Raw genomic sequence first — 55,937 nt, 5'->3', positions numbered from 1 at the left:
ACCCTGAGTGACATAAACTTGTCCGTTTTTGTCATTTTTTGCCGCACGCAATCCCTGCTCGATATCCGTTTTTCCCGTCATCCGCAGCAAACCCGGTTCGGAGAAGGCGGCATGGTCGGCCAAAGCAACCAGCGGGCGGATATCCTGCGGTGTGACATCGGCGTCCAACAGAGTAGTGACACCCGCGCGCCGGGCCAAGGTGAAGGCGGTCAATGCCCCTTGATGCCAACGCACGTCCGCCAACACCACGTCGTACTGGCTAAAGTCGATGTCATGCAGCCATTCGGCATCCTCGGGTAAATCTGGGCTGGGATGGTTGATGATCATGCGCTCACCCTGGGCGTCCACCAGCACAGCCGATTGCGATGAGCGCGCCTGTGGGCAACGGCGCGCATGTCTGACATTCACGCCATAGCTGCCCAGCTCGGCCAACAGCGTTTGCCCAGTAGCATCGTCGCCGACCCGGCCAATGAAATCCACTTCTGCACCTAGCCTGGCTGCGGCCACCGCAGCCGTTGCCGCCGGGCCTCCGCCAATTTCGCGGTAGTCGGTGGCAACATATTTCCCCCCGCCCTCAGGCAGTTTCTCTACGTAATACAGACGGTCTTGCACTGCAATGCCTACGCATGCGATTCGAGTCATGGTCTGGATCCCTGGATGTTGATCTGTGGTAAGCGAACGGTTTTCAGCAAAAAGTGGCTGCCGATCACGCTGCCACCATTTTAATTCACTCAAATGTTAAAAGAGTGACGGCTGTCAATTTTTTGACCATAAATTACAAATACGATCAAAAACAGACAAAAACGCTCTGATTTGTGGTCGGTGAAATGACACAGAGATGACAAGGGTAACCAACAGGAGAGAACCATGGCACAGATCGCATTTATCGGGTTAGGGCAAATGGGCGCGCCGATGGCCAGCAACCTGATCAAGCAGGGGCATCGGCTGAACGTTTTTGATATCAGCCCGGTGGCGGTCAGCGCCTTGGTCGCTCAGGGGGCCAAGGCGGCAGCCAACCCGGCGCAGGCGGCACTGGACGCGGAGTTCGTCATCACCATGTTGCCTAACGGCGAACTGGTGCATGAGGTGTTATTTGGTGCCGAGGGGGTGTGCTGCACCTTATCGCCTGCGGCATTGGTGATGGATATGTCCACCATCCACCCGCTGCAAACGGACCGGCTGATTGCCCAAATGCAGGCACGGGGCTTTAGCCTGATGGATGCCCCGGTCGGGCGGACTTCAGACCATGCTCAGGCTGGTACGTTGTTGATCTTGGCGGGTGGTACTGCCGAGCAGGTGGAGCGTGCGACGCCCGTGCTGATGGCGATGGGCTCGGAGCTGATCAACGCCGGTGGGCCAGGCATGGGGATCCGCGTGAAGCTGATCAACAACTACATGAGCATCGCGCTCAACGCGCTGTCTGCCGAGGCTGCGGTGCTGTGCGAGGCGCTAGGGCTGTCGTTTGATGTCGCGCTGCAAGTCATGAGCGGTACGCCGGCAGGAAAGGGGCATTTCACCACCACCTGGCCAAACAAGGTGCTGAAGGGCGATCTCAGCCCGGCGTTCATGATCGATCTGGCGCACAAGGATCTGGGCATAGCGCTGGATGTGGCCAATCAGTTACACGTCGCCATGCCGATGGGGGCAGCCTCACGCGAGGTTTACAGCCAGGCGCGGGCCAGCGGGCGCGGGCGTCAGGATTGGAGTGCCATTTTGGAACAGGTTCGGGCTGCTTCGGGCAGAGCGAATCACGCGTAACACTTAACGTAATTGCGGTTGCTATTCAGCGCGCAGAGGGGAGAAGAAATGCCTTATTTATCTGGTAACACCATGATCCAACATGCATGGGAAAACGGCTATGCCATCGGCGCGTTCAGCGCACACAACGCCGAAACCATTCGCGCCATTTTGCTGGCAGCCGAACAGGAGCAGGCCCCGATCATGATCCAGGTGGGGCAGAAAGTGATTAGCGTGATGGGTCTGGAGCCCATGAAGGCGATGATCGATGCGTTTATGCACGATATCACGGTGCCGGTGTGCATCCACCTGGATCACAGCCGCAGCTTCGGTCAGACCATGCAGGCGGTGCAGGCCGGGTTCCAGTCGGTGATGTTTGACGGCTCTCACCTGTCATTTGACGAAAACGTGCGGATCACCCGTGCCGTGGCGGACGTTGCCCACGTGCTGAACATTGGGGTCGAAGGTGAGATCGGCAAGATCGGCGGCACCGAAGATGATATTTCGGTCGACGAAAAAGACGCCCTGATCACCAGCAGTGACGAAGCGCTGCAGTTTGCTCAATCGACCACGGTGGATTATCTGGCGGTGTCCATCGGCACCGCTCATGGCCTCTACAAGCAGGAGCCCAAGCTGGCGTTCGAGCGCCTGCAAGAGATCCGCGAGATCGTCAAAAAGCCGATTGTGCTGCACGGCGGTTCCGGCGTACCGGACGATCAGATCCGCAAGGCGGTCTCACTGGGGGTCGCCAAGGTGAATGTGGACACCGAACTGCGGCAGGCCTTCACTCAGGGGATGGCTGAAGTGCTCGACAAAGATCCGCACGAGTTTGTCTTGGCGGTGTCCCTCGGGCATGGCCGTGATGTGATGCAGGCCAAGGTCGCCGAAAAAATCAGGCTGTTTGGCAGCCAGGGTAAAGCCGCTCAGTTTTAAGCAACCGTTGCGCGGCAAGCTGCCGCGCTAACCATAGGGCATCGATTATGACAACCATTCAACGCCAGCATTTTGGCGAACATCAAGGGCAGGCCGTTTCCCTTTTCACGCTGACCAATGCCAACGGAATGCGGCTGTGCGTGACCGATTACGGTTGCATTATTACCGAGCTTTGGGTGCCGGATCGCCATGGGCAAGCGGAAGATGTCGTGATGGGGTTCGACAATTTGGCGGCTTATCAGGCCGGGCATCCGTTCTTCGGCGCGATAGCCGGGCGCTGCGCCAACCGTATTGCCGGTGGTCGTTTCAGCATCGACGGTCAGGAATATATTCTGGCCACCAATGAACTCCCTACCGGACAACACCTGCACGGCGGACGTCGGGGTTTTGACAAGTATGTCTGGCAGGCACAGGAAGACGGCGACGGCATTATTTTCAGCCGTACCTCTATCGATGGTGAGGAAGGTTATCCGGGCAATCTGCAGGTTAGCCACCGCATCGGCCTGACGGAAGATAACGTGATGACGCTGAGCTTTGAGGCGCAGACGGACAAGCCGACGCTGGTCAATCTGGTCAATCACAGCCATTACAACCTGCGCGGGCATCAGCACCTGATCCACGATCAGCAGCTCAAGATCGATGCCGACTTCATCACCCCGGTGGATGAAACCACCATGCTACCCACCGGAGAAATCCGCCGCGTTGCCGGGACGGCATTTGATTTCCGCAACGCCCGTCGTCTTGGGGACGCCATGCTGCACCGCCCGGCACAGGATTTTGATATGAACTATGTGCTTAAGCCTGGCGACGGTGTTTTGCATCCCGCAGCGAGCTTGATCTGCCCACAGACCGGGCGAGTGATGGAAGTACACACCTCGCTGCCGGGCGTGCAGTTTTATAACGCCTTTAAGCTTTCCAACAAGATCTGGAATGGCAAGGCTGGCCATCGCTATCAGGCGTTTTCCGGCATCTGCCTTGAAACCCAGGCGTTCCCAGACAGCATTCACCACGCCCATTTTGGCAACGTAGTGCTGCGCCCAGGGGAAAACTATTACAGCCAGACTGAACACCGCTTCAGCACCGTGGCATAGATTTATTCGATTACTGGAAGCAATGTTATGAAAAATAAAGCAAAAGTAGGCGTATTGGCGCTTGGCCGCGCGACCTTCGACGTGCCCTACGCGCAAGAGATGCTGGCGCAGGCCTGGCAGACGCTGAGCGGGATGGATATCGAGCTGGTGGGGGAACCGGTATTGCAGTTTGATGCCGAATCGGCTCTGCAAATACTGCCTGCACTCAAACAGGCCAATCTCGATCTGCTGCTGATCCTGCAAGTGACCTTTACCGATGCCTCCCTCACCACCGAAGTGGTGCGTGATTTCCCGGTGCCCACGGCGATGTGGTCATTCCCGGAGGCCCGTACCGGTGGCCGTTTGCGCCTGAACTCTTTCTGCGGGGTGAATCTGGCTTGCCATGCCCTGAGCCGTGAAGCCATCAACGTGCAAACGCTGCACGGCCTGCCGGACGACAGTCGAGTGATTAACGAATTACAGCAGCTGGCGCAGGCCGCAGCGATTGTTAAACGCTTCAAACAGGCCAAAGTGATGGTGATTGGCGAGCACCCGCTGGGTTTTGACGCCTGCAACTACAACCAGCAGCAGCTGACGCAGCACTTTGGCGTTGAGGTGACTCGCCAGCCGGTGCTGGAGTTTATTGAAGAGGTGAAGGCGTTGCCGGACAGCGTGGCTGATGCGCCTTATGCTCGCCGTGCCAAGGATTTCCCTAACCTGGCGGAGATGGATCAAACGGCCACCCGCAAAACGCTCAAGGTTTATTCTGCCCTGCGTGAAAAGGCGCAGCGTGAAGGTTACACCGGCATTGCCGTGCGCTGCTGGCCGGATTTCTTTACCGACTACGGATGCGCTGCGTGTGGGGCGTTGGCATTGATGAACGAAGATAAAGTGCCCTGTGGCTGCGAAGCCGACATGTTTGGCGTGCTCTCTTCGCTGATGGCGCAGTGGGCCTCTGGCAATGCGGCCTTCAATACCGACCTGGTAGATATCGATCCGCAGGATAACAGCGTGGTGTTCTGGCATTGCGGACAGGCACCGATCGAAATGGCCGATCGTGATGGCCCGGTGCAGGCCACCATCCACTCCAACCGCAAGCTTCCTTTGCTGTCTGAATTTGCTCTCAAACCGGGGCGCATCACGCTATGCCGCATTACTCAGGGCGAGGGCAAGCTGCGCCTGATGCTGGCCGGTGGCGAAATGATCAAGGCTCCGCTGGCGTTTTCCGGCACAGCCGGGACCGCGCGCCTGGATGTAGATGCAGACACTTATCGCCAGCGTCTTATTGCGGCAGGTATGGAGCACCACACCTCGCTGGTTTACGGCGAGCACCGTCCGCTGCTGCGCAAAGTGGCCGGTCTGCTTGGTTTGGACGTGATTGAACTGACCTGAGCGGGCGACCAACGCTTGGAAAAATACGGCATTTAACCTTTTGGAGAATGGATCATGGCTTCTCAGCAAGGCTTGGAACTCACGCAACACGCAGGTGGATTTACGTTGACCTTTCAGCAGCGAGTGCTGCTACAACACACGGCTGCGGCTCCGTGCCTGTGGATTGGGCGCGGCAAGGCGGATATCGAGATGTTCCGCGGCAACTTCAGCATCAAAGACCAGCTCAGTGAAAAACTGGCGCTGACCGAAACCCAGATCGTCCCGCAGGACAAAGGCTGGCTGATCCGCTTTAGCCGGGGCGATGTGGCCCAGTGCACGCTGGCAATCACTACCGATGCACAAGGGCGGTTGGAAATGCAGCTGCGCAACAGCGACGAGCAGAACAACCGCATGTGGCTGCGCCTGGCCGCCCAGCAGGAAGATCACGTTTATGGCTGCGGCGAACAGTTTTCCTATTTCGACCTGCGCGGCAAACCTTTCCCGTTATGGACCAGTGAGCAGGGGGTTGGCCGTAACAAGCAGACCTACGTTACCTGGCAGGCAGACTGCCAGGAGAACGCCGGTGGTGATTACTACTGGACCTTCTTCCCGCAGCCGACGTTTGTCAGCAGCCAGAAATATTACTGCCACGTAGAAAACAGCTGCTACATGAACTTTGATTTTTCTGCACCAGAGTTCCATGAGCTGGCGATCTGGCAGGATCAGGCGGTGTTGCGCTTTGACTGCGCCGACAGCTATATCAGCCTGTTGGAAAAGCTGACCGCATTACTTGGCCGCCAGCCGGAACTGCCGGACTGGGTGTATGACGGGGTGATCCTGGGCATTCAGGGCGGCACCGAAGTCTGCCAACAGAAGCTGGACATAATGCGCGAGCACGGTGTCAAGGTTAGCGGGATCTGGGCGCAGGACTGGGAAGGACGGCGGATCACCTCTTTTGGCAAACGCCTGATGTGGAACTGGCGCTGGGACAGCGAGCTGTACCCGGAGCTGGATAAACGCATCCCGCAGTGGAAAAAAGAGGGGGTACATTTTCTGGGGTACATCAACCCTTACGTAGCCATAGAGAAAGAGCTGTATGCCGAGGCGGCGGAGAAAGGCTATCTGACCAAGGATTACGACGGCAAAGACTACCAGGTCGAATTTGGGGAGTTCTATGCTGGCGTAGTCGATCTCACCAAGCCTGAAGCTTATGACTGGTACAAGAACGTCATCAAAAAGAATCTGATCGAATTTGGTCTCGACGGCTGGATGGCAGACTTTGGCGAATATCTGCCGACCGATACCGTTTTGCATAACGGCATCGATGCGGAAATCATGCATAACGCCTGGCCAGCACTATGGGCCAAGTGCAACTACGACGCGCTGGAAGAATGCGGCAAGCTGGGCGAGATCCTGTTCTTTATGCGCGCGGGTTACACCGGCAGCCAGAAGTATTCGGTAATGATGTGGGCGGGCGATCAGAACGTGGATTGGAGCCTGGACGACGGCCTGGCTTCGGTGATCCCGGCGGCGCTGTCGTTGGCGATGACCGGCCACGGTCTGCACCACAGTGATATTGGCGGTTACACCACGCTGTTTGAGATGAAACGCAGCAAAGAACTGCTGATGCGCTGGTGCGAGTTCTGCGCTTTCACGCCGATGATGCGTACCCATGAAGGCAACCGTCCGGATGATAACTGGCAGTTCGATCATGACGTGGAAACCATCCGTCAGTTTGCCCGCATGAGCCAGGTATTCAGCTCCCTCAAGCCGTACATCAAGCAGGCGGTGGCGCTCAATGCGCAGTCCGGCTTACCGGTGATGCGCCCGCTGTTCCTGCATTATGAAGACGATGCCCACACCTACAGCCTGAAATACCAATACCTGTTTGGCCGCGATCTACTGGTGGCTCCGGTGCATGAAGAAGGGCGCACCGACTGGACGCTTTACCTGCCGCAGGATAGCTGGATCAACCTGTGGACCGGTGAGCGGCATAGCGGAGGGGCCGAGGTGACAATAGCAGCCCCAATGGGCCAGCCGCCGGTGTTCTATCGGGCGGATAGCGAGTGGGCGGAGTTGTTCGCCTCGCTACGCACGCTGTAATCACCAACTGTCAGCCGTCCGTTGCCAAACCGGCAAGGGCGGCTATCTCTGGGAATAGGTGTTTTCCAAGGAGAATCACCATGAGTGAAGCTAACCAGGATCCGGTGAAGCTGATATTGCCCCTGCGCGAGAAATTCGCCTATGGCATGGGCGATGTCGGTTCCAACCTGTTGTTGTGTGTCGGCACGCTGTATCTGCTGAAATTCTATACCGACGTGTTGGGGATCCCCGCCGCGTGGGGCGGGCTGATCTTTCTCATCTCGCGTTTCTTTACCGCCTTTACCGACATGGGCACCGGGCTGATGCTCGATTCCCGGCGCAATATTGGCCCCAAAGGCAAGTTCCGGCCATTTATCTTTTATGCCTCAATGCCGGTGGCGTTGCTGGTGGTAGCCAACTTTATCGGCGTGGGGGCCTCGTTTGACGTCACCGTTAAAACGGTGATCGCCACGCTGATCTTTATGGCGTTCGGGCTGTTCTTCAGCATGATGAACTGCTCCTACGGCGCGATGGTGCCCGCGATGACCAAAAACCCGCAGGAGCGTGCGCAACTGGCTGCCTGGCGGCAGGGCGGGGCGACGGTGGGTCTGTTGCTGTGTACCGTGGCGTTTGTACCGATCCTGTCGCTATTTGATGGGCGTCCACAAGTGGGTTATCTGGTGGCGGCGGCGATCTTCGCCTTCGTCGGCATGTTGTGCATGTGGTGGTGCTATTCCGGCGTTAAAGAGCGTTATGTCGAGATCCCGAAACCGGGCGCACCCAAACCGGGTTTGTTGCAGTCCTTCAAGGCCATCGCCGGTAACAAACCGCTGTTTGTGCTGTGCGTGGCCAACCTGTGCACGCTGGCAGGGTTCAACATCAAGCTGGCGATCCAGATCTACTACACCCAATACGTCCTCAACGATATCACCCTGCTGTCCTATATGGGTTTCTTCAGTATGGGCTGCATCCTGCTCGGGGTGCTGCTGGTCCCGACGGTGGTGAAACGCTTTGGCAAGAAAAACGTCTATCTGGGCGGCCTGTCGCTGTGGATCCTGGGCGATGCCATGAACTATATGTGGGGTAATACCTCCACGCTGTTTGTGTTGTTCTCTTGCCTGGCGTTCTTCGGCACGGCCTTCGTCAACAGCCTCAACTGGGCGCTGGTGTCGGACACCGTGGAATATGGAGAGTGGAAAACTGGCGTGCGCTCGGAAGGCACGGTTTATACCGGCTTTACCTTCTTTCGCAAGGTTTCCCAAGGGCTGGCGGGCTTCTTCCCTGGCGTGATGCTGGCCTATATCGGCTATGTTCCCAACGTGGCGCAGGGGCCTGGTACGCTGGAAGGCTTGCGGCAGTTAATCTTCCTCTATCCGTGTGGCCTGGCCGTGTTGACCGCATTGACCATGGGGCTGTTCTATCACCTGACGGAGAAGAACTACCTCAAGATCGTCGGTGAGCTGGAAGAGCGCAAGCGGGTGGTAAGCCCGGCGTTATAAGCAGCCAGGTGTTAATCGGGGCGAATTTATTCGCCCCTGCAACCAGAAAGACGCAGGGTGTAAGACAATAATAAGGACCCGTCAGATGGCCAACTCTTTATCCTACCAAGATCCCGTTACGCTGCGGTTGCCGCTGCGTGAAAAGTTCGCCTACGGTATGGGGGACTTCGGTTCCAACCTGATGCTGTGTATCGGTACCCTGTATTTGCTGAAGTTCTATACCGACATTCTGGGATTACCCGCCATCTACGGCGGCGTAATCTTCTTGATCGCCAAATTCTTCACCGCCTTCACCGATATGCTGACCGGCGTGCTGCTGGATTCCCGGCGTAATATCGGTGCCAAGGGCAAGTTCAGGCCGTTTATCTTCTATGCCTCGCTGCCGGTGGCTTTACTGGCCGTGGCCAACTTTCTCAATAGCGGGTTCAGCCTGAATACCAAAACCGTACTGGCCACCGTACTGTTTATGCTGTTCGGCCTGTTTTACAGCCTGATGAACTGCTCCTATGGGGCGATGGTGCCAGCCATTACCAAAAACCCGCAGGAGCGCGCACAGCTGGCCGCTTGGCGGCAGGGAGGGGCAACGCTGGGGTTGTTGTTGTGCACCGTGGGCTTTGTCCCGATCCAGATGTTGTTCACTTCACGCCCGGAGATGGGCTATCTGGTTGCCGCGGTGGTGTTTGCGACCTGTGGCGTGTTTTGCATGTGGTGGTGCCATGGCGGGGTCAAAGAGCGCTACGTTGACGTGGTACCGGCGCATCATAAACCTGGTATCTTCAAGTCCTTCCGTGCCATATTCCAAAACCCGCCATTGCTGGTGTTGTGCATTGCCAACCTGTGTACGCTGGCGGCGTTTAATATCAAGCTGGCGATCCAGGTCTATTACACCCAATACGTGTTGCACGATATCCATTTGCTGTCCTATATGGGCTTTTTCAGCATGGGCTGCATCCTGATTGGCGTACTGATGGTGCCAGCGGCGGTGAAGCGCTTTGGCAAAAAGCGGGTCTACCTTGGTGGCCTGTTGCTTTGGTGCCTGGGCGATCTGTGTAACTACGCCTGGGGCGACAGCTCGCTCTCTTTCGTGGCGTTCTCCTGCATGGCCTTCTTTGGGACGGCCTTCGTCAACAGCCTGAACTGGGCGCTGGTGCCCGATACCGTTGATTACGGCGAATGGAAAACCGGCATCCGTGCGGAAGGCTCGGTGTATACCGGCTATACCTTTTCACGCAAGATTTCCGCCGCATTAGCCGGATTGTTACCGGGCATTATGTTGACGCAGATCGGCTATATTCCGAATATTGAGCAGTCAGCCTCGGTGCTGAAAGGCCTGCGAGAGTTAATCTTTATTTATCCCTGCGTATTGGCGATGGTAGCCGCCGTCATGATGGGGTTTTTCTATAAGTTAAATGAACAGCTATTTATGCAAATAATCACTGAAATTAACAACAAAAAAGGAAACCGCGACGAACAGGCCGAGCTTCATCCGGCAATCAATACGGCAATAATCAAAGAAGTCTAAGCCAGGGTATTACTCACAATAACGCACAGCTGTCATGCCTAACGGCATGGCGGCGGGATTTCTGCATGCTTTTATCAGGATTAATGACACAAGGAAACTCAACCATGTCTACTCTCTGGGGTTGTAGCAGCAATAAAACCAATACGATACTGCTGGTGGCGGCGTTGTTTGCCTCAGCCAGCGCTCAGGCCGGACGTGCCTATCTGGAAACTCGTGAGGCTTATAATACCGCCTCTGAATTAAACGAAATCATCCTGCGCGGCGGTTATAATTTTGATGGCGGAGCCGGTGTGATGGCCACCAATGCCTATAACATTGGCAAGTTTGATCAGCTCAAGCACAGCTATAACGAACTGGAGGGCTGGTATCCCCTGTTCCGGCCAACGGATAAATGGACGGTGTCTCCTGGTGGGCTGGTCAACTCGAGCAGTGCGGGCTCTGGCGGTGCCGTCTACCTGGACAATAACTATAAATTTCTGCCGTTTTTCAACCTGACCGTGCGTTATCGCTATAACCATAATAACTATGATTCCATCGATTTTAACGGCAACCCGGCACGTAACGATACCCATGAAATTGCCAACTACTGGAACTTTAAGCTCAGCGATGAGTTAAATTATACCTTCGAGCCACATTATTTTATCCGGGTCAACGATTTCCATAGTAAGAATGGTAAGAGTCACCATTGGGAGATCACCAATAAGTTCAGCTATAAAATTGATACCCATTGGATGCCCTATCTGGAGCTGCAATGGCTGGATCGCTGGAACGATTATAATAGGGAGCAGTATCGTATCCGCGTAGGGCTGCGGTATACCTTTTAAGCCACACGAATAAAAAACCCGGCCAAGTCTTGGCCGGGTAAAAAGAGCTGAATGTAACATTGATGCCGATATCGAAGGGGATATCTATGAGCCAGCATAGCCCTGCAATGTGACAGGCAGATGTCAGCCTAAGCCTTGCGGTATAAACGGCGCGGATGACCGATATTACCGTAGAGCATTTCGACGCGTATAAACTGGGTCGTCACGCAGTATTCCAGATAGCGGCGTGCGGTGGTTTTGCTAATGCCGGCGTGTGCCACCACGTCTTCCACCGCATGGGCTACCTCTGGCCGATCGTTGAACAACGCCTGCACCAACTCCAGGGTGATGGTTTCAATCCCTTTGGCGCTGGGCTCGTTGGAAAACTGCTTGGACTGCAGGTTATACAGCGCATCGACGCTGCTCTGGTCGATGACCTTGAAGGTACGCTGGGTCTGTACAAACTGCATAAAGCGTTCCAGCGAATTGCGCAGCCGCTTATAGGATACCGGTTTGATGATGTAGTCGAAGGCCCCGTTGCGGATCGCCTGGCTACAGGTATTCATGTCGCTGGCTGCGGTGATAAAAATCACCGAACAACCGGGCTTTTTCACCGCGGTTTCTTCCATTAGCGCAATCCCCTGGCCGTCCGGCAGAAAGTTGTCCAGCAGGATCAGCCGGGGCTGGTGAGCATTCACTTTTGCTCTGGCTTCCGCCAGGGTAGCGGCATAGGCCACCACCCGCAGGTTGAAATTTTTCTCAAGAAATTCGGCGTGCAGCGTGGCCAGTTGCGGCTCGTCTTCCACGATCAGAACGTCCAGTGTCTCAGGTTGCATAGGTCGGATCCGGGTGCTTAAGCTTTGGGGATAAACAGCGAGAAAATGGTGCCGTGCGGATCGTTGTCCGACACTTCGATGCTGCCATGGGCCTGAGCGACGTGGCTGGCCACCAGGTGCAGGCCAATACCGTGGTCGCCCTTATCTTTGGTTGTCACGCCTTGTTCAAACAGCGTATCACGAACCTGCGGTGCAATCCCGGTGCCGCGATCGGCAACTTCGATCACCAGCTCGTTGCTGCTGTCATTGATATAGAGTTCTACCGCTTCGTGCGGCGCTGCGCAATGCAGCGTAGCATCGAACGCGTTATCCAACAGGTTGCCAATAATCGACATCAGCTCGGTTTCATTCAGCGCGGCGGGGATTTGGCGCAGTTGGCAAGCGGGATCGAAACGGAGCTCGATGCCTTTTTCCCGTGCGCTGGAGTATTTGCCCAACAGCAGGCCACACAACGCGGCGGAGCTGAAGCGCTGGGAAATAAAGTCGAGGATCTCCTGTGCGCCTTCCGACTGGGCTTCCACATAGCGGATGGCCTCGTCATAACGTTGCATATGCAGCAAGCCAGCGAGCGTGGCCGTCCAGTTCAGCTGTTCGTGACGCATGATGCGCAGGTTATCGGCATAGCGTTTTACCTGGCTAAGCTGGCTGCTGAGGGTGTTGATGTCGTTCTTGCCGCGAAAGCTGATCACCCACCCCTGTAGCTCCTCTTCCTGCATGATCCGCACCCGGCTGGCAATCACTCGCACATGGTTGAAACGGCACACCTCATCATGGGTGTCGTGCCCCAGCTGCGCTGCGGCAAAGAAATCGGGCTGTGACTGGATGATCTCACCGATGTGCTGGCCCAGCAGATTATTGGCCGGTTGACGCAGATCCAGCAGCTCACGCGCGGCATGGTTAATCGTGATGATGCGCAGTTGCGGATCTATGGCGATCACCCCTTCATAGATGGCTTCCAGCAGGGCTTTTTGCTGGCGCACCAGCAGCGCGATCTCTTTTGGCTCTAATGAAAACATCTGGCGTTTCAGGTTCTTCGATAATAGCCAGGAAAAAATAAACAGCGCCATCAATAGCAAGACGATCGAGGCCACGATCTGGGTCAGCGTATGGGCATTTAAACTGTCGATATGGGATTTAAGATAACCGACGGAAACAATACCGATCACCTGGTTATTGTCATCCACAATTGGTGCCTTGCTGCGTAATGAAATACCGATCCCCCCGTTGCGGATCGAGATAATGCTTTTGCCTTCCAGCACTTCTTTATTATCGCCCCCCACCATAGGGGTTCCCAAACGGTCGGCATGTTCGGAATGGTAAAGGTGCATGGTGTGGCTATCGCCGATGACAATATAGCTGGCATCGCTGCTGGCACGGATTTTTTTCATCAGTGCGGCGATATATTGCGTGTCGTTATTTTCAACGGCGGTGATCAGGGAGGGGATCAGCGCAATCTCACGTGCCTGCACTTGGGCACGGGCACCCAGATCCCGGTGCAACTGCGCATCCAGTTTGTAGTAAGTGTAAACCCCGATCAGCGTCAGCAACACGCAGGAAAAGGCGACCAGGCACAGGAACAGCTTGATATGAAAAGAGAGTTTGATGTGCATGGTTTGCCGCGGATCCTGGTGTCTGTTTGGGTGACTACCCTATCATGAGTCGCCCTTGAAGTAATATTGCCCAAGATCAAGTTGTGAGCATCGGCACGGCGTTATTGTAGAGGAATATTACGCAGCGGCGTAGCGGACACCGAACGTGCGATAAAATCAGTAAAACTTAAAATAAGCCTATTATTAACGCCATTAACTCCACGGGCTATTTTACATAAAGGGCATTAACACCATAGAAACCATAACCCCCATTAAAAACCCTTTTTTATTTTGAACAAAATCACAGCGGTGACTCCAAGCGTTTCTCTATGATGGCCGAACAAACAATAAGAGGCCAGATTATGAGCACAACCGATGATTCCTACCTCGTTGCCAAAGATAAAACTGCCGATATTCCGCTGCGTGAAAAGTGGTGGCATATTCTGGATAATTACAAAATAGGGATTATACCGCTGCCATTCTTCGTGCTGGCCGGAGTGCTGATCCTGCTCGACTGCCTGGCAGGTAAATTACCTAGCGATATCGTGGTGATGGTGGCGACACTGGCATTCTTCGGCTTTGCCTGCGGTGAGTTTGGCAAGCGCCTGCCGTTGGTGGGGAAAATGGGGGCTGCCGCCATCTGTGCCACCTTTATTCCCTCCGCGCTGGTGCACTATGGTTTGCTGCCGGACGTGGTGGTTGAGTCCACGACCAAATTCTACAAGTCGACCAATATTCTTTATCTCTACATCTGCTGCATTATCGTCGGCAGCATTATGAGCATGAACCGCCAGGTGCTGATCCAGGGTTTCCTGCGTATCTTCGTGCCGATGTTGTGCGGTGAAGTGGCCGGCATGCTGGTCGGGATGGCGGTGGGGATGGCGTTGGGCCTCGATCCGTTCCAGATCTTCTTCTTCCTGATCCTGCCGATCATGGCCGGGGGCGTGGGGGAAGGGGCGATCCCATTATCGATGGGCTATGCCGCCATTTTGCATATGGAGCAGGGCGTGGCCTTGGGGCGTATCCTGCCGATCGTGATGTTGGGTAGCCTGACGGCGATCGTGATTGCTGGCCTGCTGAACCAATTGGGGAAACGCTATCCACACCTTACCGGCGAAGGCAGCCTGATGCCGAGCAAGCAGGGCGATAGCGAGGTCGCGGCAACGGAGAAACTGAGCGGTAACGTGGATGTCGCCACTATCGCCTGTGGCGCGCTGCTGGCCATCCTGCTGTATATGGTCGGCATGCTGTTACACCGGCTGATCGGCTTGCCGGCCCCGGTGGGAATGTTGTTTGCCGCAGTGGCGGTGAAGCTGGCACACGGCGTTTCGCCACGTATTCAGCAAGGATCGCAGGTGGTGTATAAATTCTTCCGCACCGCCGTGACCTATCCGATCCTGTTTGCCGTGGGCGTAGCGATCACGCCGTGGCAAGAGCTGGTAGATGCCTTCACCGTGCAGAACCTGATTGTGATCGTGGCGACGGTAAGCACGCTGGTGGCCACCGGTTTCCTGGTTGGCAAGAAGATCGGTATGCATCCGATCGACGTGGCCATTGTTTCCTGTTGCCAGAGCGGGCAAGGTGGAACCGGTGACGTGGCGATCCTGACGGCGGGCAACCGGATGTCGCTGATGCCCTTCGCCCAGATCGCAACGCGCATCGGCGGGGCGATTAACGTTTCGCTGGCGCTACTGGTGTTATCGCATTTCTATTGAGTAGTGTGTTGCCGATTTGCCCCGCGAGGATGCGGGGCTTTTTTTACGCTAGATGGCATCAGGCATTTAGAACGCCCAGTCCTCATCCTCGGTATTCACCGCTTTGCCCATTACGTAGGAAGAGCCGGAGCCGGAGAAGAAATCGTGGTTCTCATCGGCGTTGGGGGACAGCGCCGACAGGATCGCCGGATCCACTTGTGCCATTGCGGGTGGGAACAGCGCCTCGTAGCCCAGATTCATCAGCGCCTTGTTAGCGTTATAGTGCAGGAAGGTCTTCACCTCTTCCGTCCAGCCCACCCCGTCGTAGAGCTCTTCGGTATAACGCACCTCGTTGTCGTACAGATCCTGCAACAAATCGAAGGCAAAGTTCTTCACCTGCTGGCGGCGGGCCGGGCTGGCCTGCTCCAGGCCTTTCTGGAACTTGTAGCCGATATAGTAGCCATGCACCGCCTCGTCGCGAATGATCAGGCGGATCAGATCGGCGGTGTTGGTCAGCTTGGCCCGGCTCGACCAGTACATGGGCAGATAAAAGCCGGAATAGAACAGGAACGACTCCAGAAACACGCTGGCGACCTTTTTCAACAGCGGATCGTCGCTGCGATAGTGCGCCAGAATAATGCTGGCTTTTTTCTGTAGCGTGGCGTTTTCCTCGCTCCAGCGGTAGGCCTCGTCAACATCCCGGGTTTGGCACAGGGTGGAGAATATTGAACTGTAGGAACGGGCGTGTACCGCCTCCATAAAGCTGATGTTGGAATACACCGCCTCTTCGTGCGGGGTGATGGAATCGGCGATCAGCGCCGGAGCGCCAACGGTATTCTGGATGGTATCCAGCAGCGTCAGCCCGGTAAATACGCGGATGGTGAGCTGCTGCTCCTTGACGGTCAGCGTGGCCCAGGACGGAATATCGTTCGACAGCGGCACCTTTTCCGGCAGCCAGAAGTTGCTGGTCAGGCGGTTCCACACCTCCAGATCCTTGTCGTCATCAATCTTGTTCCAGTTGATGGCCTGCACTCGTTGCATCGTCATAATTCTCCTCACAGCGCGCAGGACACGCAGCCCTGCACCTCGGTCCCTTCCAACGCCATCTGGCGCAGGCGGATGTAATAAATGGTTTTGATGCCTTTACGCCAGGCGTAGATTTGCGCGCGGTTAATATCGCGGGTGGTGGCGGTATCGCAGAAGAACAACGTCAGCGATAGCCCCTGATCCACATGCTGCGTGGCGGCGGCGTAGGTATCGATAATCTTTTCCGGGCCAATTTCGTAGGCATCCTGGTAATACTCCAGGTTGTCGTTGGTCATGTAAGGGGCAGGGTAATAGACCCGACCAATCTTGCCCTCCTTGCGGATCTCGATGCGTGAGACGATCGGATGGATGCTGGAGGTCGAGTTATTGATGTAGGAGATGGAACCGGTAGGCGGCACCGCCTGCAGGTTCTGGTTATACAGCCCATGCATCATCACCGCAGCGCGCAATGCCAACCATTCCTCACGCCCAGGTATGGTGATAGTGGCGTTGGCAAACAGTTCGCGCACTCGCGCGGTTTTTGGCTGCCACTCCTGCTCGATGTATTTGCTGAAATACTCCCCGTTGGCGTAGGTGGAATTCTCGAAACCGGCAAAACTGCTGCCGCGCGCTATTGCCAGCCGGTTGGAGGCGAGCAGGGCGTGGTAGGTCACGGTGTAGAAGTAGATATTGGTGAAATCGATCCCCTCGTCCGAACCGTAAAAGATGCGCTCGCGCGCCAGATAGCCGTGCAGGTTCATCTGGCCGAGGCCGATGGCATGGGAGGCCTGATTCCCGGCGGCGATAGACGGCACCGAGCCGATATCGCTCATATCCGCTACCGCCGTCAGCCCGTAGATCGCGGTTTCCACCGCCTTGCCGAAATCGGGGGCATCCATGACTTTGGCAATGTTCAGCGAGCCAAGGTTGCAGGAGATATCTTTGCCGATCTCGGCATAGCTCAGATCCTGATGGTAACGGCTGGCGCTGTTGACCTGCAGGATCTCCGAGCACAGGTTGCTCATATTGATGCGCCCGGCGATCGGATTGCTGCGGTTGACCGTATCTTCAAACATCATGTACGGATAACCGGATTCGAATTGAATCTCCGCCAGCAGCTGGAAAAACTCACGGGCGTTGATGCGGGATTTGCGGATGCGCTTGTCATCCACCATCTCACGGTATTTTTCGCTGACGCTAATCTCTGACAGCGGCACTCCATACACCTGTTGCACATCGTAGGGAGAGAACAGGTACATCTCTTCGTTATTTTTTGCCAATTCGAAGGTGATATCCGGGATCACCACCCCCAGCGACAGGGTTTTGATGCGGATTTTTTCGTCGGCATTTTCCCGCTTGGTATCCAGGAAGCGCAGAATGTCTGGGTGATGGGCGTGCAGATACACCGCCCCTGCGCCTTGGCGTGCCCCCAGTTGATTGGCGTAAGAAAAGGCATCTTCCAGCATTTTCATTATCGGGATCACCCCGGAAGACTGGTTCTCAATGCGCTTGATCGGGGCGCCAACCTCGCGGATATTGCTCAGCAGAAAGGCCACACCGCCGCCGCGTTTGGAGAGTTGCAGTGCCGAATTCACCGCGCGGCCAATCGACTCCATATTGTCTTCAATACGCAGCAGGAAGCAGGAAACCAGCTCGCCGCGCTGCTGTTTGCCGCAGTTGAGGAAGGTGGGCGTCGCGGGTTGGAAGCGCCCGGAGATGATTTCCTCCACCAGATCCTGCGCCAGAGTGGTATCACCCGCCGCCAGCCGCAGCGCCACCATGCACACCCGGTCTTCATAGCGTTCCAGATAGCGCTGGCCATCGAAGGTTTTCAGCGTGTAGCTGGTGTAATACTTGAAGGCGCCGAGGAAGGTCTCGAAGCGGAATTTCCTGGCATAGGCCTGTTGGAACAGCTGCTTGATAAAGGCAAATTCATATTGCTCCAGCACCGCCGCTTCGTAATATCCCTCATCCACCAGATAGCGCAATTTCTCCGCCAGGTTGTGGAAGAACACGGTGTTTTGGTTCACGTGCTGCAAAAAGTATTGCCTGGCGGCCAGCCGATCCTTATCGAACTGGATGCGCCCTTCGGCGTCGTAAAGGTTGAGCATCGCGTTGAGCGAATGGTAATCCAGCGTGGCGCTGGCGGGCCTGGTCAGTTCTGTCGTTGCCAAAATGCGGTGACTCCCTGTTGAACGATAGCGACGTCTTGTGTGGTGCCGAGTAGCTCAAAACGATAAAGCACCGGTACCTGGCATTTTTTGGCGATGAAGTCACCGGCGATGCCATACGCGGCGCCGAAATTGGTGTTACCTGCGGCAATCACACCGCGCAGGTAAGCGCGATTCTGCGGATCATTGAGAAAACGGATCACCTGGATCGGTACGGCACCGACGCTGCTGCCGCCGCCGTAACTGGGCACAATCAGGATATAAGGGTGATCCATCAGCACTTTTTTACTGCCAGCGATCGGGATGCGTATTGCGGGCAGTGCCAGCTTCTCAACGAATCTGTGGGTGTTCTCCGAACTGCTGGAGAAGTAGACCAGCGGATCCATGGCACACCTCAGGAGGTTAGGGCGTTGGCTAACGCGCCAATCTTGTCCGGGCGGAAACCAGACCAGTGATCGTCACCGGCGATAATCACCGGCACCTGCTGATAGCCCAGTGATTTAACATGGTTCAGCGCTTGTTGATCCTGGGTCAGATCGACCACGCGATAATTGATCCCTTGTCTATCCAGGGCACGGTAGGTGGCATTGCACTGGACACAATCTGGTTTAGTGTAAATAATAATAATCATGATTCGCATTTACCTTTTATATTGAAGGAAAGGCGGATAAGTCAGAAAGTTGAGCATGATAGGGCGTTTCTGACGGCGTCACCAACCCAAGCGTTTCCCCCTGCGTTGATGAATGAATACTATATGTTGATATTTATATTATCAACATCACTATATGTGGTGTTTTTCGGTTTTTGGTGCGCAGGCCGCGCCGAGGCTGGAAAAGCGGTGGGGAAATATTTTTTGCGATAAGGATCGAGCAGGCCGGGTTGCCCCGGCCCGCAAAGTTACTGCCGCATGCTGACTGCCAGGCGGTTAAAGGCGTTCATAATGCTGATGGCAAAGGTCAGATCGCTGATTTCGGCATCGCTGAAATGGGCTTTCAGGACGTCAAAGGCGTTGTCCGGTGCGCCGGTTGCCGCAATCAGGGTCACCGCTTCGGCCCATTCCAACGCGGCACGTTCTGCCTCGCTGAATTCATGGCTGACGCGCCAGCCCGCCAGCGTATCCAGCTTGGCGTGGCTCGCTCCCCCTGCACGCAGCGCTTTGCCGTGCATATCCAGGCAGAAAGCGCAGCCGTTGATCTGCGAAACGCGCATAAACATCAGCTCAATGATCGCTTTATCCAGCGGGCCTTTCTCTAACCCCCCCAATGCGCTCACCATGGCTTTATAAGGGGCCGGTGACAGTTCGGCGTACTGCAAACGTTGCTTGATCATGTTCAAACCTCGGATTAATGACGTAACCAATGTACGGCGCTACTTTAGCCGCGATATGGTCTATGCTATAGAGCCATAAAATGATTATTTAACCAGGCCATAACACGTAGTGCTTATCAATTTAGACGGCCCATTTCCCCTCACCCCAGCCCTCTCCCAATGTACGGTTCGAGGTTCGTCACGAACACTTGTGTGGGGGAGAGGGAGCCAGTCCGGAGTCGCCGTTGGGCGCCGGTGGTCATTTGTGGCACGGTATGTCCCCTCTCCTTGTGGGAGAGGGTTCGGGTGAGGGGGATTAAGCCATGACACGTCATATTTTTGCTGCCCTACGGCTGGATCACCAGCAGGCTGAGCCCCTGTACCGGCAGATCTATCTGCGGATTAAAGACGCTATCGTGCAGGGAACCCTGGTGGCCAACAGCCGTTTACCTTCGGTGCGCGGCTTGGCTAGCGATCTGGGGGTAGCGCGTGCGACGGTTGAGAATGCTTACGCTGCGCTGGTGGCTGAAGGTTTTCTGCAAAGCCGGGGCCAGGCGGGAACCTATGTTTCCTCCCAGTTGCTGAAAATGCCTGAGCGCACCGAGCTGTCAGCGGTACCCACCTTGGCGACTCCGGCACCTTCCGCATTTCAGTCTCATCCCGCTGGGCCGACTCAACCCTTTCAGCTTGGCCTGCCCGCGCTGGATGCCTTCCCACGGGCGGTATGGCAGCGCATCGTTGCCCGGCAGCTGCGTGGCACCACTATGGCTTCATTGGCACACCCACCCCCTAATGGTCTGCCGGAACTGCGCGAGGCAATTGTCCATTACCTGCACCTTTCTCGTGGCATCGTCTGTCGGCCGGAACAGGTATTTATCTGCGCGGGTTATCAGGCTTTGATAGAGCTGGTGATCAACGCGCTGTTGAAACTGGGAGAGGCGGTCTGGCTGGAGGACCCAGGTTATCCGGTTACCCAGCCGCTGTTTAGTGCCGCCGGAATGCAAATTGTTCCAGTGCCGGTTGATGAGGAAGGGATGAATATTGACGCCGGTATTGCCACCCGGCCAGACGCCCGTATGGCGGTGCTGACGCCGACTCACCAAAGCCCGCTGGGTGTTACCCTCAGCCTGGCCAGGCGTATGGCGCTGCTGGATTGGGCAACCCGTCACTCGGCCTGGATTATCGAAGACGATTACGACAGCGAGTGTCGCTACTACGGCAAACCCTTGCCGCCGTTAAAAAGCCTCGATCGTCAGGGGCGGGTACTCTACGCCGGGACCTTCAGCAAAACCCTGTTTCCGGCGTTACGTATGGCCTATCTGGTGGTGCCGGATGAGCAGACGGCGGCTTTTGAGCGCTGTAGCCAGCTGCGAGGCTGCGGTTGCCCACCATTACTGCAAGCCGGAGTGGCCGATTTTATCAACGGCGGGCATTTTTACCGCCATCTAAAGCGCATGCGGTTGCTGTATCGCCAGCGGCGCGCATGGTTGGTGCAGGCCCTGACACAGCGGCTTGCAGCCTATTTGACGGTGGTCCCGCAGGCCGGGGGGATCCAGATGCTGGCTCATTTGCAAGCAGGGCTCAATGACAGTGAGCTGGCGAAGAGAGCTTGGCAACAGGGCTTATCGATACAGGCATTGTCGGATTGGCAGATGTCCTCGCCTGCCGATAATGGCTTATTGATGGGCTTTGGTAACTTCACCAGCTATAGCGAAGCAGAGCGCGCGGTGGAGCGGCTGGCGGCGATTATCGAGAGCGGAAAATAAAGCGGCCCACGGAAAACCGTGGGCCAGACGCACATCTGTTTTATGGTTAAAACCAGCTACATGGGTTAACGCCGAGCAAGCAAGACGCCGAGCACGATGCCAACAGCAGCACCGATGCCTACGCCCTGCCAAGGTTTGTCTCGTACATAGCTATCGGCATTGCCAACTGCGTCGCGAGCATGTTGTGTCAGGCTGCTGGAACCGCTGAAGCGTGCACGGGCATCGCGTAATATCCCTTTTGCCTTGCTGTGCAGTTCATGCAGTTCTTCTTTGGTCTTGCTGCTGGAGTCGCGTAATACTTCGTCCAGCGTATCGGCCAGCAGGTTCACGTCCTGATCGATGTCTCGTTCTACTTTATCTGTCTTGTTAAACATTCGACTCTCCGTTACGACACATGTCATTTAAGTGTAGACCATTTTGGGAAATGTGCTGGCGATCACGAAAATTAATGGCTATCCCCGCGAATAACGAGGCTTTTTTTGAGCATCACCCCAGCCTGAGGGCCGGGCTACAAGCTCTGTACATTTGGTTACTCAGCGAAACCAATCACTCACGGAAGCCTGACATTGATTCCATTATTATCTCTTCAACGGCCCAACCGGGCTTACCGATAAACACTCTCTGAGGATTTAAAGATGAAAAAAGTATTAGCGCTGATCGTTGCTGCCACCATGGGCCTGTCTTCTGTTGCTTTCGCTGCTGATACTGCGGCTGCACCGGCACCAACTGCGGCTCCTACTACTGCGGCTCCTGCGGCTGAGAAAGCTCCAGCTAAAGCGACTCACCACAAGAAAGAACACAAGAAAGCCACCAAAAAAGCACCAGAGCAGAAAGCTCAGGCCGCTAAAAAGCACAGCAAAAAAGCGCCAGTAGCTCAGAAAGCTCAGGCTGCCAAAAAGCATCACAAAGCCGCCACCAAACCAGCTCAAAAAGCTCAGGCCGCTAAAAAACACCACAAAGCTGCTGCTACCAAAGCACCAGTAGCTCAGAAAGCTCAGGCTGCTAAAAAGCACCACAAAGCCGCAGCTAAACCAGCTCAGAAAGCCCAAGCTGCTAAAAAACACCACAAATCAAGCAAGAAAGCCGCTGCTCCAGCTGCTAAATAAGTGAAGATAGCGGAGCCGTCAAAGGTTCCGCGTCCTCTGCTGAATACTCTGACACCCGGTTTTCCGGGTGTCTTCTTTTGAGGTGAGGTCATCATGATGAACCGCTACCTGTTTGAAGTGATCTTCAGTGCCGTCACGCTATGTGGTCTGGTGGTGGCCTGGGAATTGTTCCTGGCCAGCAGCTTCCTGTAATTATTGCCCGATAGGCGTTTCGTGCAGGTGCAGCCAGCGTAGCCCGTCGGCGGTCTGGGTAAAGACCACGGTAGAATAACGCAGGGTCGCAAGTTGGCCTGGCAGCGTTTGCTTCTCGCGATAGTTGACTACGGCCCCCGTTGCCCATTCTGCGACCATCTTCATGTCTTCGATCGCAATCTCCAGCCCCGGCTTTGCAGCCCGATGCGTCTGGAAAAATCCTTCCAGTTCGTTGGATCCCAGCTTGTTGCCGTTTAGGGCAATCATGGAAAAATCTGCGTGAAACCGCGCCAAGAGCGGTTGCCGTTCTCCAGCCCCTTTTCCCAGCCAGTCGGCGATAGCCACATGGGCGTCAATCACTTCGGTAAAATAACGATTCATCAGGATCCCTGTTCAGCGTTGAGATGGTGCACGATGGCGCGGTTGGTAATACGCAGGCACAGCAGCATCGGGAACAGCGTACTGGTTGCGGCGAGATAAAAACAGTAACGATAGGCCATGAGCGGTTCCATATGGCCGAGCAACAGATTGAGCAACAGGCTGAGCAGGGTAACGCCAAAGCAAAAGCTCAACTGGCGGTTGATATTCCATAGGGCGCAGGCATCGGCCAACTGGGTGTCGGCAATGGTGAGAAAGGCGCAGCTTTGTGCCGTGCTGCTACACAGGCTGCCACCCAGCCCCATCAAGGCAAACGCGAAAATTTGCCAGCTATGCTGCTCGGTATCACCAGCGTCAGACCAAGCAGGTAACCATTGCTGATCCAGGCCAATTGGCTGATGCTGGCCTGCAAAGCGTGGCCGATCGCTGGGTAGGCGACGTTGGCGATAAACATGTTGATCAGATCGACAAAGAATCCGAGCAGATAGACGATTGCCACTTTAGTGCGATAAGCCATGAAGCCTCTGGTTGAAGGCGTGCAGTGTAGCGGGCGGGAAAGGGCTGATAAATCGGCGCTGGGCGATTACACTGTCAAAAATATTTTGACAGTAGGTGGGTGAAAGATGCTCAATTTAGCCAGGTTAGCGATGTTTGCGGCGGTGGTCGATACCGGCAGTTTTACCGCTGCGGCGGAGGCGTTGGGGCAAACCAAGGCGGTGGTCAGTTTTAACATCAAACAGTTGGAAAGCGAGCTAGGCGTTTCATTGCTGGTGCGCAGTACGCGGCGGCTGTCACTCACCGGTGCTGGTGAGCGTTTTTATCCACGTTGCCAACGGCTATTACAGGATGCGGAATACCTGCTCGACGATGTACGCCGCGATCACCATGGCTTGAGTGGCATTCTGCGCATCACCAGCACGCCGGAATATGGTGCGCAAGTGGTGGTTCCTGCCTTGGCCGCCTTCGCGCAGTTGCACCCGCGCTTACGCATTCAGCACGTTTCTTCTTCTTACCATGCGGATCTGATTTCCGAGCGGTTTGATGTGGCTATCCGCCTGGGCCAACTGGCGGACTCCAATCATCATGCAGCGCTGATCGATAATTTCGCTATCTTACCGGTGGCGGCACCGGCCTATCTGGTACAGCGGCCGATCGCGTCACTGCCTCAACTGGCTCAGGCTGCCTGGCTGGCCCATAGCCGTCTCCCTTCACCGCTGAGTTGGCAAGTGCTCACCCCTGAACGTCAGGCGGTGTTGTTCAGGGTAGAAGATGACGCCAGGCTGATGGCCGATAGCGCCACTGCGTTGCTGACTTTCGCGTTACAGGGGGCGGGTGTGGCCCTGCTGCCAGAATGGTTGGTACGGCCCGTTATTGCTAACGGGCAATTGTGCCACCTGCTGCCAGATCACCAGTTCCCGGTACAGAGCATTTATGCGCTTTATCCCAACACGCGCCATGTGCCGGAGAAGGTGCGGGGGTTTATTGATTTCCTGCGGGCGAGGATAGCCACGGCTGAATAAAAGCCAGCACGGCAGTGATGGTTTGCTGGTGGGCGCGTTCACGCTCGGCGGGCGAAGAGCCACAGATAAAGGCTTCTCCTTCTTCAGCTAATATTTCCGGGGCGGCTGGAGTACAAAGCTGTAAGAAATCAAAGTGATTGCTGCCCGGTAAGACAATGGCCTTGATCGGCTGCTGCCCGCTGTTGGCAGCCAGCGACTCAGCACCCAGACTTTCCGGATCGTTGCCCGGCATAAAGTGTTGTGCGGCGATGACCAGCAGCGGCGCGCTGATTTGGCGCAGGCTGGCCGGTTGCAGATAGGGCACCAAGCCTGGGTCCAGGGCGATGGCGAAGCGGATCCGGGCATCGGTGTAATTAGCGTCAAACTGGGTGGCAGAGATACTGTTCTTGTTTACACCAGCATAAAACAGGCAGTTAGGCGAGCGTGGCTGCTGTTGGCAACCGGCAATAAAATCCTTTAGCGCGACTCGGCCACCAATCGCAGAGATGGCGCTATAGCCACCTTTGGAATGCCCCGCCACGCCAATGGCCTGTGTGTTGATCCGCGGTTGCCATGTACCATCCTTCAGCATGGCGCCGATCAGCGCCGAGATATCGCGCGTTTGTTGCCACAGTTCGAGCGATTTTGCCGGGATGGAATCACCGCTGGTACTGCCCGGATGATTGGCTGCAACCACGATCATTCCTTGTTCCACCAACGCCTTCGCCAGCCAGGCTTGGCTGCTATTATTGCCACCGCTGCCGTGGCTGATGATCATCAGTGGAAAATGCCCGGTTGCTGGCGGGGCGTCTGGCAGAGCAGGAATACCTGCAAACACTGGCCTGCCGCCGACCTGTTGTGGCTGATCTTGAACGTTTGTGGGGTAATAGATACGGGTGACCAATGGGCGATCGCCGTTATAAAACGTTTGCAAGCGGCTGCCAACCTGCCAGGGGGCGGCGGTGGCGACACAGCTAAACAGTAGGCACAAAATCCATAACTTTTTCATGATGACTCCTTCAAGGGGAAAACCGAACCATCGCATTTGCGTTTTCCTGACGCGACCTCGATCGCGATCCAGGTCGTTAAGCGATTGTTTTAGCTTATTATGCTCTCTACACTGGGGCGTTCCCGAATAACCACAGAGGTAACATGCCGCTTATCCCGCTGTCTTTTCTCTTCAGCCTGTTGTGCCTGGCGTTGATCGTGCGCCTTGGTTGGCCACGGCCACACCGTTGGTTGCTACAGCTGTTGCTGTTGATCTGCGCCTGGCAAAGCCTGCTGGTGGGGATCCGTTTTGGCTATCAGCAACCTTGGGTTGCTATTTTGCAACCGCTGGGGGCCGCCCTGATCCCGCCATTGTGTTATCTGGTACTGATGTTGCAAGCCCGTGGGCCGATGGGCTGGCGCGTCGTTGGGCATCTGACGTTCCCGCTGCTGGTGTTATTGGTACAGTGGCGAGCCTTGGCGGCGCTGGATGGGCTGATCGTTATTGGCTATTTCGGTTACGGCGCGGCTATTTTGCTGTACCTGCGGCGCGGCGAGAATGTTTTGCAGCAGGTGGCACTGGCGGACAGTTGGCTGAGCTATCGCTTATGGTGCGGATTAGGCGGCCTGCTGGTCGTCTGCGGCCTGATCGAGTTGGCGATCACCCTGGATTATTCGCTGTTAGCCGGTAGGCATGCTGGTGCACTGGCGGCCTTTGGCAATGTGATGATGGTCCTGGGGGTAGGTTTGGTGCTTGGCCGTGAGCGTCAACAGCCGGAACCCGAAGAGCAGCCCTTGCCACCAGCGAAAACCGAGGCGCTGACAGAGGATGACGAGCACTGCTTTGAGCTGATCAACCAACGGCTACGTCAGGACGATCTCTATCTGGAACCGGCGCTGAACCTGGCCCGGTTAGCGCGCAAGGTGGGCATACCGGCACGTAAGGTCTCCCAGGCGATTAACCAGCAGGCGGGAATGAATGTATCCCAATATGTGAATCAGTTACGCATTCAGCAAGCGGCCCAGTGGTTGAGTGGCAGCGATCGCCCGGTGACCGAGATTATGCTTGAGGCCGGTTTCAGCACCAAATCCAACTTTAACCGTGAGTTTCTGCGGGTTCAGGGGATGAGCCCCAGCGAATGGCGTAGGCAACAGGCGGGCGGTGTATAGCTGCAGATTATTCCTAAACCAGAATGAGTACGGATAAATTAATTGTTTCATCTCCTGATTACGGTAAGGTCGCAAAGCTACCCAGAACTGAGAGGAGAAATAGATGTATTTACGGCCGGATGAAGTGGCTAAAGTGTTAGAGAGTACCGGTTTTGAGCGTGATTATGTCACCGATCAGACCTACGGTTTTCGCAAGGGCGAGCACTACGTGTATGTGAATCGGGAAGCGCGAATGGGCAGAATGGCGTTGGTGATCCACCCGGCATTAAAAGAGAAGAGCCTCCATTTTGCCACACCCACCTCGTTGATGCGTAACAGCGAGCAGTATCTTGAGTTTCCCCTGGATTTAAGCGGTGATACGCCCAACACGCGTTACGGCATTCCTCACGGTTTCAGCTCCCGCGATGCGCTCTCGCGCTATCTCTACAGCATGTTCCTTTAAACTCTCCCCCGTAAGCGGGGGAAAGCTTCACCAGTTGCCCAGCGCTTCCCGGTTATAACGTTCGTTGTAGGCCCGGCGGAACTGCGCCAGTTCAAACGCATCCAGATCCAGTTCGGCAAAGTAAAACAGCGCCGCTTCGGTGTGCTCGGCATGCAGTTCCGGCGACAGCCCGGCGCGCAGCAGCGTTTCCCGCCACAGGCCAATCTGCTCATCGTCTGCCTGCTTGATAAACGTCAGGTAGATAAACAGCATATAGGCGGCCTGATGCATCTCTTCGGTATAGCCGTTGTTCAACATGCGGATAAAGCTTTGGCTGTGGCGGCTGCCCATCTCCTGCAGCATGGACTCCACCAGCATCGGCTTTACTTTCAGCAAATGCGCCAGTGAATCTATCGCCTTGCGGGTGTCGGAAGTCAGAACACGATAGCCAATAATGAAAACTACGATCAGGGCGGCGATGATGATCCACGTCATGTATGATTTTTACCGTCTTGGTGCGCAGCATACGCGCCCGAAATTGTCAGTGTTGCTCACCGCTGAAATTGTCTGCGGCCCGTTGTTTATTATGCACATGGCGATTAAAGGTGGCGGCATCTTGTGCCAGCGCATCCAAATGGGCACCCAGCATCTTGATCTGCTTGACCAGGGCATGCTGTTCCGGCACCGAACTGGCGGTGCTTAGTTTGTTGACCAGCTGTTCATTCTGCATGCGCAGCGCGGTTTCACGCCGTTGCGCTTCGGCCAACTGCTGTTGCAGAGCCTGGTAGCCTTGTTGCCATTCACGGTGCTGCTGTTCGAAGCTGGCTTGTAACTCATTCATTGCATTCTGAAACTGGATTTCCAGCTCGCGCATATTCATGGGTTGGATCCTTTGCGGCACTCAATAATGGCCTGCAGTATAACGAAAACCGCTCACAACCTCACCCGTTGCCGTCAATTCCTCACTTGCAACCCTGACGAGGCGTCTTACAATCAAGCCATTCCCACTAAAAGCAATAGCCCGCCGGTGGGTGAAATCTCCCGAGAGTGATGTGAAATGAGCGACGAAGAGAACGATTTTTTTGCCCAGGCGATGACCGATGTGAAGCCGTTATCCGCGGGGCAACCCACGCTGTACCTCAAGGCGCAGGATCCTGTCGATAAACGTGCGCGCCGGGAAGCTCAGGCGTTACAGTTGGAGAACTTCCTCAGCACCGGCTTTCTGGACATTATTCCCTGCGATACCCCGTTGGAATATAAGGGCGAAGGTATTCAGCAAGGGGTGCTGGATAAGCTGCGTCACGGCCACTATCCACCGCAAGTCAGCCTCAATCTGCTGCGCCAGCCTGTCGAGAGCTGCCGCCAGGCGCTGTTCCGCTTTATCATCCAGGCGGAGAAAGACAGCCTGCGTTCGTTGCTGATTGTGCATGGCCGTGGGCGGACAGATCAAAGCCATCCGAATATCATCCGCAGCTACCTGGCCAAATGGCTGGAGCAGTTTGAACAGGTGCAGGCGTTTTGCCGGGCACTGCCACGTGACGGTGGTGAGGGGGCGTGCTATGTCACCTTGCGCAAGTCTGCCGCAGCCAAGGCGGATAACTTCGAACGCCATGCCAAACATAGCCGTTAGGCCGCATCGCTGATCAAATGATTGAGGAAACGCTGCAAGACATCGGTGGGGATGTCGTTTTTGCGCCAGAACACCCCGACGCTGCCTTTCTGTTCGAGACGGGGGAGCGGCAAAATGGTGAGCAGCCCCTGCGTAGCATAGCGTTCAGCCAGCCGCCACGACAGAATGGAAATCATCTCGCTGCTTTGCGTCATCCCCAATGTCACGCTCATTGATGCCGACTCAATATGATCGCTGGGCAGCATCACGCCTTGCTCCACAAGCGCGTTATCGATACTGACGCGGATCGGCGTGCCGCTTGGCCAGACGATCCAACGATATGCCATCAGTTCTTCCCAGGCAATGCTGCCGCGGCTGGCCAGCGGGTGCTGCGTGCGTGCCACGAAACACACCGGCTCTGTATACAGCACGCGGTAGTTGAGCGGCAGTTGCAGGGCGTGACCGCCAATACGGCCAACCACCACATCGATCTTGCCCGACAGCAGGTTTTGCAGCAGTGGCGTCATCACGTTTTCCACGATCTGCAGGTGTACGCTGGGGTAATCATTAACCACCGCCAGAATCGCTTGTGTTACGCAGTCGGTAGCAACCGGTGAACAACCGATTAACAGACTGCCCTGGCCCCCTTGTTTGAAACGGATGATGTCTTCACGGGAGCGATCGAGATCGTTAAGGATACGCCTTGCGTGCTCCAATAGTAGTTTCCCCCCTTCAGAGGGACGTAGCCCCTTGCTGTGGCGTTCAAACAAGGTGATACCGACATCCTCTTCCAAAGCCGACAGCCACTTCGATAGCGCAGGCTGCGTGATATTCATCATCCTGGCCACCTGAGTCAGGTTGCCTTGCTCACCTAGACACATCAAAAGGCGTAGGTGATGGATTTTGAGGCGCTGAGTCCAGTCTGCCATTTGTCATAACCTCCAGGTTATCGCCAGGGCGGAAATGCCATTATCTTTTCACATTAGCCTCCTACATAGTATTAACAAATAAGCAACACTCGTCACAAAAACAAGAAAAGACCCTACACCCAAAGAGGCAATCGGCCATGAATCTTTCTCGTCGGCTTAATATCCAGGATGTTATTGATGCAGCTCCCGTCTCGGCGTTTCAGTGGCGTGTGCTGGCATGCTGTTTTTTGGTGGTAACCATTGACGGCTTTGATACCGCCGCTATCGGTTTCATCGCTCCGGCTATCCGCCAACAGTGGCAGTTGGATGCGGTTCATCTGGCCCCGCTGTTCGGCGCAGGTTTATTCGGCCTGACGCTTGGTGCGCTGTTGTTTGGCCCGCTGGCAGATCGTTTTGGCCGCAAACAGGTGATGCAGTTTTGCGTTGCGTTCTTTGGCTTGATGAGCCTGCTGTCCGCCTTTTCACCCGACATGAATACGTTGACGTGGCTGCGTTTCCTGACTGGTTTGGGATTGGGGGGCGCGATGCCGAACACTATTACTTTGACCTCGGAATTTTTGCCCAAACGGCGGCGAGCGGGCTTGGTGACGCTGATGTTCTGCGGCTTCACCCTCGGTTCGGCATTAGGCGGGGTGGTGAGCGCGCAACTGGTCCCGCTGATTGGCTGGGAAGGCATTTTGGTGATTGGTGGCGTACTGCCGCTGGCCTTGCTGGTGGTACTGTGTTTCGCACTACCGGAATCCCCCCGCTATCTGGTGCTGCGCAACCGTCGTCCGGACAAGGTGGCGGCCATATTGCAGAAAATCACCAGGCAGGATCATCGTGATGTGACGTTCTATCTGCCGGAACAACCGGCGACGAAAGGCTCGGTATCGGCTTTGTTCCAGCGCGGTGTGCTGCCCGTCACGCTACTGCTGTGGTGCGTGTTCTTTATGAGCCTGATGATCGTCTACCTGCTGTCTAGCTGGCTGCCAACGTTGCTCAACAACAGCGGTGTCGATTTGCAGCACGCTTCATGGGTCACCGCTATGTTCCAGGTTGGCGGCACGATTGGCGCAATCGTCATCGGCCAACTGATGGATCGCCGCAATCCCTATTGGGTATTGGCGAGCAGCTACGCCATCGGCGCGCTGTTTATCGTGCTGATCAGTGTTTCAGAAGGGGCATTGTGGGGCATGGCCTTTGCGGTGCTGGGAACGGGCATCGGTATCAGTGGTTCGCAGGTGGGGTTGAACGCACTGTCCGCTTCCCTGTATCCAACCTTATGCCGTGCCACCGGGGTCAGTTGGGCTAACGCCGTTGGCCGCTGCGGGGCGATTTTCGGCTCGCTCGGCGGTGGGGTGATGCTGTCTTTCAACCTCTCGTTTTCCACTATTTTCATGTTTATCGCTATCCCGGCATTGTTAGCCGCCATCGCTTTGGCCTTGCTATTCAGCCAGGTACGCAGCGTCCGCCAGATTGCCAAAGCGCAGATCGCTCGTGGATAACGTATTGATAACTCAAAGGAGTATGCGATGTCTGAATTAACACCCGCAGTAAAGCAACAACGAGCAGATTTTTATCAGCAAATCGACGCGATGGATCTCACGCCGCTGTGGGAGTCTCTGCACAATCTGGTTACCACCTTACCTAACGCCGGGTGTGTGGCCGCGCTATGGAAATATCAGCAAATTCGGCCTTTCCTGCTGCGCAGTGGGGAACTGATTGGCGCCAAAGAGGCGATCCGCCGGGTATTGGTGCTGGAAAACCCGGCACTGCGGGGCAAATCTTCCATTACACAATCACTCTATGCAGGTTTGCAATTGATCATGCCCGGCGAGATCGCTCCCAGCCACCGGCATACCCAATCGGCGCTACGGTTTATTGTTGAAGGCCAGGGAGCGTTTACCGCCGTTGATGGTGAGCGTACCACCATGCATTCAGGGGATTTTATCCTGACACCGCAGTGGCAATGGCACGATCATGGCAACCCTGGCGAGCACCCGGTGGTGTGGTTGGACGGACTGGACTTGCCGTTGGTGAATTATCTCGGTTGTGCGTTTGCTGAGGGTTTCCCGCAAGAACAGCAGCCGGTGACACGCCCGGAGAATGATTCCCAGCCGCGCTATGCGGCCAATATGTTGCCAATGCGCCATCAAGTTGGCAATTCATCGCCGATCTTCAACTATCGCTATGACCGCAGCCGTGAAGCCCTGGATCAACTATTACGTAATGGCCCGTTGGATGAATGTGAAGGCATCAAGCTGCGCTATGTCAATCCAGCCACCGGCGGTTCGCCGATGCCGACCATTGCGGCCTTTCTGCAACTGTTACCCAAAGGGTTCAGTAGCGCCAAGATCCGCACCACGGACAGCACGATTTACCATGTGGTGGAAGGGGAAGGCACCGTCATCATCGGTAGCCAAACATTTACCTATACCGCCAAAGATATTTTCGTCGTTCCTTCCTGGCAGCCGCTCAGCTTTGTTACGCGCAGCGAAAGCGTGCTGTTCAGCTTCTCCGATCGCCCGGTTCAGCAAGCGCTTGGGTTGCTGCGTGAAGCACGTGGTTAATTTGAACGACATCATTAAAGGAAAATCACTATGAGCCAATATTTGTTTACCCCTCCGGCCATCACCGTCGTTCCAGTCGTTGGTAGCGATAGCCTGTTCCCAGTGCATCGCGTGTATTGCGTTGGCCGTAACTATGCGGCACATGCGCGTGAGATGGGGTTTGATCCCGACCGTGAGCCGCCATTCTTCTTTTGCAAACCGGCTGACGCGGTAGTGCCGGTCGCAGTTGGGGAAAGCCTGACGCTGGAGTACCCGTCACAAACCGACAACTATCACTATGAAATCGAATTGGTGGTAGCTATCGGCAAGCGTGGTAGCGATATTCCGCTCGAGCAGGCGCTGGATTATGTTTACGGCTATGCCACCGGGCTGGATATGACCCGCCGCGATCGGCAGATGGAAATGCGCAAGATGGGGCGCCCGTGGGAGATTGGCAAAGCTTTCGATCATTCCGCACCGATAGCCGCGATCCATCCGGCAGGCAGTGTGGAAGATATCGATCAGGCTGCAATTTGGTTGACGGTCAACGGCGAGGATCATCAGCGTAGTGGGATCGGCAACCTGATCTGGTCGGTAGCGGAAACTATCAGCTACCTGTCCGGTTTCTTTGAGCTGCAACCGGGCGATCTGATTTACACCGGCACGCCGGAAGGCGTTGGCCCGGTGGTACGAGGCGACCGGATCGACGGCGCGGTTGCAGGGTTGACGCCACTCCAGGTCACTATTGCCTGACAGGGGGCCACCATGAAGCTTTACAGTTTTTTTAACAGCTCGGCAGCCTATCGGGTACGTATCGCCCTGGCTATTAAGGGGCTGAGCTACCAGAGTGAAGCGGTCAATATCCGCGTGGGTGAGCAGTTGAACCCTGCCTATAGACGACTGAACCCGATCGGGCTGGTTCCTACGCTGGTGGACGATGACGGGCTGGCGTTTGGCCAGTCGCTAGCGATTATTGATTATCTCGATCGTCGTTACCCACAAGGGCCGCTATTGCCGCAGGAGGAGCAATTGCGAGCTACGGTGCTGGAGATCGCCCTGGCGATTTGCTGCGATATTCATCCGGTCAACAATCTGCGCGTTCTGCGCTATCTGACCGATGAACTGGGGATTTCAGAGGTTCAGAAGAAAGCCTGGTATGCCCACTGGATCGAGCAGGGGCTGGCCGCCGTCGAGAAGCTACTGGTGAAAGCGAACTCCGGCGACTATTGCGTAGGCCATGCCCCTAGCTTGGCGGATTGCTGCCTGATCCCGCAGTGGGCCAATGCGTTACGTATGGGATGTGATTTGTCGGCTTATCCACGCTGCGCCAGGGTTTATCTTGCCTGCAATGCGCTTCCGGCATTTATTGCCGCAGCACCGGAGCAGCAGAAGGACGTTATCCCGGCTTAAAACAATAATGACAACAAATTTTCTGCCCATGGTGGTGGTAGAAAACGCGTAGGGCAAACATTGGGGAAATATCATGAGCAAACAGGCAACGGCAATTGTAGTGGGTGGTGGGATTGGTGGCGCGGCTACGGCGCTGTCTTTGGCGAAACAGGGCATCAAGGTATTGCTGCTGGAGCGCGCCCATGAGATTGGCGAAATTGGGGCTGGCATTCAGCTTGGTCCCAACGCCTTTTCGGCACTTGATAGCCTGGGGGCTGGGCAAGTTGCGCGTCAGCGGGCGGTGTTTACCGATCATATCTCTATGATGGATGCGGTCGATGGCAATGAAGTGGTGCGTATTGATACCGGGCAGGCGTTCCGCGAGCATTTTGGTGGGCCCTATGCGGTGATCCATCGTGTCGATATTCACGATGCTGTCTGGCAGGCGGCACTGGCGAATCCTTTGGTGAGCTATAAAACCTCGACGCAGGTGGTGGATATCCGTATTAATCCGCATGATGTGGAGGTTTTCGACAGCGAGGGTAACCGCTATCAGGCCGATATCCTGCTGGGATGTGATGGCGTTAAGTCGGTAGTGCGCGCTTCGCTGTTGAATGATAGCCCCCGAGTGACCGGGCATGTCGTTTATCGCGCGGTGATTGACGCGGCGGATATGCCAGAAGATTTGCAGATAAACGCGCCAGTGCTATGGGCCGGACCACATTGCCATCTGGTGCATTATCCGCTGCGCGGCGGAGCGCAATATAACCTGGTAGTGACCTTCCACAGTCGTCAGGCGGAAGAGTGGGGCGTTACCGATGGCAGCAAAGAAGAGGTGATGTCATATTTTGCTGGCATACACCCGCGTCCGCGCCAGATGCTGGATAAGCCAACCTCTTGGCGCCGCTGGGCTACAGCCGATCGTGAACCGGTGAGCCAATGGGGTAACCAACGCGTGACATTGGTCGGCGATGCCGCGCATCCGGTGGCGCAATATATGGCGCAAGGGGCCTGCATGGCGCTGGAGGATGCCGTTACGTTGGGGGAAGCTATCGCTCATTGTAACGGCGATTTCGCGGCGGCCTTTGCGTTGTACGAGTCGGTACGCATTCCGCGTACGGCGCGTATTGTCTGGTCTACCCGTGAAATGGGGCGGTTATATCACGCCAAAGGCGTCGAGCGTTCGGTACGTAATCTGTTATGGCAGGGTAAATCGCAAGCAGATTTCTACCGTGCGTTGGAATGGCTCTATGGCTGGAAGGAAGATAACTGCCTGCAACCCCGCTAGGCTGCCTGAGTCGAGGTAAAACATGGCGGCGTATTGCGACGCCGCCACAGGGGAGAGTTAGCGTTTAAACCACTTATAATCCAGAGAGTAACGGCCAGCACCGGTGACGGCAAGCAGCAGCAGGCCAGCGATAATACTGATGTTTTTAAAGAAGTTGATTTCGTTGCCGATCATTTCTGCTCCGCTAAACCGCCAGAACGGGTGGCCGATAAAGGCGGTGCCTAGCACATAGAGCGCATAAATGATGGCTATCGGCCGGGTGAAGGCCCCCAGCACGATGAAGATACCGAAAATGAACTCCACCACCACGGCGACAACCGCGGCCAGGTAAGGCATTGGCGTACCGTAGCCCTCCATCGCCGTGACCGTGGCACCAAAGTTGGTCAGCTTCATCCAACCGAAAATCAGAAACAGGATCATCAGCAAAATTCTGGCCAACAGAATGGTGCCGTCTTTTAAACTTTCGCTCATTGTGAACCCCTTAACCACTACCCAAAATAGGTTGCTGTACCAGGTAAATACTAGATCAACTTCACTTTTTATCCAGGGACATGGCTTCAGGGAGCAAACGGAATATCAGCAGACGCCGAAGTCGTCGTCTTCGTGATAGGGGTTCACTTCGTTGGCCTGTACCTCGGTGCGTTGTTCAACCCCCAGTTCGACCCAACTGCATATCAGCGCCTCTCCATCCTCTTCGATAACGGTCATTTTTGGCCCACCGGTTTTACGCTGCACAAAATCACCCACGCTAAATGACATATCGTTTCTCCAGATCTGTTAGGGGGGAAAACTGAGTATAGGAGACCGTAGGCATTCCTCTATAAACATTCCTCAACGGCCACCTTACGTAGGTACGTGCCCGCTCAGATGCCCGGTAAATTGCCGTTTGTGCCTGAATTGGTTAAGTATTATGCTGGCAGCAGGAAAATCACTCTAGTTAGGGAACATCTATGACAATTGAAATTCGCCCGGCGGTGAAAGCCGATGCCAAGCTCATTCTGGATATGATTATTGAGCTGGCTGTGTACGAAAAGGCTCGTGATGAAGTGCGCACTAACGTGGCAGAGATCGAGGAAAGCCTGTTTGGCCCCAACGCCTGCGCAGAGGCGCTGATTTGCAGTGTCAATGGTGAGCCAGCAGGCTATGCGGTGTTCTTTATGAGCTACTCGACCTGGCTGGGTAAGAACGGCATCTACCTGGAAGATTTGTATATCACGCCCAAGTTCCGTGGGGCGGGAACGGGCAAAGCCTTGCTGCGCCATATCGCTCAGCTTGCTTGCGAGCGCCGTTGCGGACGCCTGGAATGGAGCGTGCTGGACTGGAATCAGCCAGCGATTGATTTCTATCTCAGCATTGGTGCGGCTCCGCAAGATGAATGGGTGCGCTATCGTATGGAAGGCAAGGTACTCGAGCAGTTTGCCATATCTTGATCTGCGCCCGCTTCGGGGGAGGCATCTCCTCCGAAGGCTGATATTTAATGCTTTTTTCCACCTCTGGCGCTATCCTCCCGCAATAGTGCTGCACCAATACCTTCATTTTCTGCTCGTTTTTCCCCCTGCTTTGTCCTGTGAGGTTTCCTACAACACCCATCGATGGGCGGCTTTGCCTCGCCTGGTTACACTAGAGCCAAGAAAAATAAGGAGGTCTTATGCGGGACATTCAACAGGTTTTGGGGCGTTGGGGCGTGTGGGCACGGGAAAGTTCTTCTCTGGGATATTCGCATATCGCCGCCGGTTTTAAAGGGTTGCTGCCGGGCAGTAGCAAACAGCAGGCCTCTTGCTGTGACGAGGACGGCTTGGTGGTGGATCGCGCCGTTGCTCACCTCCAGGCCCTACGTCAGCCGGAGGAGCTGGAACTGATCTTGCGTTACTACGTTTACGGGCAATCGAAGTCCGCCATTGCTCGCGGCTGGAAATGTTCGGAAGGCCGGGTAAGGCAACAGATGCAGGTGGCAGAAAGTTTTATCGAGGGTTGTCTGGTCAGTCAGAATATTCGTTTGGAAATGGATAGATAAACTATTACCGATAATAAAAATTAAAGAATTTTTAAATTGAAGTAATTACCACCCCGCAATGCGGGGTGGTTTTGTTATTTAAAATTAATGGCGAAAAATAATTTAATAAAAATCTATTCGCTACGAGTTTTATCTAGTAAATTGATAGCGTGGTTATTGCGTTTCGCAGTTGATAAAATATTTTTTAAAATAAACTTCTCGCTACGAAATATATCAGCTAGAGTGCTATTACTGGTTTAACCTAAAGTGATGCACTCTTATCAATAGGGTTAAACCAGGAGGCGCTATGAGCACCTTGCGTATCAATGATTTGTTTGAGTCCAGGTTAACGGCCTGGGCTGAAGAGAATGATATTAAATACACCTTGGCTAATGTGACGTTTACGGCGGATGACGATCTTCATCTGGAACCGTTTATTGCTCCGGAGCCTGCGGTGGCGTTAGGTATTTCCCAAGAGGCACAGACCTACAGCGGGAATTATCAGGTTAATATTGTGATGAAAAAAGGGACAGGAGCGAAAACTGGCTATCAACTGGCGGAGGAGATTATCTCATTATTCCCCAGGGGGTTGGTACTGGCGGACGATGCTTTTAACTGTTATGTCAATGCTGGTGGCAATATCCTGCCAGCGATTACCAAGGATGAATTATATACCCTGCCAGTCACCATCGGTTATTGGGCCGGGTATTAATAACACACTAGTGTAGTAAACATCGCTGGAGGAACTCTCCAGCACGTAAACCAAGCATACCGCCATTCGGCGGTTTTTTTATATCTGAAATTGGAGAATTACCATGGGTTTTGCATTACCAAATGGCGCCACCGTATTTGCTGGCGCGCCAACAGCACCAGGCGTAGTAACCACCGCAGTCAGCAATGCTAACGGCGCCGTATTTACCGTGGCCACCGGCCACAACCTGAAGGTGGGTGACATCGTAATGGTGCGCTCCGGTTGGGGCCTGATCGACAGTCTGGTGGCCAAGATCACTGCCCAAGTGGATACCAGCATCACCATCGGTGCCATCAATACCACCGACGTGAGCTTCTTCCCAGCCGGTGGCGGCAAAGGCTCTTTGCAGAAGATCGCCAGCTGGACGCAAATTCCTCAGATCACCGAGGTAGCGCAGTCTGGCGGCGATCAGCAATACGTGCAGGTGCAGTTCTTGGAAGACGATCGTCAGCGTAACCTTGCCACCTTTAAAGCGGCCAAAACGCAGACCTTTACCTTTGCGCACGATGCTTCCCAGCCGATCTACAGCCTGCTGCAAGATGCCGATCGCAATGGCGTCACGCTGGCGTTCTACATGCATGTGCCAAAAGCCAAGGAGCTGCGCTACTGGTCTGCGGTACCGGCTTTTGATCCGCAGCCCACCACCGCGGTTAACCAGGTTGAAACCGTGCAGGTGGCGCTGGCGGTGCAGTCTTGCGATATGACGTTCTATAAAGTGACTGCTTAATCAGTCCATCAACGAGCCCGATATTTTTCGGGCTCGATTTTTTGCCGAATTATTTAACGATAGAGAGATAATCATGACCGAATTTAATCTGACACCGAATCCAACCTTTAAAGTCGATGTCAGTATTCCTCGCGCAGGTGACAGTGATGGGGTATTGACGTTTACTTTCAAACACAAAAAGCGCAGTGAATTGGAAAAACTGGAGAAAGCGCTTCGTGAGGCCAGCGAAGAGCAGTTGAGCTCTGGCAACTATAGCAATCTACCGATGGCCGACTTCTTACGTGAGATCTGCGCTACTTGGACTTTACCCGATGAGTTGAATCAGGAAAGTCTAATCACTTTGCTGGACAACTATCCACGTGCTTTTGACGCTATCGCTACGGCTTATACCAAAGAGCTGATGGCGGTACGAGAAAAAAACTAATCGCGCTTGCTGAAGCCTTCTATTCTCCGGAAACGCCCCGTGAAGAACTGGCTGCATTTGGTCTATCTGCCGATGACTATGAAACAACCGTTCTCGATGTTTGGCCAGATATGCAGCCTGCATTCCAACTTTTTCAAGCGATGGCAACCCAATGGCGTACCGGTATGGGAGGTATTACGGGGTTAGATTACAATTGCCTTCCCTGGTTAATGCGGGTTTATGCCGTGGAGGATGAAGCAAGCGTGTTAAATGACATCCGAATTATGGAAACCGCAGCGCTTAAGGTGATCCACCAAAAATAATCGTCTGCGATGATGCCAGCCTTGAGCTGGCTTTATTGTTATAGCCAGGAGTAAGGCATGGCAGATATTACAACTATGACGCTGCGTGTTAATGCCAGTGATTTGCAGCGGGCTAATAGAGATCTGGTTGATTTGCAAAGCAACATTTCTGTGGCAACGGGACGATTCGAAATGTTGAATCGTACTTTACGTAGCGGAATGCAGGAGATCAGCCGTTATAGCAATATTGGTAGACAACTGTCTCAGCTAGGAGATAGTACCAATGCATTTATAATTAACCTGAGAAGAAGCACTGCAGCAATAGAAGAATACCGGCAAGCGCTGGAAGGTATGCAGGGACAAGCTTCGAATACAGCTTCCATTTCTGGCTCTAACTCTGGAGATTTTGGTTGGAAAGAGGCTTTGGACCAAGGTTCACAGCTAGTAGATACCTATGATCAGGTGCAGAAATTACTTGCTCCATTAGGAAGGATGGCTGCTCCGGTTGCTTTAACTGTGGGTTCAATAGCATTGCTTGGTACCGCATATTATCAAGGTGCAAAAGAGTCTGAAGAATTTAACAGGCAGTTAATCCTAACCGGTAATTATGCAGGGAAGAGCTCGGACCAATTACAGGATTTAGCGCGTAAATATGCTGATTTGGGTGGCGGTATGGATACCGCCTCTGAAACCATAGCAAAAATAGTTGGAACCGGTGCATTCTCTGGTGAGCAAATTGACGGGGTAACAAAAGGTGTCTTGGCACTACAACAAGCCACCGGCCAGACCGCAGAGCAAGCTATCAATGCGTATAAGAAAATATTTACCGATCCAATAACCAGTGCTTATGAATTAAATAAAGCCTATAATTATTTGTCTGTCGCTGAATTTGAACATATTCTTCAGTTGGAAGAACAAGGGAAGGTTGCAGAAGCTAGCGACTTGATAGCCCAAAAGACGACAAGCAACTTCGAAGATCGCACAAAGAAATTAATCGAAAATCTTGGTTATATAGATAAAGCCGTTCTTATAGCTAAATCTAGCTGGAGCTCATTCTGGAATATGCTGAAAGGTATCGGTCGAGATGATACCCTTTCAGAACAGCTTGACGCTGCCAGGTTAAATGTTACTAATGTAAAAAACAATTTACATCGTTATCGGGATATTGATGCGAAAACGAAACCAGACTATGGTACTGATTCTCGACTAATCGTAGATAAAAAGAAGATAATTTCAGATGCTGAAGGTAAAGTTTGGCTTCTGGAACAGGTTGTTAATTTAACTAACGATTTGTCAGCATCTACCTCTGCAGGGAATGTTGCACAAAAGTCAGCTATAGACCAGTTAAAAAAGGAGCATGATGCCAGGGCGACACTTAGAAATAAACCATCAGGAGCGACATACTCAAGCCCTCATAGAAATATAGCGCCGGCTCCTACAGTTGGAGTTGTAGCTCCAACTGTTCCAGATACGCAAGAACTACTTAAGCAATCTTCATCTGACTATATAAAAAACATGAGTAAGCGACAGAGGAGTTTAGTTTATAACGCTGGTAAAAGTAATCGAATTGCCCAGCGTGAGACAAGTGTTACTCAGTTTAATGAAGAATGGATTCAAAAAGGAGGAAAGACATCAGGTGAGGATTATGAGGGCCAATTAAAAGCTCTCACAGACTACCATGCGGCTGAGGACAAAATTCGTGGTAGTTGGCTTGATGGAGCACAAAAAGGCTGGAGTGAGTATCTGGACTCCGCCACTAATGTGTACGACTCAATGGCCAATATCGGTCAGGCCACCTTTAGCGGTTTATCAGACATGCTTACCAGCATGGTGACCACTGGCAAAGCCAATTTCCAAGAGTTTACCGCCTCGATCCTGAAAATGATTATCCAGGTGATTAACCAACTGCTGGTAGCCTTTGTCATCCAAAAAGCAATGGGTTGGATTAACCCATCCGCTGCAGCAACAGGACATTCCAGTGGTGGTTATACCGGTGACGGCGGTAAATACGATCAGGCGGGCGTGGTGCATCGTGGCGAGTTCGTGATGACCAAAGAAGCTACCCAGCGGATCGGCGTGGGCAATCTCTACGCCATGATGCGCGGCTATGCGGAGGGTGGCCTGGTGGGTGGTAACAAAGCGCCGATGTACGGCCTGGCGGCAGAGCAGGGCGGTGGCATTACGGTCAACAGCACCGTGGTTATGAACAATGACGGCTCGGCGAATACGGCTAATAGTTCCTCTGCCGGTGACGGCATGGGCAAGCTGGTGCAGGGCATCGTTAATCAGGCAATCACCGAACGTTTGGGCAAAGAGCTCAAGCCGGGCGGCCTGATCTGGAATGCTTCAGCGGCCCGCTAAATCACCTTATCAATTATCAATAGTAACAACCGCAGTCTGTCATCAGGCCCCATTAATTGCATCTCAATCGTTATTTCCCCTCACCCCAACCCTCTCCCACAGGGAGAGGGAGCTGGTATGGCGCCGTGTTCAGGTACAGAAGTAACCTGTAACAAGGGTGATAGGAAAGACGAATGCATGATCCAATATGTGGCACGTACAGTCCCCTCTCCCTGTGGGAGAGGGTTAGGGTGAGGGGTAATTTTGGCCCAACGACTGACGGTTATTACTGCTCGGAGTCTTTATGCTTATCGATACTTTCCAATGGCAAACCCAGGCCTCGCCTAGTGGTAACTTTGTCCATAACGTCAGAAGTGCGCAGTTCGGCGACGGCTATAAACAGGTCAGCAGCAACGGGCTGAACCAGGCGGTGCAGCAGTGGCAGTTGGCCTATACCGGCCATCCGGCCGTGACCCAGTCGATGCTGGCCTTTTTAAATCAACACGTGCTCGTCGCCTTTTTCTGGACGCCGCCCAACGGCAAGAAAGCGCTATTTCGCGTCAAGTCGGATTCAATCTCCGTCACGCCGCTTGCGCGCAATGTGGAGGCGTTGAGTTTTGCCTTTGAACAAGCCTTCGGCGTATAGGTGCAATCATGTCATTTAACAGTGAAGTGCAAAAGCTGGCGCCAGGGGAACTGATCCAGCTGATCGAAATTGATGGTAGCGCCTTTGGGGCCGCCATCATGCGCTTTCATGCGCACAATATTCCCCACACTCAGGCCGAGATCGCGGCGGCGGGCAACGATGCCCAGCGGCTGAAACCAAAATCGATCTGGTGGCAGGGAAACGAGTATGAGGCCTATCCCTACGAGATCACCGGCCTGGCAGCAACCAGCGACGGTTCACAACCAACGCCCAGGCTCAGCGTCGCCAACCTCAGCAATCTGGTGTCTTCGTTGTGTCTGACCTTCAACGATATGGTGCAGGCGAAAGTGCGGGTGCATGACACCTTTGCCAAATACCTGGATGCGGTCAACTTCCCCGAGGGGAACGCTTTGGCTGATGCTTCGCAGGAGCGAGTGCAGGTTTTCTACATCGACAGCAAAAGCACCGAAACCAACAGCGTGGTGGAGTTCCAGCTTTGTACACCGTTCGATCTGCAAGGCCAGCAACTGCCCTCGCGGCAAATTCACGGGCTTTGCACCTGGTGCATCCGGGGTTGGTACCGTAGCGGCAGAGGTTGCGATTACAGCGGCGGGGCCTGTTTTGATAAGGACGATAAACCGATCGACGATCCGGCGTTGGACGTCTGCGGTGGCCGGGTATCCTCCTGCAAAAAACGCTTCGGTGACGCGCAACCCCTGGCCTTTGGCGGGTTCCCTGGCTCCAACCTGTTGGGGAGGTAATGATGCAGGCTGAAATCATGCAGGCCATTCGTGAGCATGCCGCAGCGGAATATCCCAATGAGTCCTGCGGTTTTGTGGTGCAGAACGGGCGTAAGGCGCGTTATCTGCCGTGCCGCAATGTGGCGGAAAACGCGTTGGATAACTTTGTCATTTCCCCTCAGGAATACGCGCAGGCGGAAGATCAAGGCGAGATCATTCGCATCATTCACAGCCACCCTGATGTGCCCGTATTGATCCCTTCGGAGATGGATCGCCTGCAGTGCGATCACTCGGGCATTGTCTGGGGCATCGTCTCGTGGCCGGAAGGAGATTACACCGAAGTTGTGCCACGCGGTGAGCGCCCGTTAGTCGGGCGCAGCTGGCTGTTGGGGCATGCCGACTGCTGGTCATTGATCCGGGATTACTATCGCCAGGAACACGGCATCGCGCTGAACGATTACTCGGTGGAGCATGAATGGTGGATCGACGGCAAAACCCGCCTGTATGACGATCACTGGTACGCCGAAGGGTTCCGAGAATTTCAGGGGCCGATGCGCGCGGGCGACATGATCATGATGCAGGTTTCAGCCCCGGTTACCAACCACGCGGGTATCTATCTGGGGGACGGCATGATGCTGCATCACCTGTTCGGCCAACTGAGCCAGCGTTATCCCTACAGCGGATATTTTCAGGAGCGGACGGTACGCGTAGTCCGCAGGAAGGAGCTTCTATGATGCAAACAACAAGACTGATCCGGTTGGGTGGCCAACTGGGTAAAAAGTTCGGCAAGACCCATCGGCTGGTGGTGGCGGATACTCGCGAAGCACTGCGGGCGCTGTGTATCACCTTGCCCGGATTTGAGAGCTTTATGATGAATGCCCATAAGGACGGTGTGCAGTTTGCCTTCTTCAATGGCCCACAAAATATCGGCCTGGCCGAGTTTGCCACCTCCAAAGGCAGTGCCGATATCCGCATTATGCCGGTGATTGCGGGGAGTAAAAGCGCCGGAGGATTTCAGATTATCTTGGGAGTGGCTGCGCTGGTAGGGGCATTCTTTACCGCAGGTGGAACGATGGGACTTTACACTTCGGCGTTGGCTGCCTCTGGCGCAACAGCAACTCTTAGTGCCACGGCGGTTGCCGCTGTTAGCGGTTTAACAATGATGGGTGCTTCAATGGTACTCGGTGGTGTCATGCAACTGATGACGCCACAGCCGAACTTCGGCATGTCTTCGTCACAGTCGGTAGAAAACAAACCCTCCTATGCCTTTGGTTCACCGGTCAACACCACGGCGCAGGGCTACCCGGTGCCAGTGCTGTACGGCGAACGGGAAATCGGTGGCGCGGTGATTTCCGCCGGCATTTACGCCGAAAATCAGCAATAACCCCCTTTAGGGCATTTTTCTACAGGTCGCATTCGCGGCCTTTTTTTATGGGCGCAATATGACAAAGTTAACTATTCATGGGCGCAAGGGCGGTGGTGGATCGGCGCATACGCCGGTTGAAGCTCCCGATGATTTGCAGTCCAACGCTAAAATCAAAATCCTGCTGGCGCTGTCTGAAGGGGAAATTGCCGGTGAGTTAGACGGCACCCGCATCCTGCTCGACGGCACCCCGGTACATAATCCCGACGGCAGTGAAAACTTTACCGGCCTGAAGTGGGAGGTACGTAACGGCACCCAGACTCAGGATTACATCCAGGGCATGCCGGATGTAGAGTCTGAAACGCCGGTCAACGTCAAGCTGACTACCACTAACGTCTGGACCAAAACCTTCACCCGAACCGATATCGACGCGCTGCGCATACGCATGGGCTTCCCGGCGCTGTTCCAGCAGGAAGATAACGGCGATATGAACGGTTCGCTGGTGGAATATCTGATCGAGCTTTCCACCGACGGCGGAGCCTATAAAACCGTGGTCACCGGTACGCTAAAGGGCAAAACCACCAGCCTGTACGAGCGCGATCACCGGATTAATCTGCCAAAAGCGACCACCAGCTGGACGCTGCGCATCAAGCGCATCACCCCAGACTCCACCAGCAGCAAGCTGGTAAATACTACCCAGATCCAGACCTACACCGAGATCGTGGACGCCAAGTTCCGCTATCCCAACACCGCTTTGCTGTTTATCGAGTTCGATGCCCAGCAGTTCAGTTCAGTGCCGAAAATTACGCTCAAGCCGAAGGGCAAAATTATCCGTGTGCCGGCCAACTACGATCCGTTGGCGCGGACGTATAGCGGCAATTGGGATGGCAGCTTTAAATGGGCCTGGAGCAACAACCCTGCCTGGGTGTTTTACGACATCGCGCTGGACAAGAATTACGGCTTAGGCAACCGGGTAACCGCCGCCGAGATCGACAAATGGGGGCTGTACAGCATCGCGCAGTATTGCGATGAGCTGATTGATGACGGTTTGGGGGGCGGGGGCAAAGAACCGCGTTTCCTGTGCGACGTGTATATCCAGTCGCAGCAGGATGCCTACACCGTATTGCGGGATATCGCCGCCATCTTCCGCGGTATCACCTACTGGGGCAACGACCAGCTGTTTGCCTACGCGGATATGCCGCGCGATGTGGATTTCGTTTATTCGCGGGCCAACGTCATCGGTGGTGAATTTGCCTATGCGTCGGGTTCTTACAAGAATCGCTATACCTCTGCGCTGGTGAAATGGGGCGATCCGGCCAACCATTATGCCGACGCGGTGGAAGCGGCTTACGATAACGAACTGGTGAAGCGCTACGGCGTTAACCAGACTGAAATCACCGCCATTGGCTGTACGCGGCGCACCGAGGCTCACCGCCGTGGGCGCTGGGCGATCCTGAGTAACGCCAAAGATCGTACTGTCAGCTTTACCGTCGGGTTGGACGGCAATATCCCGTTGCCAGCTCGGATCATCGGCATTGCGGATGCCATGCTGGCAGGCAAGACCAACGGTGGGCGCATCCATTCCGCGCAGGATCGCGTGGTGGTGCTGGATCGTGAAGTAGCGTTCGGCAAAGGCGATCGCCTGATCGTCAATCTGCCAGACGGCACGGCGCAGGCTCGCACCATCGCCAGTATCGCGGCGGACAAGCTTACGGTGACGCTGACCGCTCCGTTCCGCCAGCAACCAGAGCCTGAAGCGGTCTGGAGTATCGATTCCGACAGCCTGGCGATCCAGCAGTTCCGCGTGGTGTCGGTCCAGTCCAACGATGATGGCACCTTCGCCATTAACGCCGTTGAGCACGATCCGGATAAATACGCCTTTATCGATAACGGCATCCACCTGGATGCGCCGCCAATCACCGTGACGCCACCAGGAGCGATGCCAGCTCCGGCGAATATCGCCCTCTCGCGCTACGACTACGTTAGCCAGGGGATTAACGTTGCCTCAATGCGGGTGCAGTGGCGCGCTGTTGCTGGCGCGGTGACCTATGAAGCCCAGTGGCGCAAAGATAACGGCAACTGGGTGAATGTGGGATCGACGCCTTCGCTCGGGTTTGACGTTAACGGCATTTATGCCGGTAACTACGATGTGCGGGTACGAGCGGTAAATGCGGTGGGCGTTTCCTCACAGTGGGGTCATGCCGAGCCGAGCTATCTGGCAGGAAAAGCGGGTGTGCCGCCCAAGATCGTTTCGTTTACGGCAACCAAAGATGTGGTGTTTGGCATCCAGCTTTCCTGGCGATTTGGCCAGAACTCTGCCGACGGCCTGAAAACCACCCTGATGGTAGCCAGCCGGGCAGATTTCGCCGATGAACGCTTACTGGCCGATGTGCCTTATCCGCAGCATCGCTATGACATGCAAGGCCTACGTGCCGGGCAAGTGCTTTACTTCCGCGCGGCCTTTACCGACAAAACCGGCAACCAGTCCGACTGGAGCGAGTTTGTACGCGGGATGGCTTCGGACAGCGCGGACGTGGTGCTGGCGCAGATCGCACAAAGCATTACCGAGACCGAACTGGGCAAAGATCTGTTGGAGAAGATCAACAGCCTGCCTTCGGATCAGAACGTGCAGGATCTGGCCGAGAAGATCGCCCAGGCGCAGGCCGATATCGAGGCGAACAGGGATGCGCTGCAAGGGGATGTCGATACCCTGCAAGCGGCGCTGAACAAGGTTAACGCCGAGCTGGCGGGCCGGAATGCCGATCTGAGCAATGCTGTCGACGTGCTGCAACAGGATTTGACGCAGCTAGGCAAAGCCGCCATCGAAAACAGCCTGACCATCGAGCATAACCGCCAAAAACTCTCCCAGGCCCAGGAGGCGCTGAATAGCGATATCAAGGATGCGCGCGGGGAAATTGACAGCACCCGAGCCAGCTTGACGCGTGCAGATGCCGAACTGCAAGCCAAGGTCGATGCCCTTACCGGCGGCACCAACGCGGCAATGGCTGAGGTCGCTTCGCAGATCACTCAATTGCAGGACGGCGATCAGCAACTGGCCAGCAAGCTAGACGTGGTAATTGCCAAAGCTGAAGGGAACGTAGCGCAAATCGCGCAGGAGAAAGCGGCGCGTGTGGATGCCGATGGGGCGTTAGCCAAGGATATCAGCTCGGTGAAAGCCACGGCGGATAATCAGCAGGGTTTGATTATCAAGCTGGAGCAGGCGCAGGCCGATGCCGATTCTGCTTTGGCGAAGGTCGAGTCCAACGTTTCCGCCAACGCCAAGGCAATCGGCAGCAACAAGACGGAACAGGACAAGGTTAACTCGCAGATTACGCAGAAAACCGAAGCGCTGGCAGATCAGCAGAAAACACAGGGCCAGCAGCTCAGCGGCCTGACTTCTGAGTTCAGCGAAAACCGGGCGGATGTAACCCAACAGCTGAAAACGCTGGCGGCGACAGACTCGGCTCAGGCCCAGCAGATTTCCGGTTTGCAGGCCAGCACGGGCAGTAACACTGCGGCTATCCAAGCTGAGGCGAAATCCCGTGCCGATGCCGATGGGGCGCTGAGCCAACGGGTTGACGTGATCCAGGCGACCAGCCAGGAAAACACGGCGGCCATCACCCGCCTTGGCATCGCGCAAACCGAAGCCGAAAGCAGCACGGCCAGCCTGCAACAGGCTTTGGAGGCTACGGCCAAGGCGAATATCGAACAGGCGCTTAAACAGGATAACGATGTTCAACGTCTGGATGAGAGCAGCGCCCGGTTAACCACGGCGCAAACCGTTTTCGCCGATCGGCAGCAGGCGCAGGCCCAGCAAATCACGCAGCTGGACGCGAACTTTGGTGATGTGTCTGCGCAGTTGCAGCAGGAGATCACCACCAGGGCCAGCGAGACTGGCGCGTTGTCACAACGCTTTGACCATTTGAGCGCAGATGTCGGCAGTAATCAGGCGGAGGTGGATCAGCGTTTGCAGGCGCTGGTGGATAGCGACAGTGCTCAAGCGTCGTTAATTACCGGTCTAGGGGCAGCCAGTGGCGAAAATAAAGCGGCGATCGCCGCTGAATCGCAAGCCCGGACCACGGCGGATGAAGCGCTATCTCGGCAATTGAGTTCGCTGGACTCCACCGTCGGGCAAAATACGGCTGCCATCAACGATCGGCTACAGACGTTGGCCAATCAAGACTCGGCCATGGCAGAGCAGATTGGTTCATTAACGGCGACCTCCGGCGAAAACAGCGCAGCGATCGGCGAGCTGAAGCAGGCACAAAGCGACTCGGCTGGTTCGCAGGCCTCGCTCAGCAGTTCGCTTGAAGCCATTGCCAAGGCGGATATCGAGCAGTCGTTAAAGCAGGCGGAAGACGTTATCAGCAATGACGTGGTCACCGCATCGATCAAGACCCAGCAGAACGTAATGGCGGACGATCAGCGTGCTCAGGCGCAGCAGATCACCGAATTACGCGCGAGCTTTGGTGATGTTGATGCGCGCTTAATGACGGAACAGACGGTGCGTGCGGAAGCTGACAAGGCGTTATCCCAGCAGGTGACTGCGCTGGCAGGCACCGTGGGGGACAACAATGCCCAACTCAATCAGCAACTGCAGGTGCTGGTGGATACGGACAGCGCCCAGGCCAAGCTGATTAACGACCTGACCAGCCGAACAGGAGCGAATGAGGCCTCGGTTACCGCCCTGAGCCAAACGCTTACCGATAGCAATAGTGCGACGGCTCAGCAAATTGGCGCTTTGCAATCCGCTACCGGTGACAATACTTCGGTGATTACCTCACTGTCGAAAACCGTGACCGATAACCAATCGGCAACGGCCAACGATATCAAGTTATTGAATACGGCGGTGGGGGATAACAAGGCGGCAGTCCAGCAGGTGAGTTCTGCGCAGGCGACCTTGGATGGCAAGGTCTCCGCAACCTGGTCGGTAAAAGTTGAAACCAGTAAGAAGGGGGAAAGCAGCGTTGCTGGTTTGGCGTTGGGAGTTGATGACGCGGGGAATCGGCAATTCTTGGTGCGAGCCGATCGATTTGCCTTGGTGACCAAAGATGAAGGCAATGTGTCTGTTCCCTTTGCCGTGCAAAATGGCCAGACGTTTATTAACTCGGCGTTTATTGCTGATGGGACGATTACTAATGCAAAAATAACGGGTTGGATAGGCTCTGATAACTTCATTGATGGGAGGCAGGGCTGGGCTATCAATAAGTCTGACGGTAACGCTCAGTTTAATCAGGTTTCTGTTCGTGGGCATATCGAGGCTTCATCTGGAACGTTTAATAATGTAGTGATAAATGAAAACTGTACTGTAAAAGGAACAGTCTATGCCGAGCGTATAGATGGTGAAATCTCAAACTCGGCAGTGATTCCGACAATATCTTATGAAAATAACTCAAAGGGTGGTTATTTTTATTTTGACCGTGAGTTACAGCTTTACGGACGCTATCGTTATAATATGATGTGCATTTTAGATCTTGGGGTTTTTATTACCTCCGTCAATAATTTTAATGGTAGTTCATGGTTAGAGATCGAAGTTTATAAAAATGGTATTAGTGCCTACAAGGAAAGGTTTGATGGCATGAAAACGGGGGATACATTGTCTAATATCGTTCCAATACCCATCTATCCAGGTGAAGCTGATATTCCTATTGTGATTGAGTTTCGTCAAGTTATTCACGGGTGGTTGTCTTACAAAATAAATAAAAAAATGTTATCTATTTTTAAAACAAACCCTTCATCTATTAACTTTAAGTTCTAGTATTCAGTAAAAATACCGTAATACTTATGGAGAGTAATTCTATGTGGTACAAAACAGGTACGATCAATTTAATCGCTAATAACGCCACTGTAACGGGTACAGGCACCGCGTGGGCCGATGCCAAGTTTGGCGTGATGCCAGGTATGATTTTACTGGCACCGGACAATAAGCTGTATGAAGTCAAACAGGTGAATAGCAACACTTCACTGACTCTTAACAGCAATTATGCAGGCTCAACGGCCAACGGGCAGAGCTATGCGATTATCACCACTTATGAAGGTGATATCAGCCAGTTCTCCGCACGCTTTGCGGCGATGCTGACCTTCTTCCAGGGGAGCCGCAATGATACGGTGAGCTGGTTCACTGGCTCCGGCGATATGACCTTTACCAAGGATGATGGTATAAAACTAACGGTGCCGACGCTGGCGAAGATCCAAAATGACTGCGTATCGACATCAAAAACAACCGAGCAGAGTATAAAAGGTGCGCTATCGCTTGGAGCATATTTGAAAGTATCTGGTATGGTGGGTTATTTACCTACAAGCCAAGGTGCTTATATGACATGGAACCGTATATCAGGTACCGGTACAACTGACTTTATGAACCACAAAGGTAATGGACCAGGTGGTTTTAATTTTAATAACGTTGCCACAGACGGCACTGTAAACACACTTGCAACGCTTAATAATAATGGTCTTTTGACATTAAGTAGTAACTCAGTAGTGCCAAATAACTCTGGTTATTACGCAAAAAATGTGGCGGGTTATAATAAGAGATTGGCGGGATTAGATTCGGCCGATACAGTCGTACTTGGTACAGATCATCCGTTAGTGATTCAAAGCACGGGTGACCCAGTTGCACGGATTAACGGTACGGATTACGTTAATCTATCGACAAAGAATGCGTATACATCACTCAATATGGACGTTCTATCTGGTTCTCCCTCAACTCCAGTTCCTATAGAGACATGGCGGAAGGTAGGGACAATGACCAATTTAGGTCAGGGGGGCGTTACGGTTACGATTATGTTTGGCGGGAATAACGGATATAACGGGGGGGTAGGTAATAACGGTTTTGCTCAAGTTGTGCTAAGAAGCGGTAATGGTACAGCTTCCGGGGTGAATACTGCTGGTCGTGCTTCGATTACGGGATACTTAATGCATGGGACGTTGTTTAGTGATGTCGGTGCAATAGAAACATCATCTGGGGTGTATGATGTCTATGTTAAGTTTCGGCCTTATGTTGCCAACATTTCCGGGTTTGTTTATGGGACGTCAATCCCAAATATGGTTAAGAACTGGACCTGGAGCAGTGAGAGTGTGAGTGAGCCGGAACTCATATTAGGCCATAACGTTATCTCTTTCTGGAATAGCGTAAATCTGCCTAATCCAATTAGCGTGGGCAATTATGGTCTGGGTGGCACAGCACCAGTAACAATGGCTGATCCAAATAATGTTGGTCAAAATATGTTCTTCTCGTTCCTTAAAAACACCACTAACGCACCATCAACGGAACCTTGGGCAGGGATTACCGGTGGTTTTGATGGGGCTTCACGGTGGCAGCTAGGGTGGGCAATGGGGGGGACAAAAAATAACTTACAGACTCGTGTACGGGCTCCTACTGGAGTCTGGTCTACTTGGGCAAACTTATGGCATAGCACTAACACCACCGTAGATGCCAACGGTTTTTTGAAAAGTGCATCACCGATCGCGCGTCTCTCCAGTAACCCAGAGAAAATGCCCGACGAATACCTGGATGGCTTTACCCTGTCCGGGCTGGCAGCGGTGAATGGCGAGGCTGCGGGCGTTACCGCTGAGCGAGTCTCGGTTGGCGTATACAAAGTGACAGGTTCGCTAGGTTTCGCGCTGGAAGGTTGGAACATCGAAGTCCCACAGGACGTCAACGGTAACCGCCTGTGCTTCGTCGCCACCGAAGCGGCCGAAGACGGCACGATCACGGTCAAGGTAAGCAAACGCCGCTTTGATATTGATACTGCCGCAATCGTTGCTGGGGAGCCGATGGATATTCCTGAAGGGCGCTGGATCGATCTGCGCTTGGAAATGCCGCCGGTTGAGGAAGTTCAGAGTGAGCCAGAGCCTGAAAGCCACGAAGGTGAAATGGCGAGCGAGTAAGTTGTACCGGCAGTGAAAACGGTGTTGTCCTGAAGTTGCCCAGAACCGTTCGCTGTGAATAAGCTTGGAAAGTATTGGGGGGAGGCAGCCTCCCCAATATTGGATGTTCTAAAGATGTTTACGAAACTAACAGCAATTACGCAGCGGGTTTTTGTACCGCCAGGATAAAGATCATCGGGCGTTCTTTTTCTTCATCCAGTGCCGGGTTGTCGGCAATCTGCTGAGCTGAAGGACCCCACTCGTTCAGATAGCGGATGGTGAATCCCTGCTGGACCAGCAAATTGATATAGGTGCCCAGCATACGGTGCTGCTTAATCACTCCTTCTGCCAGCCAGTTGGAAATACGTTGCCCTTCTTGCTGATAGCCATTGATTGGCCAGGATTTTTGCCCTGCTTCATCCACTAACCAGCCCTGATGCTTTGGCGCAGTATAAATCGGGTGCTCGGCGGTAAAAATAAACTCCCCACCATTCACCAATGCCTGATAAACGGTAGCGAACAGCTTGCCGAGATCCTCGATATAGTGCAGCGTCAGCGAGCTATAGACCAAATCAAAGCTGGCTGCTGGTAGTTGTAGAGCTTCCAGATCCTGCTGGCGGTATTCAATCGCCGGATCTTCGGTCATCTGTTTCGCCTTGCCCAACATCTTCTCTGAAAGATCCATTCCCAGTACCTGGGCTGCACCTTGCTCACGAGCACTGCGGCAGAACCAACCGTAGCCACAGCCAAGATCGACCACCTTTTTGCCCTGTAAATCGGGCAGGATGCTGCGGATGGTTGGCCATTCCGGCGCGCCATCTAAACCCTGTACTGAACGGCTGAGTTGCGCATAGCCGTCGAAGAAGGTTTGATTGTCATAGATATTTTGCGACATAACGTCTCCTGTATTAAATAAACCGCATAACAGCGCGGCGCGTTAATGGTATGCGTTCAGCAAACAGACTGCCAACAAAAATAGGGCATAATGTAGCTACCACATAATAAATCAGGAGATTGGGTGAAAATTATTTCGGTGCGTCAGGAGCCAGCCTATCGCGATGTGGCTATCGATTATTTCCAGCGACAGTGGGCATCGCCAGAGACCATGATGCTGTATCAAGACTCGATAACCCGTTGTATCGACGCGGTAAATCCGCTGCCGCAGTGGTATTTGTTGCTGGATGGGGAAACCGTTGTGGGTTGCGCGGGTCTGATTACCAATGACTTTATCAGCCGCATGGAACTGTATCCGTGGCTATGTGCGTTGTACGTCGATGAGCATTATCGTGGGCAAGGTTGCGGCGCATTGTTGGTCAACCACGTAGCCAAGGCCGCAAGCGAGCTGGGATTTACCCGTTTGCATCTGTGTACCGATCATGTCGGTTATTACGAGAAATTGGGTTTCAGCTTTGATGGGCTTGGTTATCACCCGTGGGGCGAGTCGTCACGGGTCTATTCGTTGGGTCTTGCCTAGTGGCGTAGCGGTTAAACGGGCGCAGCGGCGCCCCTACGGTTGAGCATCTCGCTATTTGGGCTGGTTCCAAGGCATTTTGACCAACAGCGTCGCCATTCCGCAAAATCCGCTGATGCCAGCAAATAGCAACCCAGCACCTACAAAGCCGGACAGCAGGAAGAACAGGGGGGATATGACATACCCCAAGATTGTCCCTGCCAGAATAAGTGAGCCAGCAGCAATCTGCACCTGTCGCATGATGGGAAGTGGCTGGTTCTTACCCTTCACGATAGGTAATCCCTGTTGCTTCCAGCCGTTGATACCGCCTTCAAGCAGGTAAACCTTGGCAGGTGTTGCGGCCCCTGCCAATAGCGCTGCGTTTTCTGCCGTACGGCGGCCAGACTGACAGTGAAAAATCACTACATCCTCCTCGTTAACCGCCTGCGGTTTCCCACCTTTCTCAATATCAGTCAGCGACAGCAAGCTGGCTTGGGCAATATGCTCGTGGGCATATTCATCCATTCCGCGAATATCCAGCAGCTGCGCTCCCTGCATGATAAATTTTTGCGCTTGCTGGGCAGTTATCGTTTCTATGTTCATGGTGTCCTCAGGGGCAATAGATGGCTTTTAGCGTGCTGATGACCTGCTGCACGGCGCTATTTTTAATCGAGTAGTTGATGCGCTGCCGATCGCGGGTGCTTTCAATCAGCCCTTCCTCGCGCATCTTGGCTAGATGCTGTGATGTCGCTGATGGGCTAAGCCCGGTAGCTAGTGCTAACTCGCCGGCACTGGTGCCTGGAGCATCAACCAGCATACAAAGGATCAACAGGCGGCGGGGGTTGCTCATGGCTTTGAGCAACGTCGCGGCGGCATTGGCGCTGGCAAGCAGCGAGGCGTTTTCGTCAGTCATTAATTACTTTAGTATTTGCTAAATTTAGTAAACACTAAAGTAATTGACGGGAAAATGCACGTGTTTTTTCAAGCGGCAGACAAAGGTCCAAACTTGATCTCACTCACACCATTGGATATATAGCGGCTATAGGGAGCGGCGCGTGAGGCCTTCGTAAATCAGCTTAATGGCGAAAGCCCCGATCACCACACCGATCGCTCGGCTGGCTATCCGTTGCATGCTGGCATAGGTGCGCCGTACCGCTGGCAAGGAGAATGCCTGGCTGAGAAAAACGCGCCAGATAACCGAACTGAGCACTATTCCCAGCCAGGCACTCAGTTTGGCCCAGGTGGGTGTATTGGGGCTCAGGGTTACGGAGAAGATACTGATGAAAAACAGCACCGTCTGCGGATTAGCGAGATCGGTGATCAGGCCCCGGCGGAAGAAGATATACCAAGGCGCACTGAGTGGTTGTTGCAGCGCAGGGGAGTGTGGCGTTGCCTGCTTATTCATACTCTTATAGGCAAACCATAGAAGATATAACCCGCCGACGATCTTGATGAATGAGAAGATCCCCTCGCATTGGGTGATCAACGTTGCCATGCCAAACAGGCCAAGCCCGGAATAAACGGCGTCACCCAGCGCTACGCCAAGCCCGGTGAGCATGCCTGCACGGCTACCGGAGGCCAGGCTGGTCTGCACCACGACGAACAGGTTGGCGCCAGGGTTGAAAAACGTTAACACAAACAGGCCGATCGTCAGGGTGATTGCATGTAGTGGTTCCATCTCGGCTATCCTTTCTGTGCTCAAACCCCAATGATATGGCTAGTCCTGCACCGGCGATGCGAATCGCATCACATCTATAGCTGAGGTAATGATAGAACCATCTCTGGCCACTGTAGGGCGAGGATCTAAACGGTGAAAAGCTCTTAACTGGCAGTTCTCAAGCTGTGCTCAATCTGATAAAAAATAGACTTGTTGTTAGTGAAAGGACTCGACGATGAAGTTTGATGAAAAAAAAGAACGAGCATTAGCGTTGATGGCAGAGAAAAAAATGTGGCGTAGCAATTATGCTCCACCGCTCCTGCGCCTGCTGTGGAAGTTTGGCGTCCAGATGCCACCGCCACCGTTTATGCCGTTCTGGTTGAATGTGCTTTGCTTCGGTGGCTTTTTTGGCTCTGTGTGGGGCCTGTTTATGTGGTTTACGACTTGGAAAAGCGAATGCTACAGCGTATTGATGGCGCTGCAGACAAGCTTGTTGGCTGGTGGACTGTTTGGCTTGATGATGGCGCTATATCACTATTGGCGAAAGCGAGTAAACAAGCTGCCGGACTGGGACAGTCTTTGATAGATAAGTGGGGGCATAAGTCAGTCGCCTGAACCCCCAGCAAGCTGTGCCTTCAGCCTTTCGGCAATAAGGCACCAATCAGTGAGGTAAACACGCCCCCAGTAGTAAAGGCATGCGCTGTTTTGTATTCCTCACCCCTGATGTCTTTAAATCTGGCAAGGGCCGCTTGCGGGGAAGTGGATTGCAACTCTTCAAATTGCTTGGCAT

At 54.2% G+C, this 55,937-nt stretch carries 57 protein-coding genes and 1 pseudogene (2 of these 58 cut by a window edge); 35 read left to right on the top strand and 23 right to left on the bottom strand.

What is annotated here, in order from left to right; translation table 11 throughout:
- A protein-coding gene (locus ACKWMY_RS05200; protein ID WP_211135580.1) for a sugar kinase crosses the window boundary here: on the bottom strand, positions 1–642 show its 5' portion. The gene continues 255 nt to the left of window position 1, outside the view; 642 of the gene's 897 nt are visible here — the first part of the coding sequence; it begins with the start codon at positions 640–642; its stop codon lies beyond the left edge, outside the window.
- Positions 643–867: 225 nt separating this feature from the next.
- Here ACKWMY_RS05200 and yihU point away from each other — a divergent pair, with 225 nt between their 5' ends.
- From yihU to ompL, 8 genes are all read left to right on the top strand, one after another.
- The gene (gene yihU / locus ACKWMY_RS05195; RefSeq protein ID WP_308871406.1) at positions 868–1,758 is read left to right on the top strand and encodes a sulfolactaldehyde 3-reductase; all 891 of its coding nucleotides are present in this window, start codon (positions 868–870) and stop codon (positions 1,756–1,758) included.
- 48 nt (positions 1,759–1,806) lie between these two features.
- Positions 1,807–2,670 (top strand): ketose-bisphosphate aldolase, encoded by an 864-nt coding sequence (locus ACKWMY_RS05190; RefSeq protein ID WP_211135578.1) that lies wholly within the window; start codon positions 1,807–1,809, stop codon positions 2,668–2,670.
- A gap of 47 nt (positions 2,671–2,717) precedes the next feature.
- Positions 2,718–3,761, top strand: a complete 1,044-nt coding sequence (locus ACKWMY_RS05185; RefSeq protein ID WP_409485995.1) for an aldose epimerase family protein — start codon at positions 2,718–2,720, stop codon at positions 3,759–3,761.
- A 27-nt stretch (positions 3,762–3,788) separates the two neighbouring features.
- The gene (locus tag ACKWMY_RS05180) at positions 3,789–5,132 is read left to right on the top strand and encodes an L-fucose/L-arabinose isomerase family protein (protein ID WP_024530704.1); all 1,344 of its coding nucleotides are present in this window, start codon (positions 3,789–3,791) and stop codon (positions 5,130–5,132) included.
- A gap of 54 nt (positions 5,133–5,186) precedes the next feature.
- On the top strand, positions 5,187–7,214 hold the full coding sequence (locus tag ACKWMY_RS05175) for an alpha-glucosidase (RefSeq protein WP_261160908.1): 2,028 nt from the start codon (positions 5,187–5,189) through the stop codon (positions 7,212–7,214).
- A gap of 80 nt (positions 7,215–7,294) precedes the next feature.
- Positions 7,295–8,692 carry an MFS transporter gene (locus ACKWMY_RS05170; protein WP_024530706.1) on the top strand — a complete coding sequence of 466 codons (1,398 nt, stop codon included), beginning with the start codon at positions 7,295–7,297 and terminating at the stop codon, positions 8,690–8,692.
- 85 nt (positions 8,693–8,777) lie between these two features.
- Positions 8,778–10,214, top strand: coding sequence for an MFS transporter (locus tag ACKWMY_RS05165; RefSeq protein WP_409485994.1), 1,437 nt, complete (start codon positions 8,778–8,780; stop codon positions 10,212–10,214).
- Positions 10,215–10,318: 104 nt separating this feature from the next.
- Positions 10,319–11,038, top strand: a complete 720-nt coding sequence (gene ompL / locus ACKWMY_RS05160) for a porin OmpL (protein WP_211135573.1) — start codon at positions 10,319–10,321, stop codon at positions 11,036–11,038.
- 128 nt (positions 11,039–11,166) lie between these two features.
- On the opposite strand, the gene ACKWMY_RS05155 is transcribed toward ompL, so the two are convergent.
- Complete coding sequence (locus ACKWMY_RS05155) at positions 11,167–11,853, bottom strand: response regulator (RefSeq protein WP_024530709.1); 687 nt, start codon at positions 11,851–11,853, stop codon at positions 11,167–11,169.
- A 17-nt stretch (positions 11,854–11,870) separates the two neighbouring features.
- Positions 11,871–13,463, bottom strand: coding sequence for a sensor histidine kinase (locus ACKWMY_RS05150; RefSeq protein ID WP_074029587.1), 1,593 nt, complete (start codon positions 13,461–13,463; stop codon positions 11,871–11,873).
- 341 nt (positions 13,464–13,804) lie between these two features.
- Between ACKWMY_RS05150 and ACKWMY_RS05145 the strand changes: the two genes are divergently transcribed.
- On the top strand, positions 13,805–15,157 hold the full coding sequence (locus ACKWMY_RS05145) for a 2-hydroxycarboxylate transporter family protein (protein ID WP_024530711.1): 1,353 nt from the start codon (positions 13,805–13,807) through the stop codon (positions 15,155–15,157).
- Positions 15,158–15,223: 66 nt separating this feature from the next.
- On the opposite strand, the gene nrdF is transcribed toward ACKWMY_RS05145, so the two are convergent.
- The 5 genes from nrdF to ACKWMY_RS05120 form a co-directional block, all read right to left on the bottom strand.
- Positions 15,224–16,183 (bottom strand): class 1b ribonucleoside-diphosphate reductase subunit beta, encoded by a 960-nt coding sequence (gene nrdF, locus ACKWMY_RS05140; protein WP_409485993.1) that lies wholly within the window; start codon positions 16,181–16,183, stop codon positions 15,224–15,226.
- Between the two features lie 8 nt (positions 16,184–16,191).
- Positions 16,192–18,336: a class 1b ribonucleoside-diphosphate reductase subunit alpha gene (gene nrdE, locus ACKWMY_RS05135; RefSeq protein ID WP_409485992.1), complete on the bottom strand. Its 2,145-nt coding sequence runs from the start codon at positions 18,334–18,336 to the stop codon at positions 16,192–16,194.
- Positions 18,318–18,719, bottom strand: coding sequence for a class Ib ribonucleoside-diphosphate reductase assembly flavoprotein NrdI (nrdI, locus tag ACKWMY_RS05130; RefSeq protein WP_409485991.1), 402 nt, complete (start codon positions 18,717–18,719; stop codon positions 18,318–18,320). Before nrdI ends, nrdE begins: the two co-directional genes overlap by 19 nt.
- A gap of 8 nt (positions 18,720–18,727) precedes the next feature.
- On the bottom strand, positions 18,728–18,964 hold the full coding sequence (gene nrdH, locus ACKWMY_RS05125; protein WP_409485990.1) for a glutaredoxin-like protein NrdH: 237 nt from the start codon (positions 18,962–18,964) through the stop codon (positions 18,728–18,730).
- 266 nt (positions 18,965–19,230) lie between these two features.
- Positions 19,231–19,662, bottom strand: a complete 432-nt coding sequence (locus ACKWMY_RS05120) for a carboxymuconolactone decarboxylase family protein (RefSeq protein ID WP_409485989.1) — start codon at positions 19,660–19,662, stop codon at positions 19,231–19,233.
- A gap of 302 nt (positions 19,663–19,964) precedes the next feature.
- Here ACKWMY_RS05120 and ACKWMY_RS05115 point away from each other — a divergent pair, with 302 nt between their 5' ends.
- Positions 19,965–21,407: a PLP-dependent aminotransferase family protein gene (locus ACKWMY_RS05115; protein ID WP_074029582.1), complete on the top strand. Its 1,443-nt coding sequence runs from the start codon at positions 19,965–19,967 to the stop codon at positions 21,405–21,407.
- A 65-nt stretch (positions 21,408–21,472) separates the two neighbouring features.
- On the opposite strand, the gene ACKWMY_RS05110 is transcribed toward ACKWMY_RS05115, so the two are convergent.
- The gene (locus tag ACKWMY_RS05110; protein WP_024530922.1) at positions 21,473–21,781 is read right to left on the bottom strand and encodes a YqjD family protein; all 309 of its coding nucleotides are present in this window, start codon (positions 21,779–21,781) and stop codon (positions 21,473–21,475) included.
- A gap of 261 nt (positions 21,782–22,042) precedes the next feature.
- Between ACKWMY_RS05110 and asr the strand changes: the two genes are divergently transcribed.
- Entirely contained in the window at positions 22,043–22,513 is a 471-nt protein-coding gene (gene asr, locus ACKWMY_RS05105; protein ID WP_024530923.1) for an acid resistance repetitive basic protein Asr, read from the top strand.
- 192 nt (positions 22,514–22,705) lie between these two features.
- On the opposite strand, the gene ACKWMY_RS05100 is transcribed toward asr, so the two are convergent.
- From ACKWMY_RS05100 to ACKWMY_RS05090, 3 genes and pseudogenes are all read right to left on the bottom strand, one after another.
- Positions 22,706–23,086 carry a nuclear transport factor 2 family protein gene (locus ACKWMY_RS05100; RefSeq protein WP_199062871.1) on the bottom strand — a complete coding sequence of 127 codons (381 nt, stop codon included), beginning with the start codon at positions 23,084–23,086 and terminating at the stop codon, positions 22,706–22,708.
- Positions 23,086–23,439, bottom strand: a pseudogene (locus ACKWMY_RS05095) (MFS transporter); the annotation flags it as partial. The pseudogene ACKWMY_RS05095 and the gene ACKWMY_RS05100, both read right to left, overlap by 1 nt.
- Positions 23,388–23,600, bottom strand: coding sequence for a hypothetical protein (locus ACKWMY_RS05090; RefSeq protein WP_261160902.1), 213 nt, complete (start codon positions 23,598–23,600; stop codon positions 23,388–23,390). The gene ACKWMY_RS05090 and the pseudogene ACKWMY_RS05095, both read right to left, overlap by 52 nt.
- Positions 23,601–23,706: 106 nt before the next feature.
- Between ACKWMY_RS05090 and ACKWMY_RS05085 the strand changes: the two genes are divergently transcribed.
- Positions 23,707–24,603, top strand: coding sequence for a LysR family transcriptional regulator (locus ACKWMY_RS05085; RefSeq protein ID WP_409485988.1), 897 nt, complete (start codon positions 23,707–23,709; stop codon positions 24,601–24,603).
- On the opposite strand, the gene ACKWMY_RS05080 is transcribed toward ACKWMY_RS05085, so the two are convergent.
- A complete protein-coding gene (locus tag ACKWMY_RS05080; protein WP_409485987.1) occupies positions 24,563–25,591 on the bottom strand; it encodes an alpha/beta hydrolase family protein in 1,029 nt (342 codons plus the stop codon). The two genes, ACKWMY_RS05085 and ACKWMY_RS05080, sit on opposite strands and share 41 nt — an antisense overlap.
- Before the next feature lie 143 nt (positions 25,592–25,734).
- Between ACKWMY_RS05080 and ACKWMY_RS05075 the strand changes: the two genes are divergently transcribed.
- Together ACKWMY_RS05075 and ACKWMY_RS05070 are read left to right on the top strand one after the other, a co-directional pair.
- Positions 25,735–26,739: a helix-turn-helix domain-containing protein gene (locus ACKWMY_RS05075; RefSeq protein ID WP_409485986.1), complete on the top strand. Its 1,005-nt coding sequence runs from the start codon at positions 25,735–25,737 to the stop codon at positions 26,737–26,739.
- Between the two features lie 103 nt (positions 26,740–26,842).
- Positions 26,843–27,181 (top strand): DUF2002 family protein, encoded by a 339-nt coding sequence (locus ACKWMY_RS05070; protein WP_021178947.1) that lies wholly within the window; start codon positions 26,843–26,845, stop codon positions 27,179–27,181.
- A gap of 27 nt (positions 27,182–27,208) precedes the next feature.
- On the opposite strand, the gene ACKWMY_RS05065 is transcribed toward ACKWMY_RS05070, so the two are convergent.
- The gene (locus ACKWMY_RS05065; protein WP_021807638.1) at positions 27,209–27,655 is read right to left on the bottom strand and encodes a DUF1198 family protein; all 447 of its coding nucleotides are present in this window, start codon (positions 27,653–27,655) and stop codon (positions 27,209–27,211) included.
- A gap of 46 nt (positions 27,656–27,701) precedes the next feature.
- Positions 27,702–28,040 (bottom strand): MbeD/MobD family mobilization/exclusion protein, encoded by a 339-nt coding sequence (locus ACKWMY_RS05060; protein ID WP_024530929.1) that lies wholly within the window; start codon positions 28,038–28,040, stop codon positions 27,702–27,704.
- A gap of 177 nt (positions 28,041–28,217) precedes the next feature.
- Here ACKWMY_RS05060 and smrA point away from each other — a divergent pair, with 177 nt between their 5' ends.
- Positions 28,218–28,790, top strand: a complete 573-nt coding sequence (gene smrA / locus ACKWMY_RS05055; RefSeq protein WP_024530930.1) for a DNA endonuclease SmrA — start codon at positions 28,218–28,220, stop codon at positions 28,788–28,790.
- Here smrA and ACKWMY_RS05050 read toward each other — a convergent pair.
- Complete coding sequence (locus tag ACKWMY_RS05050; protein WP_074029570.1) at positions 28,787–29,698, bottom strand: LysR family transcriptional regulator; 912 nt, start codon at positions 29,696–29,698, stop codon at positions 28,787–28,789. The genes smrA and ACKWMY_RS05050 overlap by 4 nt on opposite strands.
- Before the next feature lie 137 nt (positions 29,699–29,835).
- Here ACKWMY_RS05050 and ACKWMY_RS05045 point away from each other — a divergent pair, with 137 nt between their 5' ends.
- From ACKWMY_RS05045 to ACKWMY_RS05025, 5 genes are all read left to right on the top strand, one after another.
- Positions 29,836–31,185: an MFS transporter gene (locus ACKWMY_RS05045; protein WP_409485985.1), complete on the top strand. Its 1,350-nt coding sequence runs from the start codon at positions 29,836–29,838 to the stop codon at positions 31,183–31,185.
- Between the two features lie 27 nt (positions 31,186–31,212).
- On the top strand, positions 31,213–32,250 hold the full coding sequence (gene gtdA, locus ACKWMY_RS05040; protein ID WP_074029567.1) for a gentisate 1,2-dioxygenase: 1,038 nt from the start codon (positions 31,213–31,215) through the stop codon (positions 32,248–32,250).
- 30 nt (positions 32,251–32,280) lie between these two features.
- Positions 32,281–32,982 (top strand): fumarylacetoacetate hydrolase family protein, encoded by a 702-nt coding sequence (locus tag ACKWMY_RS05035; RefSeq protein ID WP_074029566.1) that lies wholly within the window; start codon positions 32,281–32,283, stop codon positions 32,980–32,982.
- Positions 32,983–32,994: 12 nt separating this feature from the next.
- Entirely contained in the window at positions 32,995–33,639 is a 645-nt protein-coding gene (gene maiA / locus ACKWMY_RS05030; protein WP_074029565.1) for a maleylacetoacetate isomerase, read from the top strand.
- Positions 33,640–33,712: 73 nt separating this feature from the next.
- Entirely contained in the window at positions 33,713–34,906 is a 1,194-nt protein-coding gene (locus ACKWMY_RS05025; RefSeq protein WP_074029564.1) for a 3-hydroxybenzoate 6-monooxygenase, read from the top strand.
- Between the two features lie 57 nt (positions 34,907–34,963).
- Here ACKWMY_RS05025 and ACKWMY_RS05020 read toward each other — a convergent pair whose 3' ends face one another.
- Positions 34,964–35,377 (bottom strand): DoxX family protein, encoded by a 414-nt coding sequence (locus ACKWMY_RS05020; RefSeq protein WP_074029563.1) that lies wholly within the window; start codon positions 35,375–35,377, stop codon positions 34,964–34,966.
- A 105-nt stretch (positions 35,378–35,482) separates the two neighbouring features.
- Positions 35,483–35,665, bottom strand: coding sequence for a YodC family protein (locus ACKWMY_RS05015; RefSeq protein ID WP_021178943.1), 183 nt, complete (start codon positions 35,663–35,665; stop codon positions 35,483–35,485).
- Between the two features lie 191 nt (positions 35,666–35,856).
- Between ACKWMY_RS05015 and ACKWMY_RS05010 the strand changes: the two genes are divergently transcribed.
- From ACKWMY_RS05010 to ACKWMY_RS04950, 13 genes are all read left to right on the top strand, one after another.
- Entirely contained in the window at positions 35,857–36,336 is a 480-nt protein-coding gene (locus ACKWMY_RS05010) for an N-acetyltransferase family protein (protein ID WP_409485984.1), read from the top strand.
- A 218-nt stretch (positions 36,337–36,554) separates the two neighbouring features.
- Positions 36,555–36,920, top strand: coding sequence for an antiterminator Q family protein (locus ACKWMY_RS05005; protein WP_021807641.1), 366 nt, complete (start codon positions 36,555–36,557; stop codon positions 36,918–36,920).
- A gap of 286 nt (positions 36,921–37,206) precedes the next feature.
- Positions 37,207–37,611, top strand: coding sequence for a phage tail terminator-like protein (locus tag ACKWMY_RS05000; protein WP_409485983.1), 405 nt, complete (start codon positions 37,207–37,209; stop codon positions 37,609–37,611).
- Positions 37,612–37,714: 103 nt separating this feature from the next.
- Positions 37,715–38,377 (top strand): phage tail protein, encoded by a 663-nt coding sequence (locus ACKWMY_RS04995; RefSeq protein ID WP_024530933.1) that lies wholly within the window; start codon positions 37,715–37,717, stop codon positions 38,375–38,377.
- Between the two features lie 73 nt (positions 38,378–38,450).
- Positions 38,451–38,801 (top strand): phage tail assembly chaperone, encoded by a 351-nt coding sequence (locus ACKWMY_RS04990; protein WP_029711939.1) that lies wholly within the window; start codon positions 38,451–38,453, stop codon positions 38,799–38,801.
- Positions 38,802–38,911: 110 nt separating this feature from the next.
- The gene (locus tag ACKWMY_RS04985) at positions 38,912–39,103 is read left to right on the top strand and encodes a DUF1799 domain-containing protein (protein WP_024530935.1); all 192 of its coding nucleotides are present in this window, start codon (positions 38,912–38,914) and stop codon (positions 39,101–39,103) included.
- A gap of 57 nt (positions 39,104–39,160) precedes the next feature.
- On the top strand, positions 39,161–41,443 hold the full coding sequence (locus tag ACKWMY_RS04980; RefSeq protein WP_409485982.1) for a phage tail tape measure protein: 2,283 nt from the start codon (positions 39,161–39,163) through the stop codon (positions 41,441–41,443).
- Between the two features lie 283 nt (positions 41,444–41,726).
- Complete coding sequence (locus ACKWMY_RS04975; protein ID WP_024486957.1) at positions 41,727–42,068, top strand: phage tail protein; 342 nt, start codon at positions 41,727–41,729, stop codon at positions 42,066–42,068.
- 8 nt (positions 42,069–42,076) lie between these two features.
- Positions 42,077–42,829, top strand: a complete 753-nt coding sequence (locus tag ACKWMY_RS04970) for a phage minor tail protein L (RefSeq protein ID WP_074029550.1) — start codon at positions 42,077–42,079, stop codon at positions 42,827–42,829.
- Between the two features lie 2 nt (positions 42,830–42,831).
- Complete coding sequence (locus ACKWMY_RS04965) at positions 42,832–43,542, top strand: C40 family peptidase (RefSeq protein ID WP_409486001.1); 711 nt, start codon at positions 42,832–42,834, stop codon at positions 43,540–43,542.
- A complete protein-coding gene (locus ACKWMY_RS04960; RefSeq protein WP_404828504.1) occupies positions 43,542–44,192 on the top strand; it encodes a tail assembly protein in 651 nt (216 codons plus the stop codon). The genes ACKWMY_RS04965 and ACKWMY_RS04960 overlap by 1 nt, the downstream gene beginning before the upstream one ends.
- 58 nt (positions 44,193–44,250) lie before the next feature.
- Positions 44,251–49,929 carry a phage tail tip protein gene (locus ACKWMY_RS04955; RefSeq protein ID WP_409485981.1) on the top strand — a complete coding sequence of 1,893 codons (5,679 nt, stop codon included), beginning with the start codon at positions 44,251–44,253 and terminating at the stop codon, positions 49,927–49,929.
- 41 nt (positions 49,930–49,970) lie between these two features.
- Complete coding sequence (locus ACKWMY_RS04950) at positions 49,971–52,061, top strand: hypothetical protein (RefSeq protein ID WP_409485980.1); 2,091 nt, start codon at positions 49,971–49,973, stop codon at positions 52,059–52,061.
- 136 nt (positions 52,062–52,197) lie between these two features.
- Here the strand turns inward: ACKWMY_RS04950 and ACKWMY_RS04945 are convergent, their stop codons facing one another.
- Positions 52,198–52,935 (bottom strand): class I SAM-dependent methyltransferase, encoded by a 738-nt coding sequence (locus ACKWMY_RS04945; protein WP_409485979.1) that lies wholly within the window; start codon positions 52,933–52,935, stop codon positions 52,198–52,200.
- 123 nt (positions 52,936–53,058) lie between these two features.
- Between ACKWMY_RS04945 and ACKWMY_RS04940 the strand changes: the two genes are divergently transcribed.
- Positions 53,059–53,514 (top strand): GNAT family N-acetyltransferase, encoded by a 456-nt coding sequence (locus ACKWMY_RS04940; protein WP_024530944.1) that lies wholly within the window; start codon positions 53,059–53,061, stop codon positions 53,512–53,514.
- A 51-nt stretch (positions 53,515–53,565) separates the two neighbouring features.
- On the opposite strand, the gene ACKWMY_RS04935 is transcribed toward ACKWMY_RS04940, so the two are convergent.
- The 3 genes from ACKWMY_RS04935 to ACKWMY_RS04925 form a co-directional block, all read right to left on the bottom strand.
- Positions 53,566–54,093 carry a rhodanese family protein gene (locus tag ACKWMY_RS04935; protein WP_024530945.1) on the bottom strand — a complete coding sequence of 176 codons (528 nt, stop codon included), beginning with the start codon at positions 54,091–54,093 and terminating at the stop codon, positions 53,566–53,568.
- A gap of 7 nt (positions 54,094–54,100) precedes the next feature.
- Entirely contained in the window at positions 54,101–54,403 is a 303-nt protein-coding gene (locus tag ACKWMY_RS04930) for an ArsR/SmtB family transcription factor (protein ID WP_024530946.1), read from the bottom strand.
- Positions 54,404–54,529: 126 nt separating this feature from the next.
- Positions 54,530–55,168, bottom strand: a complete 639-nt coding sequence (locus tag ACKWMY_RS04925) for a LysE family transporter (RefSeq protein WP_409485978.1) — start codon at positions 55,166–55,168, stop codon at positions 54,530–54,532.
- Positions 55,169–55,382: 214 nt separating this feature from the next.
- On the opposite strand from ACKWMY_RS04925, the gene ACKWMY_RS04920 reads away from it, so the two are divergent.
- Positions 55,383–55,730 (top strand): DUF6404 family protein, encoded by a 348-nt coding sequence (locus ACKWMY_RS04920; RefSeq protein ID WP_409485977.1) that lies wholly within the window; start codon positions 55,383–55,385, stop codon positions 55,728–55,730.
- Positions 55,731–55,782: 52 nt separating this feature from the next.
- Here ACKWMY_RS04920 and ACKWMY_RS04915 read toward each other — a convergent pair whose 3' ends face one another.
- Positions 55,783–55,937, bottom strand: the 3' portion of a protein-coding gene (locus tag ACKWMY_RS04915) for a hypothetical protein (protein WP_098929996.1). The gene runs 103 nt beyond the window's last position; only the last 155 of its 258 coding nucleotides appear in the window; its start codon lies off the right edge, out of view; its stop codon occupies positions 55,783–55,785.

Origin of the sequence: Serratia sp. J2, assembly GCF_046269175.1 — a bacterium.
Taxonomy (GTDB): Bacteria; Pseudomonadota; Gammaproteobacteria; order Enterobacterales; family Enterobacteriaceae; genus Chania; species Chania fonticola_C.
This window is presented reverse-complemented; position numbering and strand designations above follow the sequence as displayed.

Bases quoted from the DNA above. Each gene is read 5' to 3' on its own strand.
- yihU (WP_308871406.1), top strand. From the start codon at position 868: ATGGCACAGATCGCATTTATCGGGTTAGGGCAAATGGGCGCGCCGATG.
- ACKWMY_RS05190 (WP_211135578.1), top strand. From the start codon at position 1,807: ATGCCTTATTTATCTGGTAACACCATGATCCAACATGCATGGGAAAAC.
- ACKWMY_RS05185 (WP_409485995.1), top strand. From the start codon at position 2,718: ATGACAACCATTCAACGCCAGCATTTTGGCGAACATCAAGGGCAGGCC.
- ACKWMY_RS05180 (WP_024530704.1), top strand. From the start codon at position 3,789: ATGAAAAATAAAGCAAAAGTAGGCGTATTGGCGCTTGGCCGCGCGACC.
- ACKWMY_RS05175 (WP_261160908.1), top strand. From the start codon at position 5,187: ATGGCTTCTCAGCAAGGCTTGGAACTCACGCAACACGCAGGTGGATTT.
- ACKWMY_RS05170 (WP_024530706.1), top strand. From the start codon at position 7,295: ATGAGTGAAGCTAACCAGGATCCGGTGAAGCTGATATTGCCCCTGCGC.
- ACKWMY_RS05165 (WP_409485994.1), top strand. From the start codon at position 8,778: ATGGCCAACTCTTTATCCTACCAAGATCCCGTTACGCTGCGGTTGCCG.
- ompL (WP_211135573.1), top strand. From the start codon at position 10,319: ATGTCTACTCTCTGGGGTTGTAGCAGCAATAAAACCAATACGATACTG.
- ACKWMY_RS05155 (WP_024530709.1), bottom strand. From the start codon at position 11,853: ATGCAACCTGAGACACTGGACGTTCTGATCGTGGAAGACGAGCCGCAA.
- ACKWMY_RS05150 (WP_074029587.1), bottom strand. From the start codon at position 13,463: ATGCACATCAAACTCTCTTTTCATATCAAGCTGTTCCTGTGCCTGGTC.
- ACKWMY_RS05145 (WP_024530711.1), top strand. From the start codon at position 13,805: ATGAGCACAACCGATGATTCCTACCTCGTTGCCAAAGATAAAACTGCC.
- nrdF (WP_409485993.1), bottom strand. From the start codon at position 16,183: ATGACGATGCAACGAGTGCAGGCCATCAACTGGAACAAGATTGATGAC.
- nrdI (WP_409485991.1), bottom strand. From the start codon at position 18,719: ATGGATCCGCTGGTCTACTTCTCCAGCAGTTCGGAGAACACCCACAGA.
- nrdH (WP_409485990.1), bottom strand. From the start codon at position 18,964: ATGATTATTATTATTTACACTAAACCAGATTGTGTCCAGTGCAATGCC.
- ACKWMY_RS05120 (WP_409485989.1), bottom strand. From the start codon at position 19,662: ATGATCAAGCAACGTTTGCAGTACGCCGAACTGTCACCGGCCCCTTAT.
- ACKWMY_RS05115 (WP_074029582.1), top strand. From the start codon at position 19,965: ATGACACGTCATATTTTTGCTGCCCTACGGCTGGATCACCAGCAGGCT.
- ACKWMY_RS05110 (WP_024530922.1), bottom strand. From the start codon at position 21,781: ATGTTTAACAAGACAGATAAAGTAGAACGAGACATCGATCAGGACGTG.
- asr (WP_024530923.1), top strand. From the start codon at position 22,043: ATGAAAAAAGTATTAGCGCTGATCGTTGCTGCCACCATGGGCCTGTCT.
- ACKWMY_RS05100 (WP_199062871.1), bottom strand. From the start codon at position 23,086: ATGAATCGTTATTTTACCGAAGTGATTGACGCCCATGTGGCTATCGCC.
- ACKWMY_RS05090 (WP_261160902.1), bottom strand. From the start codon at position 23,600: ATGGCTTATCGCACTAAAGTGGCAATCGTCTATCTGCTCGGATTCTTT.
- ACKWMY_RS05085 (WP_409485988.1), top strand. From the start codon at position 23,707: ATGCTCAATTTAGCCAGGTTAGCGATGTTTGCGGCGGTGGTCGATACC.
- ACKWMY_RS05080 (WP_409485987.1), bottom strand. From the start codon at position 25,591: ATGAAAAAGTTATGGATTTTGTGCCTACTGTTTAGCTGTGTCGCCACC.
- ACKWMY_RS05075 (WP_409485986.1), top strand. From the start codon at position 25,735: ATGCCGCTTATCCCGCTGTCTTTTCTCTTCAGCCTGTTGTGCCTGGCG.
- ACKWMY_RS05070 (WP_021178947.1), top strand. From the start codon at position 26,843: ATGTATTTACGGCCGGATGAAGTGGCTAAAGTGTTAGAGAGTACCGGT.
- ACKWMY_RS05065 (WP_021807638.1), bottom strand. From the start codon at position 27,655: ATGACGTGGATCATCATCGCCGCCCTGATCGTAGTTTTCATTATTGGC.
- ACKWMY_RS05060 (WP_024530929.1), bottom strand. From the start codon at position 28,040: ATGAATATGCGCGAGCTGGAAATCCAGTTTCAGAATGCAATGAATGAG.
- smrA (WP_024530930.1), top strand. From the start codon at position 28,218: ATGAGCGACGAAGAGAACGATTTTTTTGCCCAGGCGATGACCGATGTG.
- ACKWMY_RS05050 (WP_074029570.1), bottom strand. From the start codon at position 29,698: ATGGCAGACTGGACTCAGCGCCTCAAAATCCATCACCTACGCCTTTTG.
- ACKWMY_RS05045 (WP_409485985.1), top strand. From the start codon at position 29,836: ATGAATCTTTCTCGTCGGCTTAATATCCAGGATGTTATTGATGCAGCT.
- gtdA (WP_074029567.1), top strand. From the start codon at position 31,213: ATGTCTGAATTAACACCCGCAGTAAAGCAACAACGAGCAGATTTTTAT.
- ACKWMY_RS05035 (WP_074029566.1), top strand. From the start codon at position 32,281: ATGAGCCAATATTTGTTTACCCCTCCGGCCATCACCGTCGTTCCAGTC.
- maiA (WP_074029565.1), top strand. From the start codon at position 32,995: ATGAAGCTTTACAGTTTTTTTAACAGCTCGGCAGCCTATCGGGTACGT.
- ACKWMY_RS05025 (WP_074029564.1), top strand. From the start codon at position 33,713: ATGAGCAAACAGGCAACGGCAATTGTAGTGGGTGGTGGGATTGGTGGC.
- ACKWMY_RS05020 (WP_074029563.1), bottom strand. From the start codon at position 35,377: ATGAGCGAAAGTTTAAAAGACGGCACCATTCTGTTGGCCAGAATTTTG.
- ACKWMY_RS05015 (WP_021178943.1), bottom strand. From the start codon at position 35,665: ATGTCATTTAGCGTGGGTGATTTTGTGCAGCGTAAAACCGGTGGGCCA.
- ACKWMY_RS05010 (WP_409485984.1), top strand. From the start codon at position 35,857: ATGACAATTGAAATTCGCCCGGCGGTGAAAGCCGATGCCAAGCTCATT.
- ACKWMY_RS05005 (WP_021807641.1), top strand. From the start codon at position 36,555: ATGCGGGACATTCAACAGGTTTTGGGGCGTTGGGGCGTGTGGGCACGG.
- ACKWMY_RS05000 (WP_409485983.1), top strand. From the start codon at position 37,207: ATGAGCACCTTGCGTATCAATGATTTGTTTGAGTCCAGGTTAACGGCC.
- ACKWMY_RS04995 (WP_024530933.1), top strand. From the start codon at position 37,715: ATGGGTTTTGCATTACCAAATGGCGCCACCGTATTTGCTGGCGCGCCA.
- ACKWMY_RS04990 (WP_029711939.1), top strand. From the start codon at position 38,451: ATGACCGAATTTAATCTGACACCGAATCCAACCTTTAAAGTCGATGTC.
- ACKWMY_RS04985 (WP_024530935.1), top strand. From the start codon at position 38,912: ATGCAGCCTGCATTCCAACTTTTTCAAGCGATGGCAACCCAATGGCGT.
- ACKWMY_RS04980 (WP_409485982.1), top strand. From the start codon at position 39,161: ATGGCAGATATTACAACTATGACGCTGCGTGTTAATGCCAGTGATTTG.
- ACKWMY_RS04975 (WP_024486957.1), top strand. From the start codon at position 41,727: ATGCTTATCGATACTTTCCAATGGCAAACCCAGGCCTCGCCTAGTGGT.
- ACKWMY_RS04970 (WP_074029550.1), top strand. From the start codon at position 42,077: ATGTCATTTAACAGTGAAGTGCAAAAGCTGGCGCCAGGGGAACTGATC.
- ACKWMY_RS04965 (WP_409486001.1), top strand. From the start codon at position 42,832: ATGCAGGCTGAAATCATGCAGGCCATTCGTGAGCATGCCGCAGCGGAA.
- ACKWMY_RS04960 (WP_404828504.1), top strand. From the start codon at position 43,542: ATGCAAACAACAAGACTGATCCGGTTGGGTGGCCAACTGGGTAAAAAG.
- ACKWMY_RS04955 (WP_409485981.1), top strand. From the start codon at position 44,251: ATGACAAAGTTAACTATTCATGGGCGCAAGGGCGGTGGTGGATCGGCG.
- ACKWMY_RS04950 (WP_409485980.1), top strand. From the start codon at position 49,971: ATGTGGTACAAAACAGGTACGATCAATTTAATCGCTAATAACGCCACT.
- ACKWMY_RS04945 (WP_409485979.1), bottom strand. From the start codon at position 52,935: ATGTCGCAAAATATCTATGACAATCAAACCTTCTTCGACGGCTATGCG.
- ACKWMY_RS04935 (WP_024530945.1), bottom strand. From the start codon at position 54,093: ATGAACATAGAAACGATAACTGCCCAGCAAGCGCAAAAATTTATCATG.
- ACKWMY_RS04930 (WP_024530946.1), bottom strand. From the start codon at position 54,403: ATGACTGACGAAAACGCCTCGCTGCTTGCCAGCGCCAATGCCGCCGCG.
- ACKWMY_RS04925 (WP_409485978.1), bottom strand. From the start codon at position 55,168: ATGGAACCACTACATGCAATCACCCTGACGATCGGCCTGTTTGTGTTA.
- ACKWMY_RS04920 (WP_409485977.1), top strand. From the start codon at position 55,383: ATGAAGTTTGATGAAAAAAAAGAACGAGCATTAGCGTTGATGGCAGAG.